General features: G+C 40.4%; 57 protein-coding genes (1 of these 57 cut by a window edge). 54 read left to right on the top strand and 3 right to left on the bottom strand.

Features of this window, described 5'->3' with window-relative positions; all coding sequences use genetic code 11:
* Nucleotides 1–537 precede the first annotated feature (537 nt).
* From sleB to E0E32_RS12415, 9 genes are all read left to right on the top strand, one after another.
* On the top strand, nt 538–1,347 hold the full coding sequence (gene sleB, locus E0E32_RS12375; RefSeq protein WP_066193162.1) for a spore cortex-lytic enzyme: 810 nt from the start codon (nt 538–540) through the stop codon (nt 1,345–1,347).
* Between the two features lie 15 nt (nt 1,348–1,362).
* Nucleotides 1,363–2,697: a germination protein YpeB gene (gene ypeB / locus E0E32_RS12380; RefSeq protein WP_130859863.1), complete on the top strand. Its 1,335-nt coding sequence runs from the start codon at nt 1,363–1,365 to the stop codon at nt 2,695–2,697.
* A 405-nt stretch (nt 2,698–3,102) separates the two neighbouring features.
* Nucleotides 3,103–3,747: a flagellar brake protein gene (locus tag E0E32_RS12385; RefSeq protein WP_066193166.1), complete on the top strand. Its 645-nt coding sequence runs from the start codon at nt 3,103–3,105 to the stop codon at nt 3,745–3,747.
* A 52-nt stretch (nt 3,748–3,799) separates the two neighbouring features.
* Complete coding sequence (cmk, locus tag E0E32_RS12390) at nt 3,800–4,471, top strand: (d)CMP kinase (protein WP_130859864.1); 672 nt, start codon at nt 3,800–3,802, stop codon at nt 4,469–4,471.
* A 6-nt stretch (nt 4,472–4,477) separates the two neighbouring features.
* Nucleotides 4,478–5,056, top strand: a complete 579-nt coding sequence (locus E0E32_RS12395; RefSeq protein WP_066193169.1) for a lysophospholipid acyltransferase family protein — start codon at nt 4,478–4,480, stop codon at nt 5,054–5,056.
* 96 nt (nt 5,057–5,152) lie between these two features.
* A complete protein-coding gene (gene rpsA / locus E0E32_RS12400; protein WP_130859865.1) occupies nt 5,153–6,295 on the top strand; it encodes a 30S ribosomal protein S1 in 1,143 nt (380 codons plus the stop codon).
* Nucleotides 6,296–7,203: 908 nt separating this feature from the next.
* Complete coding sequence (locus E0E32_RS12405; protein ID WP_434059212.1) at nt 7,204–7,809, top strand: YphA family membrane protein; 606 nt, start codon at nt 7,204–7,206, stop codon at nt 7,807–7,809.
* Entirely contained in the window at nt 7,806–8,678 is an 873-nt protein-coding gene (locus E0E32_RS12410) for a YIEGIA family protein (protein WP_066193176.1), read from the top strand. Before E0E32_RS12405 ends, E0E32_RS12410 begins: the two co-directional genes overlap by 4 nt.
* 17 nt (nt 8,679–8,695) lie before the next feature.
* Nucleotides 8,696–8,881 carry a capping complex subunit for YIEGIA gene (locus E0E32_RS12415; protein WP_066193179.1) on the top strand — a complete coding sequence of 62 codons (186 nt, stop codon included), beginning with the start codon at nt 8,696–8,698 and terminating at the stop codon, nt 8,879–8,881.
* 172 nt (nt 8,882–9,053) lie between these two features.
* Here E0E32_RS12415 and E0E32_RS12420 read toward each other — a convergent pair whose 3' ends face one another.
* Entirely contained in the window at nt 9,054–10,178 is a 1,125-nt protein-coding gene (locus tag E0E32_RS12420; RefSeq protein WP_130859342.1) for an IS4 family transposase, read from the bottom strand.
* 398 nt (nt 10,179–10,576) lie between these two features.
* Between E0E32_RS12420 and der the strand changes: the two genes are divergently transcribed.
* The 44 genes from der (at nt 10,577) to nth (ending at nt 52,565) form a co-directional block, all read left to right on the top strand.
* Nucleotides 10,577–11,887, top strand: coding sequence for a ribosome biogenesis GTPase Der (der, locus tag E0E32_RS12425; protein ID WP_066193181.1), 1,311 nt, complete (start codon nt 10,577–10,579; stop codon nt 11,885–11,887).
* A gap of 11 nt (nt 11,888–11,898) precedes the next feature.
* The gene (locus E0E32_RS12430) at nt 11,899–12,927 is read left to right on the top strand and encodes an NAD(P)H-dependent glycerol-3-phosphate dehydrogenase (RefSeq protein WP_066193184.1); all 1,029 of its coding nucleotides are present in this window, start codon (nt 11,899–11,901) and stop codon (nt 12,925–12,927) included.
* Nucleotides 12,928–12,985: 58 nt separating this feature from the next.
* Nucleotides 12,986–13,246 (top strand): stage VI sporulation protein F, encoded by a 261-nt coding sequence (locus E0E32_RS12435; protein WP_066193187.1) that lies wholly within the window; start codon nt 12,986–12,988, stop codon nt 13,244–13,246.
* Nucleotides 13,247–13,828: 582 nt separating this feature from the next.
* Nucleotides 13,829–14,011, top strand: coding sequence for a DUF2768 domain-containing protein (locus E0E32_RS12440; RefSeq protein ID WP_066196478.1), 183 nt, complete (start codon nt 13,829–13,831; stop codon nt 14,009–14,011).
* Between the two features lie 21 nt (nt 14,012–14,032).
* Complete coding sequence (locus tag E0E32_RS12445; protein WP_066193189.1) at nt 14,033–14,758, top strand: YphF family lipoprotein; 726 nt, start codon at nt 14,033–14,035, stop codon at nt 14,756–14,758.
* 325 nt (nt 14,759–15,083) lie between these two features.
* Complete coding sequence (gene spoIVA / locus E0E32_RS12450) at nt 15,084–16,562, top strand: stage IV sporulation protein A (RefSeq protein ID WP_130859868.1); 1,479 nt, start codon at nt 15,084–15,086, stop codon at nt 16,560–16,562.
* Nucleotides 16,563–17,095: 533 nt separating this feature from the next.
* A complete protein-coding gene (locus tag E0E32_RS12455) occupies nt 17,096–17,836 on the top strand; it encodes a DUF899 domain-containing protein (protein WP_078060119.1) in 741 nt (246 codons plus the stop codon).
* 812 nt (nt 17,837–18,648) lie between these two features.
* Nucleotides 18,649–18,921 carry an HU family DNA-binding protein gene (locus E0E32_RS12460; protein ID WP_066193194.1) on the top strand — a complete coding sequence of 91 codons (273 nt, stop codon included), beginning with the start codon at nt 18,649–18,651 and terminating at the stop codon, nt 18,919–18,921.
* 233 nt (nt 18,922–19,154) lie between these two features.
* Nucleotides 19,155–19,919 carry a heptaprenyl diphosphate synthase component 1 gene (locus tag E0E32_RS12465; protein ID WP_130859869.1) on the top strand — a complete coding sequence of 255 codons (765 nt, stop codon included), beginning with the start codon at nt 19,155–19,157 and terminating at the stop codon, nt 19,917–19,919.
* A gap of 75 nt (nt 19,920–19,994) precedes the next feature.
* On the top strand, nt 19,995–20,717 hold the full coding sequence (locus tag E0E32_RS12470; RefSeq protein ID WP_066193199.1) for a demethylmenaquinone methyltransferase: 723 nt from the start codon (nt 19,995–19,997) through the stop codon (nt 20,715–20,717).
* Between the two features lie 8 nt (nt 20,718–20,725).
* Nucleotides 20,726–21,697, top strand: a complete 972-nt coding sequence (gene hepT, locus E0E32_RS12475; RefSeq protein ID WP_066193203.1) for a heptaprenyl diphosphate synthase component II — start codon at nt 20,726–20,728, stop codon at nt 21,695–21,697.
* Nucleotides 21,698–21,710: 13 nt separating this feature from the next.
* Complete coding sequence (gene ndk, locus E0E32_RS12480) at nt 21,711–22,157, top strand: nucleoside-diphosphate kinase (RefSeq protein WP_066193206.1); 447 nt, start codon at nt 21,711–21,713, stop codon at nt 22,155–22,157.
* Between the two features lie 23 nt (nt 22,158–22,180).
* Nucleotides 22,181–22,954: a CheR family methyltransferase gene (locus E0E32_RS12485; protein WP_066193208.1), complete on the top strand. Its 774-nt coding sequence runs from the start codon at nt 22,181–22,183 to the stop codon at nt 22,952–22,954.
* A gap of 123 nt (nt 22,955–23,077) precedes the next feature.
* Nucleotides 23,078–24,241: a chorismate synthase gene (gene aroC, locus E0E32_RS12490; protein WP_066193212.1), complete on the top strand. Its 1,164-nt coding sequence runs from the start codon at nt 23,078–23,080 to the stop codon at nt 24,239–24,241.
* Nucleotides 24,241–25,317, top strand: a complete 1,077-nt coding sequence (aroB, locus tag E0E32_RS12495) for a 3-dehydroquinate synthase (protein ID WP_130859870.1) — start codon at nt 24,241–24,243, stop codon at nt 25,315–25,317. Before aroC ends, aroB begins: the two co-directional genes overlap by 1 nt.
* A complete protein-coding gene (aroH, locus tag E0E32_RS12500) occupies nt 25,317–25,682 on the top strand; it encodes a chorismate mutase (protein WP_066196484.1) in 366 nt (121 codons plus the stop codon). The genes aroB and aroH overlap by 1 nt, the downstream gene beginning before the upstream one ends.
* A 30-nt stretch (nt 25,683–25,712) precedes the next feature.
* Nucleotides 25,713–26,807 (top strand): histidinol-phosphate transaminase, encoded by a 1,095-nt coding sequence (hisC, locus tag E0E32_RS12505; protein ID WP_130859871.1) that lies wholly within the window; start codon nt 25,713–25,715, stop codon nt 26,805–26,807.
* Between the two features lie 193 nt (nt 26,808–27,000).
* Nucleotides 27,001–28,101 (top strand): prephenate dehydrogenase, encoded by a 1,101-nt coding sequence (locus E0E32_RS12510; RefSeq protein WP_187374481.1) that lies wholly within the window; start codon nt 27,001–27,003, stop codon nt 28,099–28,101.
* A gap of 12 nt (nt 28,102–28,113) precedes the next feature.
* Complete coding sequence (gene aroA / locus E0E32_RS12515) at nt 28,114–29,406, top strand: 3-phosphoshikimate 1-carboxyvinyltransferase (protein WP_130859872.1); 1,293 nt, start codon at nt 28,114–28,116, stop codon at nt 29,404–29,406.
* Between the two features lie 545 nt (nt 29,407–29,951).
* Nucleotides 29,952–31,223 (top strand): tetratricopeptide repeat protein, encoded by a 1,272-nt coding sequence (locus E0E32_RS12520; RefSeq protein ID WP_066193222.1) that lies wholly within the window; start codon nt 29,952–29,954, stop codon nt 31,221–31,223.
* A gap of 158 nt (nt 31,224–31,381) precedes the next feature.
* On the top strand, nt 31,382–31,939 hold the full coding sequence (locus E0E32_RS12525; RefSeq protein ID WP_066193223.1) for a ReoY family proteolytic degradation factor: 558 nt from the start codon (nt 31,382–31,384) through the stop codon (nt 31,937–31,939).
* Nucleotides 31,940–32,269: 330 nt separating this feature from the next.
* The gene (locus E0E32_RS12530) at nt 32,270–32,734 is read left to right on the top strand and encodes a DUF2487 family protein (protein ID WP_066193225.1); all 465 of its coding nucleotides are present in this window, start codon (nt 32,270–32,272) and stop codon (nt 32,732–32,734) included.
* A 176-nt stretch (nt 32,735–32,910) separates the two neighbouring features.
* Complete coding sequence (locus E0E32_RS12535) at nt 32,911–33,441, top strand: QcrA and Rieske domain-containing protein (RefSeq protein WP_066193227.1); 531 nt, start codon at nt 32,911–32,913, stop codon at nt 33,439–33,441.
* An 18-nt stretch (nt 33,442–33,459) separates the two neighbouring features.
* Nucleotides 33,460–34,134 carry a menaquinol-cytochrome c reductase cytochrome b subunit gene (qcrB, locus tag E0E32_RS12540; RefSeq protein WP_066193229.1) on the top strand — a complete coding sequence of 225 codons (675 nt, stop codon included), beginning with the start codon at nt 33,460–33,462 and terminating at the stop codon, nt 34,132–34,134.
* Between the two features lie 26 nt (nt 34,135–34,160).
* Nucleotides 34,161–34,958: a menaquinol-cytochrome c reductase cytochrome b/c subunit gene (locus E0E32_RS12545; protein WP_066193231.1), complete on the top strand. Its 798-nt coding sequence runs from the start codon at nt 34,161–34,163 to the stop codon at nt 34,956–34,958.
* 184 nt (nt 34,959–35,142) lie between these two features.
* The gene (gene lhaT / locus E0E32_RS12550) at nt 35,143–35,724 is read left to right on the top strand and encodes a lipoprotein heptaprenylglyceryl N-acetyltransferase LhaT (protein ID WP_066193233.1); all 582 of its coding nucleotides are present in this window, start codon (nt 35,143–35,145) and stop codon (nt 35,722–35,724) included.
* Between the two features lie 71 nt (nt 35,725–35,795).
* Complete coding sequence (locus tag E0E32_RS12555; RefSeq protein WP_066193235.1) at nt 35,796–36,470, top strand: sporulation protein YpjB; 675 nt, start codon at nt 35,796–35,798, stop codon at nt 36,468–36,470.
* Nucleotides 36,471–36,574: 104 nt separating this feature from the next.
* Nucleotides 36,575–36,925, top strand: coding sequence for a nucleotide pyrophosphohydrolase (locus E0E32_RS12560; protein ID WP_066193236.1), 351 nt, complete (start codon nt 36,575–36,577; stop codon nt 36,923–36,925).
* On the top strand, nt 36,918–37,718 hold the full coding sequence (gene dapB, locus E0E32_RS12565) for a 4-hydroxy-tetrahydrodipicolinate reductase (protein ID WP_066193237.1): 801 nt from the start codon (nt 36,918–36,920) through the stop codon (nt 37,716–37,718). Before E0E32_RS12560 ends, dapB begins: the two co-directional genes overlap by 8 nt.
* An 11-nt stretch (nt 37,719–37,729) precedes the next feature.
* Nucleotides 37,730–38,131: a methylglyoxal synthase gene (gene mgsA, locus E0E32_RS12570; RefSeq protein WP_066193239.1), complete on the top strand. Its 402-nt coding sequence runs from the start codon at nt 37,730–37,732 to the stop codon at nt 38,129–38,131.
* 20 nt (nt 38,132–38,151) lie between these two features.
* Nucleotides 38,152–39,282, top strand: coding sequence for an N-acetyl-alpha-D-glucosaminyl L-malate synthase BshA (bshA, locus tag E0E32_RS12575; protein ID WP_066193241.1), 1,131 nt, complete (start codon nt 38,152–38,154; stop codon nt 39,280–39,282).
* A complete protein-coding gene (locus E0E32_RS12580) occupies nt 39,275–40,459 on the top strand; it encodes a CCA tRNA nucleotidyltransferase (protein ID WP_066193242.1) in 1,185 nt (394 codons plus the stop codon). The genes bshA and E0E32_RS12580 overlap by 8 nt, the downstream gene beginning before the upstream one ends.
* Nucleotides 40,449–41,426: a biotin--[acetyl-CoA-carboxylase] ligase gene (locus tag E0E32_RS12585; RefSeq protein ID WP_066193244.1), complete on the top strand. Its 978-nt coding sequence runs from the start codon at nt 40,449–40,451 to the stop codon at nt 41,424–41,426. Before E0E32_RS12580 ends, E0E32_RS12585 begins: the two co-directional genes overlap by 11 nt.
* Nucleotides 41,427–41,438: 12 nt before the next feature.
* Nucleotides 41,439–42,275, top strand: a complete 837-nt coding sequence (panB, locus tag E0E32_RS12590; RefSeq protein WP_066193245.1) for a 3-methyl-2-oxobutanoate hydroxymethyltransferase — start codon at nt 41,439–41,441, stop codon at nt 42,273–42,275.
* A gap of 2 nt (nt 42,276–42,277) precedes the next feature.
* Nucleotides 42,278–43,153, top strand: a complete 876-nt coding sequence (panC, locus tag E0E32_RS12595) for a pantoate--beta-alanine ligase (protein WP_130859876.1) — start codon at nt 42,278–42,280, stop codon at nt 43,151–43,153.
* Nucleotides 43,154–43,164: 11 nt separating this feature from the next.
* Complete coding sequence (gene panD, locus E0E32_RS12600) at nt 43,165–43,548, top strand: aspartate 1-decarboxylase (RefSeq protein ID WP_066193247.1); 384 nt, start codon at nt 43,165–43,167, stop codon at nt 43,546–43,548.
* 166 nt (nt 43,549–43,714) lie between these two features.
* On the top strand, nt 43,715–46,339 hold the full coding sequence (dinG, locus tag E0E32_RS12605; RefSeq protein ID WP_066193251.1) for an ATP-dependent DNA helicase DinG: 2,625 nt from the start codon (nt 43,715–43,717) through the stop codon (nt 46,337–46,339).
* A 124-nt stretch (nt 46,340–46,463) separates the two neighbouring features.
* A complete protein-coding gene (locus E0E32_RS12610; RefSeq protein WP_066193253.1) occupies nt 46,464–47,267 on the top strand; it encodes a ComEC/Rec2 family competence protein in 804 nt (267 codons plus the stop codon).
* Nucleotides 47,268–47,531: 264 nt separating this feature from the next.
* On the top strand, nt 47,532–47,708 hold the full coding sequence (locus E0E32_RS12615) for a YpmA family protein (RefSeq protein WP_235817581.1): 177 nt from the start codon (nt 47,532–47,534) through the stop codon (nt 47,706–47,708).
* Entirely contained in the window at nt 47,671–48,204 is a 534-nt protein-coding gene (locus E0E32_RS12620) for a cell wall elongation regulator TseB-like domain-containing protein (RefSeq protein ID WP_066193254.1), read from the top strand. The genes E0E32_RS12615 and E0E32_RS12620 overlap by 38 nt, the downstream gene beginning before the upstream one ends.
* 23 nt (nt 48,205–48,227) lie before the next feature.
* Nucleotides 48,228–49,409: a pyridoxal phosphate-dependent aminotransferase gene (locus E0E32_RS12625; RefSeq protein ID WP_066193255.1), complete on the top strand. Its 1,182-nt coding sequence runs from the start codon at nt 48,228–48,230 to the stop codon at nt 49,407–49,409.
* Nucleotides 49,410–49,423: 14 nt separating this feature from the next.
* On the top strand, nt 49,424–50,716 hold the full coding sequence (asnS, locus tag E0E32_RS12630; RefSeq protein ID WP_130859877.1) for an asparagine--tRNA ligase: 1,293 nt from the start codon (nt 49,424–49,426) through the stop codon (nt 50,714–50,716).
* A 497-nt stretch (nt 50,717–51,213) separates the two neighbouring features.
* Nucleotides 51,214–51,891, top strand: coding sequence for a DnaD domain-containing protein (locus E0E32_RS12635; RefSeq protein ID WP_130859878.1), 678 nt, complete (start codon nt 51,214–51,216; stop codon nt 51,889–51,891).
* A gap of 14 nt (nt 51,892–51,905) precedes the next feature.
* Entirely contained in the window at nt 51,906–52,565 is a 660-nt protein-coding gene (nth, locus tag E0E32_RS12640) for an endonuclease III (protein ID WP_066193261.1), read from the top strand.
* Nucleotides 52,566–53,467: 902 nt separating this feature from the next.
* Here nth and E0E32_RS12645 read toward each other — a convergent pair.
* Together E0E32_RS12645 and recU are read right to left on the bottom strand one after the other, a co-directional pair.
* Nucleotides 53,468–56,311, bottom strand: a complete 2,844-nt coding sequence (locus tag E0E32_RS12645; protein ID WP_066193265.1) for a PBP1A family penicillin-binding protein — start codon at nt 56,309–56,311, stop codon at nt 53,468–53,470.
* On the bottom strand, nt 56,289–56,915 hold the full coding sequence (gene recU / locus E0E32_RS12650; RefSeq protein ID WP_130859879.1) for a Holliday junction resolvase RecU: 627 nt from the start codon (nt 56,913–56,915) through the stop codon (nt 56,289–56,291). Before recU ends, E0E32_RS12645 begins: the two co-directional genes overlap by 23 nt.
* A gap of 681 nt (nt 56,916–57,596) precedes the next feature.
* On the opposite strand from recU, the gene E0E32_RS22275 reads away from it, so the two are divergent.
* Nucleotides 57,597–57,671 carry the 5' portion of a hypothetical protein gene (locus E0E32_RS22275; protein WP_161485719.1) on the top strand. It continues 69 nt past the right edge of the window, so only the first 75 of its 144 coding nucleotides appear in the window; its start codon is at nt 57,597–57,599; its stop codon lies beyond the right edge, outside the window.

The raw sequence follows: 57,671 nt of genomic DNA on the forward strand, positions 1-57,671 counted from the left end.
GCTGAAGATCCACTAAAAAGTGCTTTTCTTTTTAGTTAGCTGAAGCCGTCCCCATGGAAAGCGCAGCATATTCCCGCAGCGCTCGCCTAGCACAAAAAATCCGGTCAAACTCACCACTAAGGAAAGTGGGCTACTTAACATAATCTATCTTATCGCCAGTTCAGTGGCTGCTTTGAGTGGTCGGCAAAGGACCGGGCGAATTTGGCCCGGTTTTTCTTATAAGATTAGAAAACATATAACCTTTGGCATAATAGGATGTGGAATGATTTAGATTATGAGCTCGTCGGTGTGTAAAGTAGTTGATTCCATCATTCCACTCAGGAAAGTGGACTACTTAACATCCTCCGTCTTAAGGCAGTTCAGTGGCTGCTTTGAGTTATTCGTAAAGGACTGGCTGTGTTTTTGCCCGTTTTCTTGTTTTGGAACAAATACCTTCGTTTTTTGGCAAACTTACACTCAGGATGTATATTTTTTCTTATTTATAAAAAGCTATCCCTAAGTGAAGCAACTTTATTCGATGTGTGGAGGTAACATGATATGAAGAAAAAATTTATCATTAGTTTTTTGCTGCTTATGATCTGTACGCTAAACTTATATGAAACAGAAGTGGATGGTTTTTCGGACCAAGTCATTCAGCATGGTGCCACTGGGGACGATGTTATTGAACTCCAGGCAAGACTTCAATATTTAGGATTTTATAATGGGAATATTGATGGTGTGTTTGGTTGGGGAACCTATTGGGCATTACGAAATTTCCAATATGAATTTGGGATGGAAATCGACGGTTTAGCAGGACAATCGGCTAAACAAAAACTGGCAGAAGCGAGTGAATTTGACAAGGAATATGTGCATCAGCAGATACAAGAAGGAAATAAATTCAATCATTATGGTGGTACAGATCGATCGGAATCAAATGACCCAGCTAGTGATCAGGGCGCTGGGGAGGGAACTGGAGATTTAGAACCTACCGCCGTTAATATTCCACAAGGTTTCTCACAAAACGATATTCAGATCATGGCGAATGCCGTATACGGAGAGGCGAGAGGAGAACCATACGAAGGGCAAGTAGCGGTTGCTTCCGTTATTCTAAATCGAGTAGAAAGTCCAACCTTTCCGAATACGGTATCGGGGGTAATCTTTGAACCAAGGGCATTTACAGCGGTCAGTGATGGACAGATCTGGCTTACCCCAAATGAAAATGCGAGTAAGGCAGTGCTAGATGCTATCAATGGTTGGGATCCAACTGGTGAAGCCTTGTATTATTTCAATCCTGACACGGCGACATCAGGATGGATTTGGTCTCGACCGCAAATTAAACGAATTGGCAAGCATATTTTCTGTATGTAAGGAGGAGGTGAACAAGTGATACGTTGGATTTTAATCAGTATATTAAGCATTGGTTTGATTGGTATTGGAGTATGGGGGTATAAAGAGCATCAAGAAAAGAATGCGATTTTGATTCAAGCTGAAAATAGTTATCAGCGTTCTTTCCATGATTTAACTTTCAACTTGGATTTATTACATGACAAAATAGGTTCCACGCTGGCAATGAATACGAGGAGACAGCTTTCTCCGCAATTAGCTGAGATTTGGCGATTAACCTCGATGGCACATAGCGATGTCGGTCAATTGCCACTAACCTTATTACCATTTAATAAGACAGAGGAATTTTTATCCCAAATGGGTGATTTCAGTTATCGTACCGCTGTTCGAGATCTGGATACGGAACCGTTAACAGAAGAAGAAGTAGATACATTAAGCTCTCTCTATGAAATGTCAGGAGATATTGAACAGGAATTGCGTAAAGTACAAAATATGGTATTAAATGAGAATTTACGCTGGATGGATGTACAGCTCGCCTTAGTAAATAATGATGAGCCAGCGGATAATACCATTATTGATGGTTTCGAGACGGTTGAGAAGACAGTGGAAGGTTACACAGAAGGAAAATTAAATGCGAGCATCCTTGGGACATCCAGTGACAAAGATGGTTTCAATATGCTGGGTGATCAGGTAATATCACAGGAAGAGGCTGAAGAAACGATGCGTACCGTCCTTGGTTTAGAGGAGAACACCGCGTTGGATCTTAGTAAAACTGGTGATGGGGCAAATGTACCGTTATTTAGTGGTTCTTTCCAAGAAAACAACCGATCAGGTTATATCGATTTGACACAGCAAGGAGGTTATCCGCTATCTTTTATGATCAATCGTGAAGTGAAAGAATCAAAGATCAGCCTCCATCAAGCAATGCAGACTGCGGAAGACTATCTTGAAAACAGTGTATTTTCCAGTGACTTTAGCGTAATTGAAAGTAACCAATATGACCATGTAGGTGTATTCCAGTTTGTGCCACGTGACGGAGAAGTATGGATTTATCCCGATGCGATTCAGGTGAAAGTGGCCTTGGATACCAATGAGGTGATTGGATTTATAGCAAAGGATTATTTGGAAAATTATCATGAACGTCAGATTCCAGAGGCTGCTATTTCAGAAGCTGAGGCAGAAGAGGCTGTAAATCCTAATTTGAGGGTAGAGGATCATCATCTAGCGATAATCGAGGATGACCTTGGTGAAGAAGTGTTAAGCTATGTCTTTTTAGGCACCTTAGATAGTGATACGTATAAGATCTTTATCGGAGCAGATGATGGCGAGGAACTGAGAATAGATAAATTAAAGCAGGCAGAAATCAAATATTAATCGATAAACAAAGGCTGACACTGCTCAGCCTTTGTTTATTATAGACAACACACTTTGATTAGTAACCAAGCTAGAAACGAAACAGCCGATCAGATGGCTGATTTGAAATAGCTAGTCCTGTAGTAAAGGTGATTGTTTTTCTCCGTTGAATAATTGCTCGAAAATAGCCTGCCACTTTATCACATCAATTTTATTTGTACAGTACTAGCATAGGTTAGCGTTTTTTCGTTATTTTGTACTAACACCTTTTCCCATCAGTCGTTTTTTGTGGTAGACTATAGAGAGACACTTATGCCAATGATGAAAATATCAAAAGGTGTAATCGTACATCTTCTGCAGTTAATGAGCACTGCGCAAAGACTTGAATGACGGCGATTTACATAATAGGGAGAAAGAGGAGAAACATTGATAAAATTAGGTGCTGTATTGCAGTTAGAAGCCACAGATAGTGAGCATACCTATAAGTGTAAAGTAGTAGATATTAGCGAAGGACAACTATTTGTAGATTACCCTGTCCATACCATTACAAGACGGACGGAGTTATTTCCGGTAGGAACGACTTTTCATAGTTCATTTATCCAGAATAACAGTGTATATAGTTTTTTTACGAAGATACTAGCCAAACAAAACATAAAAGAAATCCCTGTATTGGTTTTGGCATTTCAAGAAAATAGCATGAAAAGGATTCAAAGACGGGAACATTTACGGGTAGAAACCATCTTAGATATATCAGTGAAATCTTCCTCCATTGCTTTTCATACTGTTAGCGCTGATCTGAGCGGTGGCGGAGTATCTGTCATTTTGCATTCCGATCAAGTGATCCAAGAAGGGGAACAGCTGGATTTGATGCTTGTTTTACCGATTAACGGTATAATAGAATATATCCATGTTATTGGCACAGCTTTACGTGATCGCGAGCAAAAAGAGAATAAACGTCGGTTATCCATCCGATTTGACAAGGTCCGTTCGCAAGATCAACAGCTGATTGTACGCTATTGTTATTTGCGGCAGCTAGCCGATTTTAAAAAAGAATTTAATAAGGATGTATAATCATTTCAGAGAATGACAGGGTGTAGTGATAAAGAAAGAGAGGTTGTAAGGGATGAGTGCAAAGCATTTAGCGATAGCGATTGATGGACCAGCTGCTGCAGGAAAAAGTACAGTGGCCAAGATAGTCGCAAAGGAATTATCCTATATTTATATTGACACAGGTGCGATGTATCGCTCGCTAACCTATTCGGTGCTGGTAAATGGCGTTCCAAGAACCGATAAACAACAGGTGATAGACCATTTAGCAGCCATTGAAATCTATATCGATACCAATCAGGCTGTCTTCATTGATCAAATGGAGGTAACCGAACGTATTAGAACAGAAGAGGTGAGTCAGCATGTTTCTGAGATAGCTTCTATTCCAGAGGTACGGGAGGAGATGGTGCGCCGTCAGCAACAGCTAGCTGCAAAAAGAGCAGTGGTGATGGATGGCCGGGATATTGGAACACACGTCATTCCAGATGCAGAGGTGAAAATTTTCTTAATTGCTAGTGTCGAAGAGCGAGCACAAAGACGACATGCTGAAAATCAAAAGAAAGGTTTTACCTCCGATCTTGAGCAAATCAAAAAAGATATCGCAAGGAGGGACAAACTAGATTCAGAACGAGAGGTGTCTCCACTAAGAAAAGCGGACGATGCCATCGAAATCGATACGACATCCTTAGCGATAGGCGAAGTGGCCGAAAAGATATTGACGATTGCGAAAGAAAAGGTAAGGGGTTAATAGGAGATGAGTTTATATAACATTGGAAAAGTCCTTGTAAAAATGGTACTACAGCCAAAATATAGAGTGCAGAAGCAAGGCTTAGAGAACATTCCGGCGGAGGGTCCTGTTATTATCTGCAGTAATCATATTTCCAATTATGATCCGCCGATTGTAGGAATGACCTGTCCTAGGACGATTCACTTTATGGGGAAAGAAGAGTTATTTGAGAACAAAATTCTCGGGTTTATCATGCGTCAAATACATGTCTTTCCGATCAAGCGAGGGATGAAAGATCGAAACGCCTTGAGAAAAGGGCTTGAGATTTTAAAAAACGGGAATGTATTGGGATTGTTTCCAGAAGGGACCAGAAGTAAAACGGGTGACTTACAACGCGGGTTGGCAGGCGCGGGATTCTTTGCGCTAAGGTCTAAAGCAACTGTGATCCCTTGTGCGATTATTGGCAACTATAAAGGGAAACAGCCATTAATCGTTCGGTATGGTCCACCTGTTGAGATGGAAACATTAAGAGAAAATAAGGCATCCGCACAAGCGGTGACCGATGCTATCATGGCAGAAATAAAAAAACTGAAAGAAAATGACTGATTTTATGCTATATAACTTGACAAATCAGACTAAATATTAGAAGTTAGAAAAAAGCACATTTATGTTTTGTGTTGTAAATCGAAGGAGGTCTTTGTCATGGAAGAGATGAATAATGAAATGTCTGAGATTAAGGAACTTTCAGTAGGAGATACCGTTACAGGAAAGGTTTTGAAAGTAGAAGATAAACATGTGCTTGTTGATGTTGGGTACAAAGTAGAAGGTATTGTACCAATCAGCGAATTATCTGCTTTACGCATTGAGACAGCCAGTGACGCTGTTTCAGAAGGCGATGAATTAGAATTAAAGGTAAAGAAAATGGAAGATGAAGAAATCGTATTATCTAAGAAAGAGGTCGCAGCAGATAAAGCTTGGGCCGATCTGTTAAAGATTTTTGAAAACAATGACACGATTGAGGCAACCGTTCGTGATATTGTAAAAGGCGGTTTAGTAGTAGATGTTGGTGTACGAGGTTTTATACCAGCTTCTTTAGTGGAAACACACTATGTGGAGGATTTTGCTGATTATCAGGATCGAGTACTCAGCCTGAAAATAGTAGAGCTTGATCCCGATCAAAACAGGATCATTTTATCTCACCGTGCCGTTGTAGAAGCGGAAGAAGAGCAAAAGAAACAGGATGTGTTAGCAGACTTAGAAGAAGGACAAGAAATAGATGGTACAGTCCAACGAATTACTGATTTTGGTGTATTCGTGGATATTGGAGGAATCGATGGACTTGTACATATTTCTCAATTAGCTCACAGCCATGTTGATAAGGCTTCTGACGTTGTTTCTGAAGGTGACACATTAAAAGTGAAGGTGTTATCTATTGATAAGGAAAAAGAAAGAATTTCATTATCACACAAGGCTACTCAACCAGGTCCTTGGGATGGCATCGAAGAGAAGATTCAAGTCAATGATGTGGTAGAAGGAACCGTAAGACGTCTTGTGAGTTTTGGTGCATTTGTAGAAGTACTTCCTGGAGTAGAAGGTCTTGTACACATTTCACAAATTGCTACGGAACATATTGGCACTCCTGGTGAGGTATTATCAGTAGGTCAGCAGGTTCAAGTGAAGGTGCTGGAAGTAAGTGAAGAAGAGAAACGTATTTCTTTAAGCATGAAGGAAATAGAAGAAGAGAAGAGTCAGCAGGAAATTCAGCAATATGAAACCGATGAGGATCAATCAGGTTTCCAACTTGGTGATATGATTGGTGATAAACTAGATAAATATAAGAAATAATACAAAGAAACATGCTGCACACGTTGCAGCATGTTTTTTTGTGAAAATATAAGAAAACATAGAATTCTGAGTATGTTAGGATGTGGACCGATTTTGATCTTGAACGAATGGTGGTACCGATAAGCTAGATGATGTAAAGTAGCCCACTTTCCTTAGTGGTGAGTTTGATCGTTTTATCTGTGCAAAGCAAGCGCTCCGGGAATAGGTTCCGCTTTCCATGGGGCCGGCTTCAGCTAACTAAAAAGAAGAGCACTTTTTAGTGGATCTTCAGCTCGTCCTGCGATGCACAGAACGTGCAAGTGCAGGCGTTGCAACAGGACGTTGCGTTTTTAGCCTGTAAACCCTTTTCCATTCTTCACCTATTCCCTCCGCTAGATTGGAGTACAACAATGGTTGTTACTGCAAGGAGAAAGCGTTCTAGTACCCTAGACACTGTTGTAGCAAAAGGAGGAAATCGTCAACTAATTCTTCGTCTGCGTAATGAATCATGGTACAAATATAAAAGTCATAACGTAGGATCAAACCGTTCTCAGAAAAAGGTTATGCGGTTTACTTATTGGCAGAAATATAGTGTCTGGAACACTTCATCCTAGCAGTCATTCGATTGTAGTCCTGCTACCCAGCAAAACCTATTTCCGGAGCGTTTCCTAGCACTGACAAACAAGCAACTTTACTACATGGGATAATTGAACTAGATACTTTACATAATCTAGCTTATCGGCAGTTCATTAACTACTTTGAGTGCCCGGTTTTTCTGAGCAAAATAGTATAGAATTTTTGCTACCATTATGTATGCGGGTTTAAACTGGTTTTCGAATCCCTGAGCTCGCTTCCTCTCTTACATTCATTGCTATTAAGCAAAATGATATGTCTAGAATGATAAAGGGTTGGTCATACTGGTAAGGGTGATGAATGTGCAATTATATTATACGATTTATCTATGTTGGATTTTATGGTGCTGTGTCACATTTTTTATGAACAGGTCTCCGATTCAATATTGCTGTTCCATTAGCTTGTTGTTATTTCTAGTATTACTGCCACATGAGCTTATATTGTATGATTTTCCAGTGCAACTTGCATTCGTACTACTGCTTTTTGTCGGCATAGTGTTAGCTATTCATCAACAGCTGCGTATCAAGCAATACCTTCTGATTGCCATGATGGGTTACTTGTACACCATTTATTTTCTTTGGCGGTTGATTACACCAGTTTTTAATGACCGTACCTTTATTGCAGCAGCAGTTCTTATTGGTGTTTTAATCTTGGTTTTTTTATCTCGAGATTTAATGGTACAGGTAACCCTGTTAATAAATGCTGTTTGCTTTGGCCAACTGTTATACAGTTTGATTTGCTACAGCTACCATCTGCAATATTCAATGGATCCACTATATGGTTTTCAAATTGTATTGACAATATTGACTGTTTTGACCGTAAGAAAATGCTGGTTGCAAGGTATAAGAAGAATAGAACAGTATATACAAGCATTAAAAATAAAAAAGAGGTGGCACGTATGAATGAATATACCTATCCTATTATGTTTGGTATTTTTGTTGGAGTAATCACGAGACTGCTTTTACTGCGGTCCGATTATCGTCAATACCCAACCTATCTACATGGTAAGATTATTCATTTAGCACTTGGTTTCATTGCGGCGAGTTTAGGGTCAGTTGCAGTCCCTGCGTTAATGGAACAGGAATACACAGCGGTGACTTTCCTGACTATTGCGGCTTCTCAATTCAGGGAAGTAAGAAATATGGAAAGAAACACGCTTACGGAATTAGATGGCTATGAGCTGGTTCCTCGAGGTAATACATATATAGAAGGGATTGCGATTGCATTTGAGAGTAGAAACTACTTAGTTATTTTCACTTCTTTAGTAACGACTTTGTCTTATCTCGTGTGGAATTTATATGCCGCAATAGTGGTTAGCGTCATTTGTGTGGTGCTTGCTAAAAAGAATATGTCTGGCTCTAGATTGGGGCAGATTGTAACGATAGAAAAAAAACCACTGACCTTTGATGGTGCAGGTTTATATGTTGATAATATCTATATTATGAATATTGGTTTACCTGAACGTCAAGAAGAAATTATGAAATATGGAATGGGCTTTGTGCTAAAACCTAAAAACTTTAACGCCCGTGCTACAATCGCTAATCTGGGGCAGCGTCAAGCCATTCTTCATGATGTATCGGTTTCCTTAGGTGTATTTCGTGATTCCGGAACTCCAGCGCTTGTTCCCTTGATCAAACGTGATTTAGATGATGGTCGGATTGGCGTATTTATCCTGCCACAGGAACAAGAGGTACAAAAGGCTATCCATGTCATTCAATCTGTTCCTGTTTTGGAAAATGCAATCCGAATGCCCTACAAACCAAAATTGTGATGATTGGAGTGAACATAATGCAACTGGAAAAGGCAATATTAGCAACAATTACAACAAATTCGAATAAGGTGACAGCGGGTGCCTCCATCTTTATCTGTGAGACGAAAGAAGAGATGGACAAGGTTGCGGCGAATCTGGAAGCAATTCTAGATGGGATTAGTCATGCACTTAGTGAAGAACTATATATTATCGTGAAGCATTAAGTTTACTATAATTTTATTATGTAAACTCACTAGCGTCGCATAAATATATTCTGAATTTTCTGACTATTATTTTCTGCTTTTTTGATGAAAAAGAAAGACAACCAAGCAAAGGTAGTAAACATCCATTTTTTTACTATAGCTATTGACCTAAGCAACAACGACAAGAAATGCTTTAGGGAACACTTTTCCCTTGAATTTTGCGAATCCAGATATGAGCCGATTTCCACAAGGCAGCTTTTAAATATCGACTGATTTGTAAATAGGTACGCTTACTTTTGGTTTCGAGTTGGATCAACACGTTTAAACAGTAGACGATCATGGCGATGTACACTTGATTATGGACGGCTTGTTCGCTCTGACCATAAAACTTTTTAATGTTTAAGTGCTGTTTCATCCATTTGAAAAATAATTCAATGGCCCAGCGTGATTTATACAACTCAGCGATTTCATCCGCATCTAAATCAAAGCGATTTGTCAGAATTTTCAGCTCATTACCTTTTGAATCGATGACTTTCAAAAGTCGAAATACGTTCTCTGATCGATTTTGCGTAGTTCCAATCACGACCATTTCATCAGATAAAACATCTGAATTTTCTGGTAAGCTGAACGTTTCCAATGTACGAGTGACGGCATTTTTACGTACGCGTGAGACGAAGAAATACCCTTCGTCTGTCATGCGATCAAATCGTTCGTAGTCTAAATATCCTCGATCAAACACGTACATGCAGGCTTTATCATCGACTAAGACTTCGAGTTGGCCTCGATCGTGTACTTTCGCGTTAGTAAGCACTGCTTGATCTGGATAGGAACAACCCTTCTCCATATAAACCAAACGTAGATGAAGCTTGACGCCAGCTTTTGTTTTGCGGAACTTTGCCCAATTGTGGTTATTCAAGCATAGTGGCAGGGTACTGGAATCAATGATTTTTAATGGCGTTGTCGTTTTTCGTCTCGTTTGATAATCCGATTTTTCATGAATTTGCGTCACTAAATGCAGAAAAATGGCCTGAAAGAATTCTGTAGGAATGTGATTCAAACGTCTCCCTAATTGGGAAAAGCTAATAGAATCAAGATTGGTTGCCTGTTGTAATTCTTCTGAAAAAACACTATCGCTAACAGCACGCAAACTTTCTGTCTCATGGAGTTGCGCATACAGTAATAATTTCATGAAAGATGTCATATAAAGCTTTTTGGTATAGTAATCTAAATGATAGTTTTCCACTTGTTCCTGCAAAAAATCTGATGAAAGAAGAGAAAACCATTGTTCAAATGATGTTTTTCGAGTAAACTTATCCATGTGTTAGTCCTTTATTTTGGATTTGGATCGGTTTACTACCACCCAACCATTATAAAGGATTTTTTTACGGTTGAACATATTTTTCAGAATATTCTGATTTTAATGCTGGACTGAATTATTTTAATGCGACACTAGTGATGTAAACTAATAGAAAAACTTGTTTGTACACGATGAGTATGGTAATTTAATTAAGTGAGACTAATTATGCAAGAGAATTACCTCTAAATAATAGTGAATGCGATACGATCATCTGGAGGCTTTATTCTTCTGGATGGGTAGCGCGACTTATCGGAGTGTTAACGCAGTTATTCCACACCATTCTTAACTCTGAAAGCGTGAGGATTACGGACGATTACATCGAGATAAAATAAGAAGATAGTAAGGAAGGATGAGCCTTCATGAGAAGTTCAGTAGTTGCCATTGTAGGAAGGCCAAATGTCGGGAAATCAACCATTTTCAATCGATTAGTTGGCGAAAGAATCTCGATTGTTGAAGATATCCCTGGGGTTACACGAGATCGTATTTATGCAGAAGCAGAATGGCTAAATACGACCTTTCGTTTGATCGATACAGGTGGTATAGAGATTGGTGATGAACCTTTATTGGTTCAGATGCGGGAACAGGCAGAAGTAGCCATTAGAGAAGCAGATGTGATTATTTTTATGGTGAATGGAAGAGAAGGAATTACCGCAGCCGATGAAGAAGTGACCAAAATATTGTTTAAATCGAATAAACCGGTTGTATTAGCAGTGAACAAGGTAGATAATCCAGAGATGAGGGATCAAATATACGAATTCTATGCCCTAGGATTTGGCGAACCATACCCTATTTCTGGCACACATGGTTTAGGATTGGGTGACTTGCTCGATCAAGTCGTAGGTCTTTTCCCGGAAAGAGAAAATGTACCGATCGATGAAGAGGTTATCCATTTTAGCTTGATCGGCCGACCAAATGTAGGGAAATCCTCCTTAGTAAATGCGATTTTAAACGAAGATCGTGTGATTGTAAGTGATATCGCAGGTACGACTAGGGATGCGATTGATACTAATTTGAGCAGAGACGGACGAGATTTTGTTATTATTGATACAGCAGGGATGCGAAAGCGGGGCAAAATCTATGAATCTACAGAAAAATATAGTATCTTACGTGCCCTGAAGGCGATTGAACGGTCAGATGTGGTATTAGCCTTGATTGATGCGGAAACGGGCATTATCGAACAAGATAAGAAGATAGCTGGATATGCCCACGAAGCAGGCAAGGCCGTTATTATTGTTGTTAATAAGTGGGATACGATTGAGCAACATGATCAGGCAATCAAGGAATTTGAAGAAGAAGTTCGAGCGCATTTCCAGTTTCTTGATTATGCACCAATTGTATATTTATCCGCTCAAACCAAAAAAAGATTACACACGCTTTTGCCAAAAGTGGTGGAGGCAAGTGAGAATCACGCCAAACGTGTGGAAACGAATATCCTTAATGATGTCATTATGGACGCTTTGGCGATTAATCCAGCTCCAACGAAACACGGGAAAAAATTGAAGGTCTTATATGCCACACAAGTTGCTGTTAAACCACCCAGTTTCGTTGTGTTTGTGAATGATCCGGAGCTAATGCATTTTTCTTACCAGCGTTTTTTGGAGAATCAAATTCGAGAAGCATTTGGCTTTGAAGGCACACCGATTAAAATATTTGCACGAAGAAGGAGTTAGGAGGCAAAGATATGAATAAAGTTGCAGTGCTTGGAGCAGGAAGCTGGGGCACTTCTCTTGCCCTAGTGTTATGTGGTAACCATCATGATGTCAGGCTCTGGACACACAACCCAGAGCAAAAAGAAGTCATGGAACAAACACGAATGAACGAAAAGTATCTTCCTAATATTAAACTTCCAGACAATTTGGCAATTTTCGATGATTTACAGCAAGCGGTGGATCAAGTCGAAGCTATTGTCTTGGTTGTGCCAACAAAGGCCATTCGTGAAACCTGTCAAAAATTAAACCAAGTATTAACGAAAAAAGTCGTCATCATCCATGGCAGTAAAGGGATTGAACCAAATTCTCATTATCGTATTTCCGAAATGATTAAAGAAGAATTAAGTAATGAGTTGTTTGATGAGGTAGTTGCTTTATCTGGACCGAGTCATGCCGAGGAGGTAAGTGTGCAGCATCCTACGACCGTAACTGCTGCTTCAAGTAATCAAGAATTGGCGAGATTTACCCAAGATTTATTTATGAGCAATTATTTTCGAGTTTATACAAGTACAGATATCATCGGAGTAGAATTAGGAGGGGCATTAAAGAATATTATTGCCCTGGGAGCAGGGATTTCGGATGGTCTTGGTTATGGGGATAATGCCAAGGCGGCTCTCATTACTAGAGGTTTGGCGGAGATCACCCGTTTGGCGACTTTCAAAGGTGCCAATCCGCTTACTTTTATTGGTCTATCTGGGATGGGCGACTTAATTGTAACGTGTACCAGTCAGCATAGCCGTAACTGGCGGGCAGGTCACTTGCTTGGTCAGGGTAAACCGGTAGATGAAGTGCTGGAGCAAATGGGTATGATTGTGGAAGGTATACGCACTACAGAAGCCGTTGCGCAATTGGCAGAAAAAGAAAAGGTCGAAATGCCTATTACGAAAGGTATTTATGAAGTAGTCTACCAAAATCGCCCGCCAAAAGAAGTAGTTGACGATTTAATGGCGAGAAGTCGTACAAATGAAATCGATGATGTGATGAACCGTCATTTGGGTTAACTGTTTTTCTCCTCCATGCATAGTATAGAGAAGACTATGCAGGATTGGAGGGGTTCATTTGAGTGATTTTAAACAATCGATGTTTGATCAGATTCAAAAAAAATCGAATATCCAGCCAGATCAAATTATGAAAGTAGCACAGTCCGTTCAAAGTGCTGATTTTTCTGATGAAAAAACAGTCCGACAGTTAGTTCGACAGCTCGCAAAAGTGGCTGGCAAAAATGTCTCGAAGCAAAAGGAAGATAAGATTGTCAAGGCGATTACAAATAATAATATGCCAAGCGATGTCCAATCGTTAAGTAAACTGTTTAAAAATTAAACGCAATAGGCACTTGAGGATGCAAGGTATTATTGCTTCGCATAGAATGCATCGCATAAGTATTTTCTTGAAGGGCGAACTGGGTGTTATTTAGTCAAGGCCGAAGTAGCTGCTGCCCCTAACTACTTCGGTTTTTTTGTGTGAAAATATAAAATGCCATGGAACGATTTTGAGCTTGAATGATGGAGTGCGAATAAGGCGAATGATGTGAAGTAGTTTTTTCTATGTAGTGAGTCTTGATCGTTTGATTGTGTTGGACGATCGCTATGGGAATATGCTACGCTTTGACAGTCCATAAGAATCGATCTCGTGGACTGAGGAGAGCAAATAGCGCTGCTGGGTCCATAAGAATCGATCTCGCGGACTGAAGAGAGCAACTCGTGCTCCTAGGTCCGTAAGAACAAGATGATTTCGCGAACTACTTAGAAAAACACATTCAATATTGGTATAGCAAGCCAAATTTTTGCTGCTCGATTTGGTAAGGCATAGTATCCGTTCCTGAATGTTCTATGTTATAATAATGGACAACTGTGTACATATAAGAATAAAGGAAAGGATGAATCAAAATTGGGAGATCCATTAATGAAAATGTGGATATCATTCGGTGGGATGGGTGCCTTGATTGTATCCATGCTGCTGATTTTGTTAAGCAGATATAAGCTAAAAGGTATTATAAAATTTATTGTTGCCTTGATTGCCTACATATGTTTGATAGTTGGTGGCTTGATAATTGCGTTAGTAGTCTTAAGTGGACCTTCCGCATGATAGAGAAGGAGTGAAGTAGCAATGTTACAAAAAATGATATGGGGGATGTGTCTTTTATTTTTGGCTGGGTGTATGTATCCTTCAGAGAACTTAAATGAGAACCAACTGTCTAATGATGCGCAGTTGCAAGTGGTTCAGCAAGCAATCGATCAATATCAAACGCAGAATAATGGATTACTTCCCATTGTCACCAAAGAGGAAGAAACACCACTATATCAAAAATATCTAATAGATTTTAATTTATTGAAGCAGCAAGGGCTGATCGAAACACTTCCAGGAACTGCTTTTGAAAATGGCGGAAGTTATCAGTACGTGTTGGTGGATGTGGAGGAAAACCCAACGGTCAAGGTGCTTGACTTACGTATAACAAGCGAGATGAGGGAACTGGAACAACGCCTAAGAATATACCGAGATGAACATATTTACCCCCCATTTGGTGAACAAGTAGCAGATAACATTTATAAACTAAATATAGACGAGCTGAATCTAGAAGGAGAGCCACAAGTAACCAGTCCATACTCAGATAATAAGTTACCTGTTTATATTACTACAGAAGGAAATTTACTGATAGATTATCGCATCGAATTATATGAGGCATTACAAGCCAACGATCATGATTATACAAATGGGGATGACATCCGTCCCATTCTAATCGAAAATCATCCAGTTGTACCAGCTTACAGCATTCCATTTACCATTGAAGATGGAGAACCGATATTTGCTCCTGAATTAGAAGAAGGATGGTAATCTGAAAAAGCAAGTGCAAGTATGCTTGTGATATCCTGACAAGAAGATATGTAGTTGTATTTAAGAGAAGAATGCCATTAGTGGAAGAGCCACTTGGCATTCTTCTCTATTTTTAACCGGGAAATGAAGGGTTTACGGACACTCACATGGAGATAAACGAAATTTTGCTATTTTTATAGTCATAATAGAGCTTAGGCTTACATAAGTTGTCTATAGCTAAAGCTTCTCCATTTGGCAATAAAGATTAGCATAAATTAGTAGGACAACATCATATACTTAGATTGTCAAGGATATGATGAGGTCGAATTGATCGGGAGGGGATCATTTGGAAAGGGTAGATATCTTCAAGGATATTTCAAAAAGAACCAACGGCGATATTTATTTAGGAATCGTAGGTGCAGTTCGGACAGGAAAGTCAACTTTTATTAAGAAATTTATGGAGAAAATGGTTTTACCTAATATGGCAGATGAAAGCGATCGTCTACGAGCTCAGGACGAACTGCCGCAAAGTGCAGCTGGCAAAACCATTATGACCACAGAACCCAAATTTGTACCCAATCAGGCGGTGGCACTTCAAGTAGAAGAAGGGTTAGAGGTTAATGTAAGGCTCGTTGATTGTGTAGGCTACACAGTTAACGGTGCACAAGGTTTCGAGGATGAGAATGGTCCTAGAATGATTCACACCCCTTGGTATGAAGAGCCAATTCCGTTTCATGATGCGGCCGAAATTGGGACGCGTAAGGTGATTCAGGAACATTCCACAATGGGAATTGTCGTAACCACCGACGGAACAATAGGTGAAATACCTCGCTCCGAATATGTGGAGGCAGAGGAACGGATCGTTACGGAGTTAAAAGAAGTTGGAAAACCTTTTATCATGGTTATTAATTCGGTACAACCTTTCAATCAGGAAACAGAGTTACTGAGGCAAGAATTAGTAGAAAAACATGATATACCGGTCCTGTCAATGAGTGTGGAGAGCATGACAGAACACGATATTAACAATGTATTGCGGGAAGTATTATATGAGTTTCCAGTGCTGGAGGTAAATGTTAATATGCCTAGTTGGGTACTGGTTCTGGACGAGTCGCATTGGCTACGACAAAATTATCAGACAGCAATTGAGGACACGATTAAGGATATCAAAAGACTCAGAGATGTCGACCAAGTCATCGGTCACTTCGACCAATATGAATATATCCAGCAAGCTTCTTTGGTTGGAATTGAGATGGGAGAAGGAATAGCAGATATTGACCTCCATGCACCAAATGAATTGTACGACCAGGTGTTAAAAGAAATTGTAGGAGAAGAAATTAGAGGAAAAGATCATTTGTTAGAACTTATGCAAGAGTTTACCAATGCCAAACGTCAATATGACCAAGTGTCGGATGCTTTGAATATGGTGAGACAAACTGGTTATGGTGTGGCTGCCCCAGCTTTAACGGATATGGCGTTAGAAGAGCCCGAAATCATTCGTCAAGGTTCCCGATTTGGTGTACGTCTAAAGGCTGTTGCACCATCGATCCATATGATCAAGGTTGATGTAGAATCAGAATTTGCCCCGATTATCGGGACAGAGAAACAGAGTGAAGAACTTGTTCGTTATTTGATGCAAGATTTTGAAGAAGACCCACTATCTATATGGCAGTCTGATATCTTTGGCAGGTCATTAAGCTCCATTGTCAGAGAGGGTATCCAAGCGAAAATATCACTTATGCCGGAAAATGCTCGCTTTAAGCTGAAAGAGACATTGGAGCGGATTATTAATGAGGGATCTGGTGGTCTTATTGCTATTATTTTGTAAAAAAGCTTAGGACGCCAACAACTCAAAGTTTATTAAAACGACGGAGGAGGAAAAATACTCATCCGTCGTTTTTTTATGCGCAAAAAGAACATGTCCTCTCCGCTGCAACGTCACTTTAACTTAAATTAATCGAGGTACCAATACAAGGTGGAAGAGATTATGTAAAGTAGTTTTGTAATCTGTTTGTATCCTATGTTTCAAATATAAGAAGGCAACAGAATAAAAAGTTACTTAACATCATCCGTCTTATCGGATCCGATGAACTCATGATCAAAATCGTTTCAGATCCTATATTAGCAAGGGTTTTATAATTTCTGGTTATCTGATAAAAAAGTATATTTAAAACAGTAGTATCTGAGTTTGACTATCAGATACAGGTTTATTCAAGTAATTACCAAAAGCATCTATTTGGATCAATTTACTGCTATTTTTAGCAACAACTTCACATTACCGCAATCGATAAGAAATATGGCTCTTTTAAAAATGAGATAATAAAAATGAGAAAAACGATGATGAAAAGGAGATTGAAATATATGAATAATAAATCGAATGAAAGCTGTTGCTCCATTAACACAAAAACAAATGGGATCGTAAACACAAAGGAAACATCTAGCCGTAAAATTGTTTCAAAAGATGAATGGCATGCATCCCATCAAGCTTTTCTGGAAGAAGAAAAAGCATTTACTAGGATTCGAGATAAACTGAACGCCAAGAGGCGCCGTCTGCCAATGGTTGAAGTAACAAAGAATTATATCTTTCAAGGGAATAACAAAGAAATAAGGCTATACGATTTATTTGCAGGTCATAAGCAGCTCATTGTGTACCACTTTATGTTTGATCCAAATTGGGAAGAAGGCTGTGATGGCTGTTCGATGATGGTTGATAATATGGGGCATCCTGCTCATTTAGAGGCGCGTAATACAAAATTAGTCCTAATATCAAGGGCGCCAATGGAAAAAATAATACCTTTCAAGGAACGTATGGGCTGGAAGATTCCATGGTACTCTTCTTATGCAACTGATTTTAATCAGGACTTCGGTGCAACAACAGAAACTGGTGAAACACATGGGTACAGTGTTTTTCTATTGGAAAATAATCAAATATATCATACCTATTCCACTTGGGCACGAGGCGTAGAATATTTGGGGAGCAATTGGAGTTATCTGGATATCACTCCGTTTGGCAGACAAGAACTGTGGGAGGATTCACCACCAGGGGTTGTTCAAAGCCAAACATATGAATGGTGGAATTATCATGATCGTTACGAAGAGTAAATACGAGGGAATAAACTTAAAAAAATTCTTGGAAGACGCAGTGTTTTTATCAAGTGATAGTTTTTAATATTCGTTTCCATTTATCTATTTAAAAATAGGATAACCTGTTTTCTGATGTTTTTTAACTCCCTGTTAGAAACGGGGGGTAATTTATTTTGCTCATTCCATACTTTCGACTTAGAATCTGTTTATTATAGAGGTTGTTCAAAAAGCCCAATAAAAATGAGGCAGCGAATTTCTGCGTTGGCGATATAGGAACTTCTACTAAGACCACCCACGTCCTGTAGGCAACGCTGAAGTCAACACATCCTGCGTGAGTCCGTTCCTCACGTATGAAAAGCATACGTTCCGGTACTCAAAACTGCACCGCCTTGAACTTCTTGATCCTTTTCATCAGGCTTTTTGAACGTGCGCTTATATAAAGAAACACATGTGTAATAACAAATAGGTATATCTAAGAGAAAGATGGCAATAATGATGCCAGACCTAATCTATAGATCAACGACATCATTGTTACAAAAAGAAAAAATTTTCTTTAAAAATAGCAAAAGGAAATCGGTAGACAAGAAATTTTTGGAGAATAGGATGATAACAATGTTTGTAAACACTTGCATAGCGCGAATACATGTGTTAATATTCAAATTAGCTTATAGCGAGATGAGAGAAATATCGATTTTTAAACGGATATTTGTTGAATTATCTTTCATTCTCAGTTATTATAAGCCTTGTCATCATTCATATGGTGACAATTAGCTATAGAAATGCTTTCTTCATCGAGGAGTTTATAGCTTTATTGGGAGGAGGTGAATATCATGAACAAGACAGATCTAATCAATGCAGTAGCTGAAAAAAGCGAACTTTCCAAAAAAGACGCTACAAAAGCTGTAGATGCGGTTTTTGAATCTATCATGGATTCACTTAAAGATGGTGACAAAGTTCAACTAATTGGTTTTGGTAACTTTGAAGTACGTGAGCGTGCTGCCCGTAAGGGTCGTAACCCACAAACAGGCGATGAAATTGAAATCCCTGCAAGCAAAGTGCCTGCATTTAAACCAGGTAAAGCCCTTAAAGATACCGTAAAATAATTTATGGTATTACATACGGGCGAAAAAAAGGGTGCTTCTGGCACCCTTTTTTATTTTTTGAAAGTTATAGTCAAAGGAATCTCCGGCCACGCAGAAAACTACCATAGCTAGGCACCAGTTCGTAAGCATTTCATACGTAATTAATCCCCCATATTTATCCCTCCAGTATTCTGCAAACTTATGTTATACTATGTTATTATAGAAAAGGATCTTGAGGAATTGCGGTGAGCTTGATGACAGATAAGAAAACAATAGATTTTTACACGAATTTAATAGCAACGTCCGTAGACCAGCCGTATCTCCGCGAGCGACTTGCGGAACCAGCGCTTGACAAACATAAGATAATGGTATTGCACGAGTTAACTCGAGACAGGGATAATCATGTCGATTTAGTCCATGCTACCATGCTTGTACAGATTGCTTTGGACACACACGATAATATTACACACGATTTTGATGAAAGCAATCAAAAAGAACAGCAGTTAACGGTATTGGCTGGTGATTATTATTCCGGTATTTATTATCACCTTCTCTCGAAACAAAGTAATCTTGCCTTTATTCGCCTGCTTGCGGATGCGATTAGTGAAATGACGCAGCGGAAGTTAACAACCTACTACAGGGAACATGAGGATGTTGTCTCTTTTTTAACAGAATATCAATCGATTGAAACAAAGTTAATGGATAAAGTGGCGAGTTTTGTCGATCAATCAGCATGTATGTCATACCTAACAGATTGGATTTTACTAAAAAGAATGGAATATGAAATACAGCAGCTGAAAGATGGATTACCAACGTTCTTACAGCGATTAATGTTGCGTCAAATCCGCACAGTAAAATCACTGGAGCAGTTAAAGCAACAGTTATTACAAGCACATACAAACTTATGGAAACTTGTCGAACAGAAGGTGCATGATAATGAATATCCCGTTGTGCCAAAGCTAGGGACAGACAACTTTAGCTTTGAAAACTTCGATCAAAAACAAATGGGTGTGTGGTGACCGTCAAGGCTAGATGCGACAAATCATTCCGAAATAACTATGGAAACAACGTATAAAAAAAGAGGATTGCATAACATGACAAAACAATCAAAAGAAGAAAAGGTACATCAAGTATTTGAAAAGATTTATCATAATTATGACTCCATGAATACGATTATCTCGTTGAGCCGTCATAAGAAGTGGCGCAAGGATGTGATGAAGCGTATAAGCGTCAGGAAGGGATCAAAAGCTTTGGACCTATGCTGTGGAACGGGAGACTGGTCTTTTGCCTTAGCGGACGCTATTGGAGGCGATGGAGAGGTAATAGGATTGGATTTCAGTGAAAATATGTTATCCGTCGCAGAACAAAGGCTAACAGAGACGGATAAGCGCAATCTGACGTTTATGCACGGAAATGCAATGAAATTACCATTTGAGGACAACTCCTTTGATTATGTGACGATTGGCTTTGGATTGCGAAACTTGCCAGACTATCGCCGAGCATTACAAGAAATGCAGCGAGTAGTGAAACCAGGAGGACAAGCGGTTTGTTTAGAAACATCTCAGCCTAAAAATGGCCTATTTAGACGGGGGTATTATTTTTATTTTGAACATATTATGCCGTTTTTCGGTCGCATTTTTGCCAAAAGCTACAAAGAATATGTATGGCTGCATGAATCGGCCAAAGATTTTCCTGGCAGGGAAGAATTAAAACGCCTATTTGAAGAGGCAGGTTTTGTGAATGTGCGTTTTAAAGGCTACACGGGTGGCACAGTCGCCATGCACGTCGGGGAAAAACAAGTTGAGAATGGAAAGTAGGGCAGTCAATGAAGCTAGCGAAAACATACGCTTTTATAAAAAAAGATCTAACTCTCATTGAAGAGGCATTAGAAAAAATGGTATATGCAGAACAGCCACTCTTGCACGACGCCTCTACACAATTACTGAAGGCCGGTGGGAAAAGATTGCGCCCTGTTTTTTTAATACTTGCTTCCAAGTTTGGTAATTCCCCGTTTGAACAGGTCAAAAAGGCGGCTTGTTCACTAGAATTAATACATATGGCTTCGCTTGTTCACGATGATGTGATAGATGATTCCAACATCAGGAGGGGAAAACCTACCGTGAAAGCGAAATGGGATAATCAGATTGCCATGCTGACGGGAGATTTTATTTTTTCTACTGCTTTACAACAATTTACAGAAATCGATCAGCCCAGAGCACATCAAGTCTTATCCAAAACGATGATGGAGCTGACGGTTGGTGAAATTGAGCAGATTAAGGATAAATATAATCTTAGGCAAAACTTGCGTACCTATTTGCGGCGCATTAAACGAAAAACGGCACTGTTGATTTCCTCTAGTTGTCGGATTGGTGCTATTGTGGCAGGTACGAACGAAAAAACAGAACAAGCCTTATATAATTATGGCTATTATATGGGGATGTCCTATCAGATCACGGATGATATACTGGATTTTACAGCTTCCGAGAAACAGTTAGGTAAGCCAGCCGGCAGTGATTTATTCCAAGGAAATATTACGTTACCAGTACTGTATGCCATGGAAGATGATCACATGTTACAAGAATTACAATCGGCTTTTCGAGATAGCAAGCAGTTGGAGATTGCACAGTTGAAGCCAATCACATCCAGCATAGCAAATTCTGACGCAATCACCAGGGCACAAGCATTAAGTCATACATATTTACAAAAGGCCTATGATTCTTTGGCTGATTTACCCAATAATCAGGCGAAGGAAGCATTGGCTAATATTGCGCATTATATAGGTAATCGAAAAATCTAACGAGGTGATAAACATGGAAAAAACATTTGTGATGATGAAACCAGACGCCGTACAACGAGGTTTGATCGGGGAAGCAGTCTCTCGATTTGAACAAAAAGGATACACATTAGCAGCTGCGAAATTGATGACTATTTCTGAAGAATTGGCAAAACAGCATTATGCAGAACATGAGGGGAAATCATTCTTCCATGATTTAATCAGTTTTATTACCTCTGGGCCTGTATTTGCGATGGTGTGGGAAGGCGAGAATATCATCGCAACAGCTAGACAAATGATGGGGAAAACAAATCCTCAAGAAGCGCATCCAGGTACCATTAGAGGGGATTTTGGTGTTGTGACACACCGCAATATCATTCATGGTTCGGACTCGCCGGAAAGTGCAGAAAGAGAAATTAATCTCTTTTTCACCAACGAAGAAGTCCAGCATTATACGAAAAGCACCGACGCTTGGTTGTCCTAAATAAAGAGCGGGGAGAAAAAACGATGTCGGATTATCAGCAATTCATCCATAAGATTTATAAGAAAACGGGCCTTGATTTATCACTCTATAAAGAGGCGCAAATGAAAAGACGTTTAACATCCTTATGCCAAAAACGAGGCTTCGATTCATTTCTCTCTTACTTTCACGCGATTAATAAGGATCAACAACTATTACAGGAATTCTTAGATAAGGTAACAATTAATGTTTCTGAATTTTATCGAAACCCTTCTCGTTGGAAGGTTCTGGAAAGAAATGTGCTGCCAGTCTTTAAACAAAAGCGGAATAAAATCAAAATCTGGAGTGCGGCATGTTCTACCGGTGAAGAGCCTTATACATTAGCCATTATAGCTAGTCAGATTTGGGGATCGCACAATATTGAAATCATCGCAACAGATATTGATCCTAATGTCTTAGCGCGTGCTAAGCAAGGTATATACAAGGAACGAGCCTTGCAAGAAGTGTCTGATCCTATCAAAAAGAAGTATTTCCATCAGGAAGGTCCAACCTTCAAAGTAGATGAGAAGATAAAAAGGACTGTTACCTTTAAACAGCATAATTTATTGGCGGATAAGTACCCAATGAATGTGGATATTATTGTTTGTCGTAATGTACTGATTTATTTTACCGAAGAGGCCAAGCAAACGATTTATAACCGTTTTAGTCAAGCTTTGGCAAAGGATGGCGTCTTTTTTGTTGGTAGCACGGAGCAAATTTTTTCTCCAGAACAATATGGCTTTCGTGTATTAGATACCTTTTTTTATGAAAAACAAGCCTGACTCGTATATGGTTAGTAAATGTTCATACGATTAGTCAATCAACAGGTACGTGCTTAGCTCTACAAACCTGTCTTCGTGAGCAATAAGATCACAATTAAACATAATCTTTCAGGGGGGATAACCATGCGTTACTTAACAGCAGGTGAATCACATGGAAAACAACAAACAACAATTATTGAAGGCATACCTGCGAAAATGCCATTGACACCAGATAATATTAATGAGTCATTACTTCGTCGTCAAAAAGGACATGGTCGAGGTAAACGAATGCAGATTGAGAAGGATTTAGTAGACATAGTAGGTGGTGTGCGTCATGGTTATACATTGGGCTCGCCAATTGCCCTTGTCGTACCTAATGACGACTTTAAGCACTGGATTGATGTAATGGGAGAAGATCCAGTAGACGAGGATCAGAAGATTCGACGCGTGGTGACGCGACCACGTCCAGGACATGCCGACTTGAACGGGGCGATTAAATACGGCCACCGGGATATGCGAAATATCTTAGAGCGTTCGTCAGCAAGGGAAACAACAGCCCGTGTTGCTGCAGGTGCTGTTGCCAAAACATTACTTAAACAATTGGATATTGAGATTGTTGGCTATGTGAAAGAAATCGCAGGCATTCAAGCGGCAGAGAAAGATTTACCGATCGCAGACAAAATTCGTATCTCAGAAGAGTCTCCTGTACGCTGTCTTGATGATACTGTTGGTCAGCAAATGATGGATGCCATTGATCAAGCCAAAAAGGACGGAGATTCTATCGGAGGGGTTTGTGAAGTAACCGTCGAAGGTCTTCCGGCTGGGCTTGGTTCTTATGTTCACTATGACCGTAAATTAGATGGGCGCATTGCTGGTGCGGTGCAGAGTATTAATGCCTTTAAAGGAGTAGAATTTGGCTTAGGTTTTGAAGCTGCACGAAAGAATGGCAGTGAAGTCCACGATGAGATTCTCTGGTCAGAAGAGCGTGGATATTATCGAAGAACGAATCGTTTAGGCGGTTTTGAGGGGGGAATGACCTCAGGTATGCCAATTGTTGTCAAAGGGGTAATGAAACCTATTCCGACACTATATAAACCTCTTCAAAGTGTGGACATTGAATCTAAAGAGCCCTTTAATGCCAGTATTGAGCGCTCCGATTCCTGTGCAGTACCGGCAGCTGCCGTAGTGATGGAACATGTGGTGGCCATTGAAGTGGCTAAAGCTGTGCTTGAACAGTTCCCGCATGATCAATTCCCTAAATTAAAAGAGGCAATTGACCAGTACCGAGAAGAAGTCAGGTGTTTTTAATGCACAAGCAGACCATTCAAACAAGTACGAATCAATATGATGTCTATGTGGGTCCGGGTGTACTCTCTCGAATGACAGAATATTTGCCAGATCATTATCATAGCATTTTAGTGATCACGGATTCCGTAGTATATCCTTTATACGGTAAAGCCCTTGTCACAGAACTTACTAAATCAGCAGAAGTTTTTGTAAGTGTGGTTCCTTCAGGAGAAGCATCCAAAAGTATCGAACAATATTATCAGTTATTGACGGACGCTATTGAACACCAATTGGATCGCAAGTCATTAATCGTTGCTTTAGGCGGTGGAATGATTGGTGATCTCGCTGGATTTGCAGCGGCTACTTATATGCGAGGTATTGACTTTATTCAAGTGCCGACAACAATCCTGGCCCATGATAGCAGTGTTGGTGGAAAAGTAGCCATCAATCACCCCGAAGGAAAGAATTTGATTGGGAATTTTTATCCTCCGCAAGCGGTGTTGTATGATACAGACACGTTAACCAGTTTACCAGCTAGTGAAGTACGCTCTGGTTATGCAGAAGTGATTAAGCATGGTTTTATTGGTGATGCCTCGTTATTAGACGATGTCCTGCATACAGATTTAACCCAGCCAATAGAAGAAGAGCGATTGGCTGATCATTTGCAGAAAGGGATTGCCATCAAAGCCGATATAGTCGAGGCAGACGAGAAAGAAGCTAATGTGCGAAAACATCTGAATTTTGGCCACACTTTGGGTCATGCCATTGAATCCGAACTAGGCTATGGGGCGATTACGCACGGAGAAGCGGTTGCTATCGGTATGCAATTTGCCTTGTTGTTAAGTGAAGCACAATCAGATATCGATCTGTCAAGTCATGCTTTTGCTAAATGGATGGCGGATAACCACTATCCAATACATGTCGGTCCTTTATCACCAGAGCGATTACTGCAACGGATGAAAAAAGATAAAAAATCAGAAAATGCAACGGTACAAATGGTCTTATTGCAAGAAATTGGCCATCCTTATGTAAAAAATATCGCAGATGAACAGCTATTGGGGCTATTGGAAAAATTCATAAGAGAGTTGGATGGATGATGATACGAGGAATTAGAGGAGCGACAACGGTACAGCACAACGAAGCAGAAGAGATTATTCAAGAAACAAAGAAATTGCTTGAGAAGATGTCAGAAGTCAATAAGGTAGAGCCTGAAGCCATTGCCTCTGTCCTTATTTCCGTGACGTCAGATTTAAATGCCGCATTCCCTGCCAAGGCGCTACGCTTAATCGACGGATGGAAGTTTGTTCCGGTTATGTGTATGCCTGAAATAAATGTGCCAGGAAGCTTAGCAGCATGTATTCGTGTCATGATGACAGTCAATACATCACAGGATCAACAAGAAGTAGAGCATATTTATTTACATGAGGCTGTTAAATTAAGACCGGATTTACAAGGCAAATAAAGATTAAGAGATAAGGAAGGAGTGTCTACGATGCAAGCCAAGAAAGTCTTTCAATCGATGGCACCATATACACCAGGAAAACAAATAGAAGAAGTGAAGCAAGCGTATGGACTCAACCATATTGTCAAACTAGCTTCCAATGAAAATCCTTTTGGCTACTCGGAAAAGGTGAAACAGTTGATACCAAATCTGCTCGATCATCTCGAGAAATACCCTGATGGAAATGCTACAGGTTTGCGAAAAAAATTAGCCAATTATTTAGAGGTTGAGGAAGAACAGATTATATTTGGCTGTGGATCGGATGAAGTGATCGACTTTATTTGCCGTACGTATTTAGAAAAAGGCACTAATACGATCATGGCGACACCAACCTTCCCTCAATATCGCCATAATGCGATTATTCAAGGTGCAGAAGTGATCGAAGTACCTTTAATAGACGGTTATCACGATTTAAAAACGATGTTAAACCAGATTAATAGTCAAACAAGAGTGGTTTGGCTATGTTCTCCTAATAATCCAACGGGCTCCTTGATTAGCCGTGACAATCTTGTGCACTTTTTAGACAACTGTCCGGAAGAAGTGATGGTTGTATTGGATGAAGCTTATTATGAATATATTGAGGCCTCCAAAAATCCACAGAGTATTCAACTGCTGGATCGGTATAAGAACCTGGTCGTACTACACACTTTCTCTAAGGCTTATGGGTTAGCCAATCTACGGGTAGGTTATGGAGTAGCATCTAAGAAAGTAGCCACGTTGTTGAATATAGCGCGAGGACCATTTAATACTACCTCACTTTCTCAGGCAGCAGCGGTGGAGGCGTTAGACGATGAGGCATTTTTATCGTACACCTATGAAAAGAATCTTGTTAATAAGCAAGCCTTTATGGAGGCGTGTGAAGAGCTTGGTTTGAGCTATTATGACTCCGAAGCTAATTTCTTGTTTGTGAAATTACCGACGAGTGGTGATGCATTGACGGAGTATTTACTAGAGAATGGTTTTATTGTCCGGTCTGGTGAGGCGTTAGGTCATCCAAATGGGGTACGGATAACGATTGGAACGGAAGAACAAATGAAAGAACTTGCCCAGCATATCAAACAGTTCTTGGCCCTGCATACGGCCTAACTAGCCCCCTGGGTTACTCTAAACGTCAGCTTAACTTTTGCATATCCTTTTTTGAGATAATCCAATCATCCTCTATAAAGACTTGATCAGAGCGGGTTATTTTATAACAGGGTATGCAGCTTTGCTTATGTATGTAAGAGTTCAAGCGATTATGCGAGGCATTCTTTACTAAAGATATAGAAGGAGAATCATCGTGAAACAAACGGTTTTAATAGCGGGTCTCGGATTAATTGGCGGCTCACTTGCTTTGAATATAAAGGAAACAGCAGATATCAAATTGATTGGCTATGATTCCAATCAGACCACGTTACAGTATGCGTTGCTGCATCAAATGATTGAGGAAAGCTATCAGGATTTTGGCGAGGCAGTGAAGACAGCAGATATCTGTATTCTGGCCGCCCCAGTGTCCGTCACCGTCGAGTTAATTAAAGAATTAAATGAAATGGAGTTGGACCATCATTTGATCGTATCAGACGTCGGATCGGTAAAAGGCCCTGTTATGGAAGCAGCTGGTCAGCTTACCACCAACCAAGTAGCCTTTATTGGTGGTCATCCAATGGCAGGTTCACACAAAAAGGGTGTACAAGCTGCCAAAAAATATCTGTTTGAGAATGCCATTTATGTATTATCGCCGACAGAAAGCAGTACACCAGACGATATCCAAAAATTAAAGGCATTATTGGCGCCAACAAAAGCCAAATTCATTGTACTGGAGCCTGAAGAGCATGATGAAATGACCAGCGTAATTTCTCATTTTCCACATTTAATCGCTTCTTCCTTGGTGCATCAAGCGAGAAATTGGCAAAAAACACATCCATATATCCCAAAACTTGCAGCCGGTGGTTTTCGTGATATTACGAGAATTGCTTCAAGCAATCCATTGATGTGGCGAGAGATCTTTTTTCAAAACCGTACCAAAATGAGTCGTCTGCTTTCTGACTGGATCGAGGAAATGGAAGGGTTGAAACAGCTGATTGATACGGGAGAAAAATCACAAATACAGGCATACTTGGAAGATGCGAAGGAGTATCGGGATGGGCTTGATAAGAAGCAGCGTGGCGCCATTTTGTCTTATTATGATATTTATGTCGGTATCCTGGACCAGCCAGGTGCTTTACTGCAGGTAATCGAACTATTAGCAGACCATGATATCAGCATTAATAATATTGAAATCCTTGAGATTAGAGAAGGAATTACCGGGATGTTACGTATTAGTTTTCAAAATAAGAATGATCAAGAGTTAAGCTATGCCATTCTCAAAAAGCATAACTATGACACAGTGATCGAAGAATAGGAGAGGTGGACCTTGTCACAAAAGCTATTATCATATGAGCAAAAGAGATTAGCAGGTTCTATAGCTGTTCCAGGAGATAAATCGATTTCGCACCGAGCGATTATGTTTGGATCACTTGCCGAAGGTACGACAACTGTTACAAACTTTCTGGCAGGTGAAGATTGCTTATCCACGATTGCTGCATTCCAAGGGATGGGAGTATCCATTGAGCGTGAGAATAATACCGTGAGGATCCAGTCACAAGGCGTTTCCGGCTTGAAAGAGCCATCTCAACCGATTAATCTTGGGAATTCTGGAACAACAGCAAGGCTTTTATTAGGGGTTCTTGCTGGACTTCCTTTTCACTTTACCTTATATGGTGATGAATCTTTATCTAAAAGACCGATGGACCGAATTGCGAATCCATTGCGTGAGATGGGAGCCATTATCGATGGGCGAGAGAATGGCAGGCTGCTGCCGATGTCGGTGCGTGGTCAGCAATTGCATCCCATTCATTTTCATCCACCTGTCAAAAGCGCCCAGATTAAATCTGGAGTTTTGTTAGCAGGTTTGTTGACAAATGGGGTAACAACCGTTGAAGAAGAAACGAAAACTCGTGACCATACGGAAAACATGCTGCAGGCATTTGGAGCGGATGTGAGGGTTGACGGTACCAAGGTTTCGATTGAGGGAAATAAATCACTGCACGCTTGTGATATCGAAGTGCCAGGAGATATTTCCTCTGCCGCTTTTTTCTTAGTCGCCGCAGCTATCGTACCTAATAGCAGTCTAACGGTAGAAAATGTAGGGTTGAATCCGACTCGTACGGGAATTGTGGATGTATTAAACATGATGGGGGTTTCCATTGAAATGACCAAAACAAAAGTTATTGGTGGAGAACCGATCGGCGATATCCACGTCCAATCTTCTTCCTTGAATCATGCGGTTATTGAAGGAGACATTATTCCGAGTATTATAGATGAAATCCCGATTATCGCCTTACTTGCCACACAGGCGCAAGGGGAGACGATTATTAAGGATGCAGCCGAGTTGCGTTTTAAAGAGACTGATCGAATCGCAGCGGTTGTAAGTACCTTAACTCAGTTAGGAGCAAACATAACGGCAACAGAGGATGGCATGATCATCCAAGGAAAAACACCACTTCACGGCGGGGTTACCAAATCGTTTGGTGACCACCGTATCGGTATGATGATCGCCATCGCTTCTCTCTTAACGGAAGAGCCGATTGCATTACATGATGATAAATGTATCGCTATTTCTTATCCAACTTTTTTTGAAGACTTAGAGAAACTATTGGCGGAATAAAACGAATAAACACCATGTTGGAACTGCTATTCAACATGGTGCTTTTCGTGTTGCCCATAACAACACCTTTGAATATAGTACCAATAAAGTGAATGATGTAAAGTAGCGGATTCATTCTATATAGTAAAATGGATTGTGTGTCTGCACTAATAAGTGCTGTGGAAATAATCGGATAAGACAGTTTATAATCCTTGATATAATAGGACTTGGAATGATTTGACCTGGGACGAATCGGTAGTCAGCATTTTCTTATGATATAAGTGGAATGAAATAATTTCTCATTGATATCGGATAGATGCTCTTGATCCATTTAGGCGGTATGATGGATCAAACGAAGTATTATCAGGAAATCATGCGAGCAAAGACTTGCCAGTCACACGTTTTAGTTACATTTATACGTTCAACTTATATAGTAATAAAGGAACAGGCGAGTTTTGTCCGGTTTTAAAATAACAAAAGAATATCAAGTCCTTCGAGTTGCTCGTTTGTCACGAATTCGATAAAATTACATTATAGTATGAGACGTAAAGGAAAGGTGGAAGCCATTGGATATCATTGAACAGTCAGTAGAGATGATTCAGCGGGGCGAGGTGGAGCAAGCACTAACGCTACTTATGGATACTGCAAAAACGGCGGATGTAAATACGCAATTAGAAATTACGCAAATTTTTGTCGACCTAGGAAATCATGACCTAGCAGAAGAGGTACTGCAAGAAATTTTAGCCATTGAGCCGGAAAATGGCGAGGCAAAGATTATGTTAGCAGATATTATGACCGATAACGAACAAGATGAGCAAGCTATAACCCTCTTAAATGAAATCACAGAAGATAACCCTAATTATTTGCAGGCATTAGTCCAGTTAGCCGATCTCTATCAGGTGCAAGGACTGTTTGAAGTAGCAGAACAAAAATTGCTAGCGGCAAAAAACATGGCACCCGATGAGCCGATTATCGATTTTGCCTTAGGAGAATTACTCTTCTCAGCAGGAGAATATCACAAGTCTATTGTCTATTATGAAAATGTGCGTAAGCTGACACAAGAGTTTGCTAATGTAAACATTGATAGCCGTTTAGCAGAGGCTTACGCGTTAAACGGTGAATTTGAGACATCTTTAGCCTACTATCAAACGTTAGATACAGAAGATCCTGATATACTGTTTCGTTATGGTTTTATGGCCTATAAATCAGAACGGTATGAAATTGCGATTAAAACATGGGAAAACTTATTGAAAGGTGAAGTAGAATATCCATCTGTTTATTTGTATCTCGCCAGGGCATATGAACAGGAAGGTCTGATGGATGAAGCCTATCAAACGGCGATCACAGGCGTAGAAATGGATCCACTCAATAAGGAAATGCGTCTTACAGCAGGACAAATCTGCTTAAAGGCCGGAGAATATCATGAAGCTATCACACAGGTGAAACGTGCTATATCGATTGACAATGAATATCAAGAGGCATTGCTTTTCTTGATAGAAGTCTTTAAAACGCAAGAGGATTATCAAGAAATTATTACATTATTAACCATAGAAATGGAAGTCGAAGAACTGGATGGCATTTTCGCATGGGAACTTGCACAAGCTTATAATGAGGAAGAAGCGTTTAAAGAGGCATTAAATGCCTATCAAAGTGCATATAATAAATTAAATAAAGATACGGATTTCTTAAAGGATTATGGTTATTTCCTAGTGGAAGAAGGCAATATTCATCAAGCTATTCAAGTTTTTGAAGAGTATTTACAGTTGGAACCTTCGGACTTCGATATTGCCCAAAATCTAGAACGATTAAAAGAACAACATGGCGATACTCTCTTATAAAAGGGAAACTTCATTACAGTGCCGCACTGAATGTTAGTTGAACCAATCGGGTCGTTACTGGCTTTTAAGTCTCCACACAAACAGGAGTATTGCCTCTTTCTGGAAGTGGGGGTCTTACAAACAGTTACATAGCGATAAAAATGGAGGGGAATAATAAATTGGAAACTTCGGTGCAAACAGAAGATAAAAAGGATTTTATTGAATGGTTTCTGCGTCATTATCAGTTGAAAAAGCGGGAAAGTGTTTGGATACTCAATTACTTATTGAACCATGAGGAGTTATTACAACAGGTTCACTTTGTATTAGAAGCACGTTTTTGTCCAAGAGCCATGATTATTTCTACACATTGTTCCAATGAGATTGCCTTTCGTTTTTACAAAAAACATATTGTAACCACCGATGCCGATAAATCATTCCATGATATTCGCTTACATGCAACAGAACCGATGTATATTCAACTGAATTTTAAAAATGTCAAACGTTGTATTCCTTATATGAAAGTACTGGAAGATAATCCTTTTATCCCTGATGATTATTTTCTTACTGGGAGCGACAAAAAGGTGATGGAGAAGTGGCTGGATTATTCTATCTATGAATATCAAAGGGTTAAATTACTTCAGCAAATAAACGATGCCTTGGACGAGAGAGACCAGCAATTATTTCTATACTATACAGATCAGTTGAATAAATTAGGTATGTCATACCAAAAGGATTAAGAATAGTTACGGGCTTAAAAATGTAATGCTGAAGGGTTTTGTTTTATGTTCCGATTAATACCTTATCAAAAGCGATTAATACAAAACAAATAGTTACGAGTGGGGAGTAACTTGTCCCCACTTCAACTCTTTTTAATCTCTTCTATATATGTTGACCTTATAAAGGTAACAAAAACGTTTGGCAACAGTCCACTTGCCGCAAAATCTCTTTTACAAGGTTTATACATCATAGGTATTGAAAAGACAAGTTAACACAGCCATTCGTTGCGTCATTTATTTCTAATGATCTGAACAAACTCATTAGCTGCAACAAGATTGGGGGGACAATAGATGCAATGGAACAGGAAGGATATACACCTTTTTTTTCAATCAAAACCATATATTGATACGCTGTTAATCCCTTTAGATCCCATTCAATTGCTGACGGAATCAGAGTCAGCTAAATTAGCGGATCAAACGAAAACGTTACAAATTATTTCCGATGAATTAGAACGCCAATTTATGGGAAGAATACTGTTAACTCCGAGTTATACTTATATCTATAATACAGACTATCAGCAAGAAATCGAGCGTTTAAATGATTGGACAAGCATGTTGTCCAACGAACATTTTCAACATATATTTTTTCTTACACACGACGTTAATTGGAAAAAACATGAACGTTTGTTAAATGGAAATTTAATATGGATTACGAGTACATCCATAGAAGATTTCCAATCGGATTACACGAAGAAATGGGTAGGGGAACAAGTAAGTCAAATCAGTGAATTAATCGGGAGTTATTGGAATGTTTAATGACCTGTTCAGATGACCAAGTGCTGAAGACATTTTCCTACATAAAAAATTGATAAAAAGATAGATTTTATTGACCATAGCGTCAGTTTGCGCTATCATAGTAATGTCCTAGTAATATATAAGAGATGATAATGAAAATCCGTAAAGTCGGAATATGTTGTAGAGGGGGGTAAATAATGTCTGAGAAAAAGCAACAAGTTTCCCGTCGCCAATTTTTAAATTATACGTTAACTGGTGTAGGGGGATTTATGGCAGCAGGAATGCTAGCACCAATGGTAAGATTTGCTATTGATCCAGTATTAGAAGCTTCGGGAGGCACCGATATGCAAGCAGTAGTCGATGTTTCAGAGATTACCGAGGAGCCGCAACGTTTCGACTGGACGTTTGAACAAGTGGATGCATGGTATACATCAGATACCACCAAGAGTGCTTGGGTCTATATGGACGGCAATGATGAGATTGTTGCTTTATCACCAACGTGTAAACACTTGGGGTGTGCGGTCAGTTGGAATGGTAGTGAAGATTTTCCTGAAGAATTTTATTGTCCATGCCATGGCGGTCGTTATTACAAGAACGGTCTAAACGTTCCCGATACGCCACCTGATGCTGCTTTAGACTTATTTGAAATGGAAGTAAGAGAAGGAACTTTGTATCTTGGGGACGTAACAGAGAATCCAGTACAAACTCAAGATGAGGATCCAGTGTAGAAAGGAGGAGCTTAATAGATGCTACAGAAGATTTATGATTGGATAGATGAGCGAGTAGACATAACTCCTTTATGGCGAGATATTGCAGATCATGAAGTGCCAGAACATGTTAATCCAGCCCATCACTTTTCAGCGTTTGTTTATTGTTTTGGCGGTTTAACGTTTTTTGTCACCGTTATTCAAATCCTGTCTGGTATGTTTTTGACGATGTATTATGTTCCGGATATTGAAAATGCTTGGCGTTCTGTGTATTATTTGCAAACAGAAGTGGCGCATGGTCAAATCGTTAGAGGAATGCACCATTGGGGAGCTAGTGTAGTAATCGTCATGTTATTTTTACATACTTTACGTGTTTTCTTTCAAGGTGCCTACAAAAAACCACGTGAGCTTAACTGGATGGTTGGGGTATTAATTTTCTTTGTTATGCTTGCTTTAGGTTTAACCGGTTACTTGTTACCGTGGGATAACAAGGCTTATTTCGCAACAGTCGTAACGCTTGAGATTGCGGAAGGGGTCCCATTTATTGGGGAAATGGCGAAGACGTTGCTAAATGGAGATCCAAGTATTATAGGTGCACAAACATTGGCAAGATTTTTTGCCATCCATGTATTTTTCTTACCGGCAGCTTTGTTTGTGTTAATGGGTATCCACTTTATAATGATTAGAAAACAAGGTATTTCAGGTCCACTATAGAATAAGCAGATAAAGGAGGGATAGCTTTGAAACGAGGTAAAGGGATGAAGTTTGTCGGTGATTCCCGGGTCACAGCCGATAAAAAGAAGTTTATTCCAAAAGATTATTCAGAATATCCTGGCAGGACGGAAGCTTTTTGGCCGAACTTTCTATTAACCGAGTGGTTAGCAGGAGCTGTATTTCTGGTTGGCTTTTTATGTTTGGTAGTTGCGCATCCGGCTCCACTTGAGAAAGTGGCAGATCCAACAGATACGGCTTATCTGCCGTTGCCGGACTGGTATTTCCTATTTTTATATCAATTACTAAAATATAAATTTGCCAGTGCGTCGTTCTTTGTACTTGGCGCTATTGTTATGCCTGGTTTAGCTTTCGGTGCGTTGTTTTTGGCTCCTTTCCTTGATAAAGGGAAAGAACGTCGTCCGCATAAGCGCCCGATCACCACAGGTTTAATGATATTTGCTTTCATCGCTGTATTTTGGTTAACATATGAAGCAGCTGCCCATGTTAATTGGGAAGAAAAAGCAGAGAATAATCAACCGGTATGGCCAGACGATCAGCCATCTGTTGAAATTGATGAATCGGATCCTGGTTTTGAGGTATATCAAGCCAACAGTTGTGTAAACTGCCATGGTGACGATTTGGCTGGTACTGGTTCAGCTCCAGCATTAATTGGTTCAGAGCATACGGTTGATGAAGTAAAAGACATTGCTGTGAATGGTATCGGAACAATGCCAGCTGATCAATTTGACGGTTCAGAGGAAGAATTGCAGCAGCTAGCTGAATTCATCGTCTCTGTTAATGAACAAGCAGCAGAAGAAGAATAATCCTGTACCCTCGCTCAAACCAAAATGAGCGAGGGTTTTTAACGATAGCTAAATATTTGGCTGTTTCTTTTAAATAACCAGCCATCTTATTACCAAGTTTTCTATACGATTATCTAAGTCTGAATATAAGCGGGCTGTTGAATGATCGCGCCGGGTTAACCAATGAAGAGAAGGAGTCCATTAGATGATTAGGAAATTGCTATTCCATCCGATCACGATCGCCCTATTATTTTTCATTAATCTAATAGGCACCATTTACGGATATTACTGGTACAATAGCCAATTGCAGCAAACACCAGCTATTTTTCTGGCTTTTGTACCTGACAGTCCAACGGCCAGTTTGTTTTTTACCATCTTTCTTTTGGTTCTGCTGCTGGGTAAAAAAGCCCCAACGATAGAGGCATTAGCGTATACGACGTTAATTAAATATGGTATTTGGGCCGTTATTATGAATTTACTCACCCTTTATATAGAAGGAAGTATCAGCTGGCAAAGTTATATGTTGATCGCTTCACATGGAGCAATGGCCTTGCAAGCTGTTTTGTTTGCACCGTTATATACCTTTAAATTAAAACATTTAACCATTGCAGGTATTTGGTTACTACATAACGAGATCATTGACTATGTCTATGGTATGATGCCGATTTATTACAGTTTGACGAGCTATCAGGAACATATTGGTTACTTTACTTTCTGGTTGTCTGTGATGGTTTTACTTGTGGCCTATCATCAGGTAGTCAAAAGAAACGAACTTGTGGATGCCTAAGGATCATTAAGCACAATTATAGCTATTCTCTCATACCATTTAATAAAGGATAATGGGGAGAAGGGATAATCGTGAAGTCCGTGCTTACCTTTTTATTCGCAATAGGAGTTGTTTTAATTGCTGTCACGACCGTTAAGGCAAGCGCTGTTGATGTAAATGAAGTGGAACGATTAATAAACGAGAAAGAATATGATGTAGCCCTTGATTTGCTCTATGCTTTACCAACAGTAGCGGATCAACCTGTTATTTGGCAAGAACAGCTGCAGGACAGTATAAATATATTGGAAGATGAAAGCGTTAGTCATCAGGAAAAACAGTTAACTATACAAAAATTAGTGGTGCTTTCAGATAGCTTGGAGCATGGGTATGCCCCATTATGGCTGAGACACCAGCAAGCATTTGAGCGAAAGACACAGCAATTGTTGCAACAAGAAGAAATACATCCAGCAGAAATCGAAAGGCTTGTTGATCAAACAGAATTGCTAGCACCTGTCATACAGCTGCAATTAACAGATACGCAGTACCAAAACTATCAAGATGTCGTAACAAGGCTAAAGAAGCAGCAAACCATAATGGATCATGAGCAATTCCAAGCCGTCTTTGGACAAATGAAACAATGGCATGCTTTAACCATCAAACAGACGAACGCTTCCCAAACCAAATGGCTTATTTTCACCCTTGTTAGTGCTTATCTGGTTAGTTTTTCCTATGTTGCTTGGAAGAGGAGCCGTGTTCGACAGATGTAAATGAAGGAGCTTCTTCGCTTGCAAAACAGGGTGAACATTCCATATGATAAAAGACAGATGTAGTCTTACATCTGTCTTTTTATTTTGTCAATGGAGGCGATTAAATGTATAATAAAGAGAACATGGAAGCGATGCAACAGCGAGTGGATGATTATATTTCCCAATTTAAAGAGGGGTATTTCTCCCCGTTAAGTATGCTGGCACGTTTTACTGAGGAGATTGGTGAACTGGCGCGAGAGGTGAATCATCAATATGGAGAAAAGCCTAAGAAGATAGATGAGGCCGATAACTCGATGGAAGCAGAGTTGGGTGATTTGTTATTTGTGATGATTTGTTTCGCCAATTCACAGCAAATCAGTTTAACCGAAGCCTTTGAGAAAACGATGACTAAAATAGAGTCAAGGGATAAAGAGCGATGGACAAAGATAGACAAACAGGAGGATAAGCATGAGTAAAATAAAAGTAATTGTAGCAGGTCCGCGAGGTAAAATGGGAAGTGAAGCCTTACGGATGATAGAAAGGGAAGCTGACTTAGAGCTAGTGGCATGTTTGGATCATAAATACGAGGGTAGAGAGATCCGTTCATTTGAAGAACTGCCTAATCTGGATGCCACGATTTACACCGATATTACTACGTGTCTACAAGCAGTAGAAGCCGATGTATTGGTTGACTTGACGACACCTGAATTTGGTTATTTACATACGAAAACGGCTATTCAATATGGGGTTCGCCCTGTAGTAGGTACGACCGGTTTCACAGATGAGCAATTAACCGAACTAACGGATTTGGCGGAAGAAGAAGGGGTCGGTGTGATCATAGCACCGAACTTTGCATTAGGTGCCGTATTGATGATGCAATTTGCCAAATGGGCGGCAAAATATTTTCCGGATGTAGAAATCATTGAGAAACATCATGATAACAAGCTGGATGCCCCTTCCGGTACGGCTGTAAAAACGGCACAACTGATCCAAGAAGAAAGACAAGCGAAAAAACAAGGGCATCCGAATGAGAAGGAGACGATCCCGGGTGCACGTGGTGCAGAGTTTGATGGAATGAGAATACACAGTATGCGTCTGCCAGGACTTGTGGCTCATCAAGAAGTAGTATTTGGTTCCGCTGGGGAAAACTTAACAATTAAGCATGATTCTTTTGACCGGAAATCTTTCATGACAGGGGTTAAATTAGCTATTGATCAAGTGATGACATTAGATATTTTGGTATATGGCTTAGAAAATATAATGGAGTAGGAGCGATTAACATGAATATAGCATTGATTGCCCATGATAAGAAAAAAACAGATATGGTGAATTTTACGATTGCATACAGCCATATATTAGAAAAGCATACCCTTTTTGCGACAGGTACAACAGGTACCAAGATTCAAGAAGCGACAGGGTTAGCGATTCATCGTTTTCAGTCGGGGCCATTAGGCGGCGATCAGCAAATCGGGGCAAGGATTGCTAACAACGAAATGGATTTGGTGATTTTCTTTCGCGATCCATTGACAGCACAGCCGCATGAGCCGGATATCAGTGCATTGATGCGTTTGTGTGATGTTTATCAGATACCATTAGTTACTAATACTGGAGGAGCAGAGGTATTGATTCGTGCCCTCGATGCGGGGTTCTTTGACTGGCGTAATCTTAAAGAATCAAAATAATAGGCTAGGTAGGTTTAAATATGTTAAAAATAGGTATTATTTGTTATCCCTCAGTGGGAGGTTCTGGCATTATCGCCACGGAACTAGGGAAAATGCTAGCTAGAAAAGGATATGAGATTCATTTTATTACCTCTAGTGTGCCATATCGGCTGGATTCGTATTATCAGAATGTCTATTTTCATGAGGTGGAAATGAATCATTATCCTGTTTTTCAATATCCGCCTTATGATTTAGCGCTGGCAACTAAGGTAGCAGAGGTCATTGATACCGAACAGCTGGATATTATTCACGCCCATTATGCCGTACCACATGCGATTTGTGCCATCTTAGCTAAACAGATGGCGGAACATCCGGTTAAGATTGTAACGACCTTACACGGTACAGATATTACCGTATTAGGCATTGATTTAAGCTTGAAGAAGATGATTCAATTTGGTATTGAACAATCAGACGCTGTTACCGCAGTCTCAGAAAGTTTGGTTCGGCAGACCAAGGAAATGTTAGCAATCAAGCGACCGATAGATGTGGTGTATAACTTCATTAATGAAGAAGATTACTATCCACGTGATACGAACTGGAAAGAAGAATATCAGATACCTGCTGATGAAAAGGTGCTGGTTCATATTTCTAACTTTCGTAAGGTCAAGAGAATGGAGGATGTCATCAAGGCATTTGCGCTGATTTATGATCAGGTGCCATCTCGACTATTACTAATTGGTGATGGACCAGAAAATGCCAGAATGCATGAGCTTGTGCGTGAACTTAACCTTGAACATGTCGTTCATTTTTTAGGAAAGCAAAAGAATATACCTGAGCTTTTATCGGTGGCCGATTTGAAATTACTTTTATCAGAGAAGGAAAGTTTTGGCTTAGTGTTATTGGAGGCAATGGCTTGTGGTGTCCCATGTATTGGTACCAATGTAGGAGGTATTCCTGAGGTGATAGAAGATGGGGTAAATGGTTATATCGAAGAGATGGGTGATATCAGAGCGGTTGCCAGTCGAGCAATCGAACTGCTACAAGATGATGATAAATGGCTGCAATTTTCAGAGAAAGCGAAGCAGCGAGTCAAAGAAACCTTCTCCTCGGAAAAGGTTTGTCAGGAATATGAAACCATCTATCAACGTGTGCTTGGTGAAGATGATGTGTAAGGAACTTTTTAAACGAGCAGAAGAAATTATCGAAAGACTGGAGCAGGCAGGTTTTGCAGGTTATATCGTTGGCGGAGCAGTAAGGGATACCTTGCTGCATCGCAAGATTGGTGATATGGATATCGCAACCGACGCAAAGCCAGAAGAGGTACAGGCATTATTTCCTAAGGTGGTGCCAACCGGTATACAACACGGTACGGTGCTTGTTAGGCATCATGGTCTCTCGTTTGAGCTAACCACTTTTCGAACGGAGTCTGGTTATAGTGATTTTCGTCGGCCGGATCAGGTGCGATTTGTCACGGAATTGCAAACCGATTTAAGTAGACGAGATTTTACGATCAATGCCATTGCGATGGACCGTTTTCAAACGATTATTGATCCCTTTGGTGGGCAGACCGATATGCAGCGACGTCTCGTTCGTACGGTAGGCAATCCAGCCGATCGCTTTCAAGAGGATCCGCTGCGTATGATGCGTGCGATACGTTTTCAGGCGCAACTGGGATTTGCGATTGCGGAGAATACCATGACTGCTATGCGAGCACATGCCCATCTTATACGGCACATTGCGGTAGAACGGTTGGCGATAGAGTGGGAGAAGATGATGACAGGCGATTACTTTTCTCACGCAAAAGAAGGGCTTCTTCAATCAGGTTTACTCCGTTACTTGCCGGTATTCACTGATAACCAGCCTTTGCACCGTTTATTTGCGACAGTGGATCAGCCTTTTACTGGATGGGCCAATTGGATTGCCTATATGGATATTGCTTGTCCCAATTCTTCTGTTACCGATTGGGTGCGGGAATGGAAATTATCCAATCAAGTCAAAAAGGATAGCAAACTATTGGTGCACCTTTATCAGTCGTTTCAGCATGAACCGATCGAATGGACGGTTTATCAATTACCGAACGCATTAATGGATGATTTTTTACAATTATTAACTAGATTAGGTTTTTCTGATTTAACTGCTAAAGATATTGCCTCTTATCAAGAGCAATTGCCGATTAAGATCAGACAAGAGATGGCAGTAGACGGAAAGGATTTACAGCAATTTTTCCCGAATCGACCACGTGGTGCTTGGCTGCGAGAGCAATTAGAGGTATTAGAGAAAGCGATCGTGCTACAAGAAATAGTGAATGATTATGATACAATAAGAGAGTGGTTAAAGCATGGCAATTAATAAGCGACAGCAATTAATAACCATATTGGCTAATCATGCCGATGATTATATTTCAGGACAGGCTATCTCTGATCAATTAAACATTTCCAGGACGGCTGTTTGGAAGCATATTAATGAGTTAAAAAAGGCCGGTTATCAATTTGAATCGGTGCCACGGAAGGGATATCGTTTATTAGCCAGACCGACTGCGTTGAATGATCATACAGTTCAATGGGGACTTGAGACTGATTGGCTTGGTCAAACCATCATCTTTCAAGAGGAAATGCCATCGACACAGGATTTGGCTCATGAGTTGGCACGCAAGGATTACCCCCATGGAACCGTCGTCTTGACTAATTTCCAACAGGCCGGTAGAGGCAGGATGGAACGGGTATGGGAATCCAACAATCATGGTGGAATCTGGCTAAGCCTGTTGCTGCGGCCCAATATACCCCCATATCAAGCCTCACAGATGACCCTGTTTGTTGCGGTCACCTTGGTAGAAACCTTGGAACGGCTGACAGATCAACGTATCGAAATCAAATGGCCAAACGATTTATTTATAAATGGCAAGAAAATCTGTGGTATTCTGACCGAAATGCAAGCAGAGTTAGAAGCAATCAACTATTTAGTCATCGGTTTTGGCATTAATGTGAATCAAACAAGTGAGGATTTTCCAGAGAGACTCCAGGACAGATCCACCTCTTTACAGATGGAAACTAAGCAGTATTGGAATCGTTCAACGATCATACAAGCCATCTTGAAGGATTTTGAATATGCCTATCAGCGTTATTTAAATAACGGCTTTGATGAGGTGAAGCAGAAATGGCTGCAACATGCCTATAGATTGAATCAAACCCTTACAATTAAGCAGCATCATGATGTATTCGAGGCCCAAATCGAAGGGATTAATCATGATGGGGCATTGCTTGTTAAGACAGAGAATGGCAAACAACGTATGATTTATAGCGCCGAAATAGACTGGTGAGGAGTGAAAAAGATGAAAAATACGATGACGTTCCAACAAATGAAGGAAAAAGGGGAAAAAATCTCGATGGTGACCGCTTATGATTATCCCAATGCCAAACTAGCGGAACAAGCGGGGATGGACATGCTGTTAGTAGGAGATTCCTTAGGGATGGTTGTATTAGGTTATAGCTCCACCATCAATGTTACCATGAATGATATGATTCACCATGGGAAAGCAGTAACTCGGGGAGCAACGGATACATTTACCGTTATTGATATGCCATTTATGTCTTATCATCTGTCAGTTGAAAAGGCAATGGAGAATGCCCAACAGCTTATCCAGCAGACAAAGGCACAGGCAGTGAAATTGGAAGGTGCAGCTGCGGATACATTAACCACTATTAAAAAATTGACAGAAGCAGGGGTCCCAGTGGTAGGACATATAGGGTTAACACCTCAGTCAGTGCATACTCTGGGTGGTTACCGAGTCCAAGGAAAAGATAAAGAAACAGCCAAACAGTTAATTGCAGACTCCCTTAAACTGGAAGAAAACGGTGCATTTGCAGTTGTATTAGAGTGTGTCCCAGAACAGCTGGCGCGATATATTTCTGAACAGCTGACGATCCCAACTATTGGTATAGGTGCAGGAAAGGATTGTGATGGTCAGGTATTAGTCTATCATGATATCTTACAGTATGGTACAGATTTTAAACCGTCATTTGTTAAGGTGTATCATGAGACGGGTAACGATATTCAGTCCGCCTTGCAGCACTATCAACAAGAGGTAAAAGCAGGCACATTTCCAGATGCGTCCAGCTCTTTTCAAATGGATCCGCAGCTGATCGAAGAATTACTGTTGGAGGATTAATGATGACACAGGTAATACGAACCGTAGCAGAAATAAGACAAGTAACCGAACAAATCAAAGCTAGACAACAGACGATAGGTTTTGTGCCAACGATGGGTTATCTCCATGAAGGACATACAACATTAATCGATAATGCCAAACAAGATACTGATTTCGTGATCGCTAGTATTTTTGTCAATCCTTTGCAGTTTGGACCAAATGAAGACTTTGATAAATATCCAAGAGATGAAGTTCACGATTTATTACTGGCAAAGCAACATGGGGTAGATTACTTATTTATGCCGACGATAAACGAGATGTATCCAGCTGAACCCACCATTCGATTACATGTGGAAAAACGGACAGATGTGCTTTGCGGTAAGTCTCGACCGGGTCATTTTGATGGTGTTGTGACTGTTTTATCGAAGTTATTTCATCTCACCAAGGCCGATTTCGCCTATTTTGGTTTGAAAGATGCCCAGCAAGCGGCCATTGTCGACGCTTTAGTAACAGACTTAAACTACGAAACGACAATGGTGGGAGTTCCTACCGTTAGAGAAACAGATGGATTAGCGAAAAGCAGCCGAAATGTCTATTTAAGCGAACAAGAAAGACAGGAAGCAAAAGAGATCTATCTATCCTTGCAAAAGGGAAGGCAACTAATGGTTGACGGCAACCGAAATCCTGCTATGATAATAGAGGAAGTGAAAACAAGAATCCATCAAAAAACAAATGGTATCATTGATTATGTCGAAATATTATCCTATCCATCCTTGCAGCCATTGGAAATGGTTCAAGGTCAAGTCATTATCGCCGCAGCCGTTCAATTTAAGCAAGCAAGGCTGATTGATAATATCATTATGGATGAACGTGGTCAGATACCAGATGTTATTTTTTAGGGGGAATCATCATGTTACGAACGATGATGAAGTCTAAGATTCATCGAGCGAGAGTGACGGAAGCTAATTTGGATTATGTTGGCAGTATTACGATTGATCAAGAAATTATGGAACATGTCGATATTTTGCCACATGAGAAGGTGCAGATTGTTAATAATAATAATGGCGAACGCTTTGAAACATATGTGATTGCGGGGGAAAGAGGAAGCCGAGTATTCTGTTTGAATGGTGCGGCTGCACGAAAGGTTCAGCCTCATGATGTCATTATTGTGGTGGCCTATGCGATGGTTGCAGAAGAAGAATTGGCGGATTTCCAGCCTAAAGTGGCGATACTAGATGAAAAGAATCAAGTAGAACAAATGTTACAGCAAGAACCGCCTCTCACACGTCTGTAGAAACTCTTATCCTGTGCTGATAAGAGTTTCTTTCGTCATGTGTTTACAGGGAAGCGACCTGTTGTTTGGTCTCCATGGAGATCCCTATCCTTATCAGAAAGCAAAACGGAATCGTTTTTCTGGTAATATGGAGTATAGTACATAATCAAGAAGCGGAGATGATCCTTTGCAGAAATATGTTGTAGTGGATGTGGAAACAACGGGACAATCCGTCCCAAAAGGTGACCGCATGATTGAAATAGCGATAGTGGTAATTGAAAACGACCAAATTACCCAGCAATATATGCAGTTAATAAATCCTGAAAAACCAATTCCAGCGTTTATTTCCCAGCTTACCTCAATTGAAGATCAGGACGTCGTTGACCAGCCTATTTTTGAGGATATCATCGAGACAGTGGAGCCTTTACTGGAAGGGGCGGTATTTGTGGCTCACAATGCTCCGTTTGATTTATCCTTTTTAAATGGCGAGCTTATTCGGGCGGGAAAGCAGAAGCGAACCCCGTACGTGATCGATACAGTGGAATTAGCGCGAATTCTATTGCCACAGGCACCAAGCTATAAGCTGAATGAATTGGCCGAGTATTTGCAAATTACTCACAATAATCCGCATCGTGCTTTATCAGATGCCCTGGTGACAGCTGATCTGTTACTTCTTTTAAAAAATAAATTTCAGCACCTACCGCAAAACGTGATACAACAAATTCTATCCCTGTCGTCTGGTTTTCGTTCGGACTGGCAGATCATCCATCAAGAGATCGATCAATATGCAGACAGATCTGATATGGAAACATATCGAGGCTTTTCCATGAAGAAGATGGCACAAACCACACCAAAGGAACAGGTGATCACGGAAGATTTCGCCGCTTTTGCAGAAGACTGTTACCGTTATTTAGCCGAGACCAACTCGGATTATGAAGAGCGGCCAGGGCAAGCAGAAATTAGTAATATTGTTTTTGATCATTTTCGCATGAATCAGCATGCTTTAATCGAGGCTGAAACAGGATTAGGGAAGACGATTGCGTATTTAATTCCAATGATCTATGAAGCCCTGTCTTTTCATCATCGAGTAGTTGTTAGCACAAATAATACCAATCTCCAGTCACAGCTGTTGGAACAGGATATGAAAAAGCTTGGAATTCCGGTTCGTGCGGCGATCATTAAGGGAAAGAATCATTACTTGAGCTTACAGAATTTTGAACAATTTTACCAAGACAAGAGCCGATCTTCCTATCAAGATCGCATGTTTAAGGCCATGATATTGGTATGGTTAACGGAAACGTCGACAGGCGATATCGATGAATTGCAATTCTCTTTGCATAAACAACCCGCGTTATACCAATTAGTGAGCCAACACCAGAGATTACAGCCTGCTTGGCAAGGTTATTGTTTCTATGAGAGAACGCTGGCACAAGCTGATCAGGCGTCTGTTATCATTACTAATCACGCCTTGCTGGCCATTGATATGTTATCTGAATACGACATCCTGCCGTCATACCAGAAATTAGTGGTGGATGAAGCACATCAACTGGAAGAAGTAGCCGCCAATTATCTGGGAGCATCGGTTAGCTATGTAGAAATAACTGCTTTTTTCCATCCATTAGAAAAACAAACATTGCAAGATATATGGTTAAGCGAATCAATTGAGACGTGCAAATACGAATTGGATCTCTTTTTTAGACAGTTATTTCAGTATGTGCAAGCAAAAAATAAACAAGGGCGTATGGTATCTGATATAGGCAGACTCAAAGCCGTATGGGACAATCAGGCTCGAATCGACTATCAAGATGCCACCAAACGGGTGATGTTACTGCTTGACCAATTGGTTCCGTTTTTTGATGAAGAAACACAGCAGCAACTGACGGCATATAAAGAGGTAATCCGTCAATTACTGCTTCAAGAAACCAATGAATCGATCACTTGGCTGGAAATTGACCCTCAGGGAGCCGAGAATGCCGTTTATATCCAACAAGAGCCTTTTTCTGTGCAAGAAGAGCTCCAAGATTATTTATTTTCTCAAAAAGAATCCGTCATTTTAATCAGTGCTACCTTGACCATGAATCGATCCTTTAGCTATATGAAAGCAAAACTCGGTCTTATCTCCAGCCAGGTCAAAGAATATGTGATGGATCCGTATTTTGACTATAAACGAAACGTACAATTATTGATTCCCAATAATTTACCGGCGTTTCAATATCCGAAAAACGAGGCTTTTCTGTATGCGATTAATGAAGCCATCGTCTCGATTGCCGTACAAAGCAAGGGGCGATTATTGGTATTATTCACGTCTTATGATATGTTGAAAAAAAGTTATTATATACTGAAGGAAGTGGAAGAGCTTCAAGATTATTTGCTGCTCGGTCAAGGTCTTACAACCGGAAGCAGGAATCGTTTGATCAAGCAGTTTCAAGGGTTTGATCAATCGATCTTGTTGGGAACGAATGCCTATTGGCAAGGCGTGGATATTCCAGGAGATGACTTGTCTTGCCTAGTTATTGTGAAATTACCTTTTCAATCCCCGCAAGATCCGATTTTTCAAGCGAAATCAGCTTATCTAAAATCGAGGGGGAAAAATCCTTTTCGGGAATTATCTTTACCACAGGCTGTTCTTCAATTTAAACAAGGATTCGGCAGGTTGATCCGTAAACATACGGATAAGGGGAGTGTGTTGGTATTCGATGATCGGTTAATCACCAAACGTTATGGCCAATCATTTATTGATTCGGTACCAGATATTCCAGTCTTTTACGAACCGATCGAAGAATTGATTGAACGAATTAGTAGGGAAGGATAATAATACGTCATTGTGAAAACCTAACGGATAGAGAACGCTCCAAATGAGTTATGTTATGCTGCTTCTTATATGGGACATAAAATGCTTGGAGCTTCATCATATTCTGTAGAAGGTAGGTCCCACAATGAAATACCAAATATATGGATTATTTATCCTTGTTTTCTTGTTGATGGGGGCCAATGCGGTTTCCATACCATCGATCCCTAAGCTCGATGAAGGTGAGATGGATATGCTATTTATGAATTTACCAGATGGAGAAGCCAGCTTGTTAACGAATGCTAAAGGAGAAAATGTCCTGATTAATACGGCGTCAGAGCGTAGTCAAAAACAACTTTATCAAATGTTAAGCCGTTTAAATATTGATACGTTGGACTGGGTTATTATTACAAATCCTGATGAGGCGTATACTGGTAACCTAGACTACCTCATCGATCATTATCAAGTGAAAAAAATAGTAGTGCCCATCTCCTTTGAAACAGCTCGTATCGATTCACAAAAGGTGGAAAAATGGAACCTGTCTCAAAACTACGCTATTTGGGATAACTTAAATATGGAGGCATTTGATCAATCGGAGGAAGGAAATATTTCATTTCTCCTCCACTATGAAAAAGAAACCATCTTGTTTTTAAACCATCATGGGGAAATGATGGAAAAAAGACTGCTGCAATTGGTACAGGATGTGGATATGATCAAAATTGCAGACTTTGGCAGTGTTAATTCGCCGTCAGAGCAATTATTAGCAAGGTTGGATCCCTATTTATGTGTGATATTTCCTAGTCAAACGGAAGAAATAAGTGATGCCTTAGTGGAACGATTAAGTGCTACCTGGATCGATGTTTATTTTTTACAGCAAACAGGCTCCGTTTATGTCCGTTTGACTGGCCGGGATTATGAAATATTAACAGGGAATAGCGCGGTCAATGCTTAAGAGAATAAAATCAAATTTTTTCTGCTAAAACTGTTGTTATTAGTTGAAAAATTGCTGAAAGTCCATCAAAATAAGGAAAGAGGTATTATGGGATAAAGGAAAAAGATTCATTTGCTGAGATGGTGTGTAGAGCGACGAGTTCGGTACTCGTCGTCTGCTCCTGTCCTGTTATTCAAAGCAAGCTCATCCTAACCACGGATGCGGCCCGTAATTCATCTGTGTAGTAATGCAAAATCAGAAAGGGTTGCTTGGAGGTGGAGAAAAATCAATCGATCTACTAAAACGACATTATCTACCGTTGAGGTACACTATTCTGATGATTTGTATAAGCTGGTTGACAGCTTAAATCGCACATTAAAGCAAGATAATTTAACATTTGGACTAACATTAAGTGAGGAAAATCATGAGAAGGCAATTTTCAGCATCTATCGAATTCAATAAATTTTGGTTGGTTTTTGTGATCGTGCTTTTGATAATCATTGGTTGTTTTATTTATCTTTATTCGCTTTATCAAGACACATTGGAAAATAAAACAGAAGGGGATCCGAGCGATATCGAGGAATTGGCAATAGAGAATACCGATATAGCAGAGATTGATTCCGTTGAACGTTATCATGGCGATTATGTCTATTATGTAATAGACGGTAGTAACGAAGAAGGAACCGAACAGTTCGTATTTATGCATCGGCCGGAGGAAGAAGACTGGCAATTCCAAAGCTTCGATAAGGAACCGTTTCATTCGAAAGATACCTTATTGTCAGAATGGTCCGATCGTTGTGACGGCTGTGAATATTTAGGTGACACGATTGGGATTGACGAGGAAACACCAATACTCGAAATTAAGTTCTTTAATCCATCCCAACAACTAGTTTATGAGAATGTCGTATTGGAAGACAAGAGCTACAATCGATTAACCTTAGATCCTACATTTAATTAAATAAAGAAAGGTGAATGAAAAGTATGCAATTAGCAAACAGAGTACAAACATTAACCCCCTCATCAACCCTAGCGATTACTGCAAAGGCAAAGGAGTTGAAGCAGGCTGGACATGACGTGATCGGCTTAGGTGCAGGTGAACCTGATTTTAATACCCCCGCTCCGATTATAGAGGCGGCCAAACAGGCGATGGACGAGGGCTTCACTAAGTACACTCCTGCTGGGGGAACGGTTGGGTTAAAACAAGCCATTCAAACCAAGATAAAAGCAGATCAAGGTCTGGACTATGGATTAGATCAAATCATTGTAACGATGGGTGCTAAGCATGCATTATACACCTTGTTTCAAGTATTGTTAAATAAAGGCGATGAAGTGATTGTTCCTGCGCCTTACTGGGTTAGTTATCCAGAACAGGTCAAATTGGCAGAAGGGAATCCGGTCTTTGTCGAAGCAGAAGAAGAAAATGATTTTAAACTGACACCAGAACAATTAGAACAGGCGATTACGGAAAAAACAAAAGCCGTTATTATTAACTCCCCAAGCAATCCAACTGGTGTCATGTATGAAAAAGAAGAACTGGCTGCCTTAGGTGAGGTGTGTCTGCGTCATGATATCTTTATTGTATCGGATGAAATTTATGAAAAACTGATCTATACATCGACAAAACATGTGTCTATTGCCGAGCTATCAAGTGCTCTAAAAGATAAAACCATTATCATTAACGGAGTATCTAAATCCCATTCCATGACCGGCTGGCGTATTGGTTATGCAATTGGTAATCAACAGATTATTAAAGCAATGTCGAACTTAGCTTCTCATTCTACCTCTAATCCTACTTCCATTTCACAGGTAGCGGCTGAGGCGGCTTACACTGGTTCACAAGCACCGGTTGAAGAAATGCGTCAAGCCTTTAGTGAACGATTAGAGAAATTGTATGAGTGGCTGGTGGCCATTCCAGGTGTTGAATGTGTCAAACCAAAGGGTGCCTTTTATCTATTTCCTAACGTACAAAAGGCGGTAAAACAAAATGGTTTTGATTCTGTAGATGCATGGGTGACGGCGTTGTTAGAAGAAGAGAAAGTGGCGCTAGTACCTGGATCAGGATTTGGTGCACCAGAAAATGTACGGCTATCCTATGCCATTTCTTTAGAGCAATTAGAAGAAGCAGCGAAGCGTATCAAACGTTTTGTAGAGAATCATCAGTAAGTGGAGGAAAGAACATGAAAACGACAATTAATCGTGTGTCTGCTTATGTAGACCAAGAAGTAACCATCGGTGCTTGGTTAAATAACAAGCGCTCCAGTGGTAAGATTGCCTTTCTGCAGCTGCGGGATGGCACCGGTTTTATTCAAGGTGTAGTGGTCAAGTCCGCTGTATCAGAAGAGATATTTCAGTTAGCTAAATCGCTGACACAGGAGTCTTCTTTGTACGTAACGGGTACCGTGGTTGAGGATTCACGCTCGCCATTTGGTTACGAACTGCAGGTCCGCCATTTAGAGCTGATTCATGAAGCGGTCGACTATCCGATTACACCAAAGGATCATGGTACGGAATTTTTAATGGATCATCGCCATTTGTGGCTTCGTTCCAAGAAACAGCATGCCATTATGAAAATAAGGGATCAAATCATCCAAGCAACCTATCAGTTTTTCCAAAGGGAAGGCTTTACCAAGATTGATCCGCCTATTTTAACAGGCGCTGCCGCAGAAGGTACCACCGAACTCTTTCATACGCAATATTTTGAGGAAGAGGCATATTTGTCGCAAAGTGGCCAGTTATATATGGAAGCAGCCGCTATGGCTTTCAATCGTGTTTTTTCATTTGGTCCAACTTTCCGTGCAGAAAAATCCAAAACAAGAAGACACCTGATTGAGTTTTGGATGATTGAACCGGAAATGGCGTTTGTAACTCATGAGGAGAGTCTGGTTATTCAAGAGCAGTATGTACAATATATTGCAGAATCCGTGCTAGCTAATTGTCAGCTAGAGCTGCTCACTTTAGAAAGGGATACAGCTGCCTTAGAGAAAATCAAGGCTCCTTTTCCGCGAATCAGCTATGATGAAGCCGTTGAATTTTTAAAAGAAAAAGGTTTTACCGATATTGAATGGGGGGAAGACTTTGGTGCACCGCATGAAACTGCGATTGCCGAAAGTTATGATCAACCCGTATTTATCACCCATTATCCGAAGTCCATTAAGGCGTTCTATATGAAACCAGATCCCGAACGAGAAGATGTTGTGTTGTGTGCCGATTTAATTGCCCCAGAGGGTTATGGCGAAATTATCGGAGGATCGGCGAGAATCGATGATTTGGATTTAATGGAACAGCGTTATCAGGAGCACCAATTATCAGGTGACGCTTATGAGTGGTATTTAGAGTTACGTAAGTATGGCAGTGTACCGCATGCCGGCTTTGGACTAGGTCTGGAACGGACGGTTGCCTGGATTAGCGGCGTAGAACACGTCAGAGAAACCATTCCATTTCCTAGACTACTCAATCGACTATATCCTTAACCAAGTGTAATCCTTTGCCCCAACTCGCAAAGGATTACGCTATTTCAGTAGCTTTAGTTGGAAATCATACGGACACTACAAAACATAAAATGGTGCTTTGAGTAAAGCTGTCGATGGTGGATGATGTTAAGTAACTAGTCCATCTATTCCATGTAGTAAATCGGATTGCTTGTCAGTGCGAGGAAACGCTCTGGAAATGGTTGTGCTTTTACCCGCGAGGCATAAGTCAACAAACGATTCGAGCACAGAATGTTCTCTCACCGTGTTTCTTTTTAGTTATCTGAAGCCACCCTCGCGGAAAGTGCAGTATATTCCCGCCGCACAGGTAAAACGATCAAACTCACTACGCAGGAAAGTAGACTACCTTAAACAAAGCTTCTCATCGTAAGAAATCGTTTGAGAGGAAGCATTGTTCCGTTGCTCATAGCTACAAGATCAACGATACAGCCAAATACTCTTCTTAACTAATCAACATCAAGCATACGAGGAGGATCAACATGAATGAACACTTACAAAAAGTCATACAGGATCAAATCAACGTTCCCGCCGAGTTGATTAGGCACTATGCATTATTGTCCATTAATGAAATGCAGTTGGCCATTATTTTGCAGATTTATTTAGCTCAGCGGGAGGGAAACCCATTTCCAACACCCGAGGGTATTGCCGAGCATTTATCGATATCCAGTAATCAATGTTCCCATTTATTACGTCAACTCATTCAACAAAATTTACTCCAGATAGAAGAGAATAGAAGCAATGATATGATTAATGAATATTACTCTTTAGATCCTTTATGGGAACGATTATACCATGAGAAGGAGCAGCCAGTTGAATCGCTTCACGAGAAAGTTGGAGAAGTATTCCAGAAATTTGAACAAGAATTTGGTCGAGCTTTATCTCCCTTTGAAATTGAGATGATTAATAATTGGCTGGATGAGGATCACCATGAAATCTCGCTTATTTATGCTGCCTTAAGGGAAGCGGTATTAATGGGGAAGGTTAATTTCAAATATATTGACCGGATCTTAATGGAGTGGAAGAAGAAAGGTATCCAATCACCACAACAAGCGCAGCAATCCAGCAAGGAATTCCATCAAAACATAGGAACGAAACAAACGAAACAAACAGATACCCGTTATGATAAATCTCTGTATTATAATTGGCTGGAGGAATAGAAGGGGGGATTACCATGCTGACAAAAAAAGAAATAGAGATCGTATTGGATCGCATAGAAGACATGTATCCAGATGCCAAATGCGAATTATTACATGATAACCCGTTTGAATTACTGATAGCCGTTGTGTTATCTGCCCAATGTACCGATGCGCTTGTAAATAAGGTGACGAGAACCCTTTTTCAAAAATATAAATCACCAGAGGATTATCTTGCCGTTTCCATTGAGGAATTGCAGCAAGATATTCGTTCGATTGGTTTATATCGAAATAAGTCGAAAAATATTCGTAAGTTATGTCAGACATTAATAGATGATCATGATGGCGTGGTACCTCATACAAAGGCAGAATTGGAGGGACTGGCTGGTGTTGGTCGGAAAACAGCGAACGTGGTTGCCTCGGTTGCATTTGGAGAACCAGCTATTGCAGTGGATACTCATGTCGAAAGGGTGTCCAAGCGTTTGGGGATATGTCGCTGGAAAGATAGTGTCTTAGAAGTGGAAAAGACCTTGATGCGAAAAATACCAAAAGAAGAGTGGAGCAATACGCATCATCGCTTGATTTTCTTCGGCAGGTACCATTGTAAAGCAAAAAGCCCGCAATGTGAGGTCTGTCCTTTATTGGAGCTATGCCGAGAAGGTAAAAAGCGCATGAAGAAACAGGAGGCTCATAGTTAATAACAAAAAATCACTTAGAACGATTGTTGATCTGAAAATGAGCTTTACTTTCGGCTATTGTATAAATGATTTAACCCTCAGAAAAACCGGGCATAATTCGCCCGGTCCTATACCGACCACTCAATGTAGCCACTGAATTGCCGATAAAATGATTATGTAAAGTAGACCACTTTCTGGAGTGGTAAGTTTGATCGTTTTATCTGTGCAAAGCAAGCGCTGCGGGAATATGCTACGCTTTCCATGGGGCCGGCTTCAGCTAACTAAAAAGAAGAGCACTTTTTAGTGGATCTTCAGCTCGTCCTGGTCCCATAGGAGTCTCCGCATATTCCCTCCGCTAGGTAAAAGTACAACAATGGTTGTCACTGCAAGAATGAGGGGTTCTAGGTACCTAGACAGTGTTGTAGCAAAACAAAAAAATCCTCAAATGATATTTCGACTGCGTATGGATGACGCTACAAAATGGTTCTTTCATTTATAAAAACCATAATGTAAGATCGAATCATGCTCTCAACAAGTTTATTTAGCATGATAATGGTGTCTAGAATTCTACATTCTAACAGTCATTTGATTGTAGTACTACTCCCCAGCGGAGGAAATAGGTGGAGACTCCTGCGAGAATAGCGCAGTGTGAAGACCCCGCAGGAAGCGATCTTTGCTGACGAGGAGGCTGAGCCAAGCTCGCGGAAAGCGGAACCTATTTCCGGAGCATTTCCTAGCACTGACAAACAATCAACTTTACCACATGGAATAATGGAACTAGATACTTTACATCATCCATCTTATCGGTACTCTCGTTCATTCAAGGTCAAAATCATTCCAAGTCCTACTATACCAAGGATTTTATGCTTTCTTATCTTTAGAAAAAAAGCAAGATGGATGCTAAAGTCCATCTTGCTTTTTGCTTATTCTTCTGAGGATTCATCAACTACGTTTCCTTGCTGCTCTTGCTCTCCATCTCCAGTGTTTTCTTGCTCATCCTCAGAATTGTCATTATTCTCTTGTTCTTGCTGTTGGTTATCGCCTTCTTGCTCACCTTGGTCATCACCGTTATTCTCTCCGCCATTTCCTTCACCTGAATTATCACCGCCGGAATTATCCTCTTCCGGAGGACTTTCGTCGCCTTCGTCAGGTGGAGTAGGCTCTTCTTCATTGCCTTCCTCAGGTTCTTCCTCCTCAGGGGCATCAGTTGCGACCTGTACGCTGGCAGAAGGACCTCTCGTATTATCTAATACAGGCGTCACATGGATGGTGTAGGTTGTATTCAATTCCAACTGTGTAATATTCACGGATTGCTGACTTGTTGTGAATTCATCTACATTTTCCCCACCTTGCTGCACGCTAACCTCAAATTCAACGGCTTCTTCATGATCATACTGCCAGCTAATCATAGCAGAGCGATTATCCGGATTAAAGGATTGCTGTAATTGACTGACAGCAGGTAATTCCTCTGTCTCCTCATCCTCCACCGTCACCGTTGTGGTAGCTGCTTCACTTTCCATTTCATCATTTTGTGCAATGACCTCAATGGTATAAGTTTCTCCTCTTTCTACATTGGAGATTTCCACTTGATTGTTCGATGTGGTGGTTAGTTCTTCGACGTCTCCATCAGTTCCAGCAGAAACCCTGAATTCCACATCACTGTCATCATGATCCCAGCTGGCAGTGATTTTATCCTCTTCTTCGGAGTACTCTGCACTTAAACCAGAGACAGGATCAAGCTCGTCAAACTTCTCGGAAATAGCACCAGAATCTGGCTCGGTTCCTTTAACGAAAAGCTCGGTTACTATTTGTGAGCTAGGCGTATAGCTACTTGGCCGTTTGGCTGGGTTAGAGCCATCTTCTACCTCGACTTCCACAACGGAGTCGGGGCGGCTAAAGTCTTGTGTTTCAATATTTTCGGATAAGAATGTCATCGTATCCTTAAATAAATATTTCGCTATATTGGTGTCTTCAATAGCCTTCCGTTCGTCATATCCTGTCCAAACAGAAACGGTATAGTTCGTTGTATAGCCAACAAACCATGAATCTGGGCTTCCAGGTTCGTCTTGTAAGTTGGTGGTTCCTGTTTTACCTGCTACCGGTAAACCGGAAATATTGGCCGCCGTTCCTGTACCACTTTCGACAACGGTTTTTAACATATCGGTAACCATATATGCCGTATAATCCGACATCGCGATTTCTTCTTCGGATTGCAGTTCTTCGGTGCTTTCATCCGGATACGTAATACTGGTTACAGAATAAGGTTCATGGTAAATTCCTTCGTTACCAAATGCCCCGTACGCACCAGCCATTTGTAGTGGAGTCACCCCATTACCAGTTCCTCCAATAACATCGCGAACAGAAATGTCTTCGAAATCAAGCCCTAAATTATTAGCAAATTCCGTGACATCACCATGATCAACCTCATCATAGGTCTTGACTGCTGGTACGTTTAAGGACCATTCTAAGGCGTAACGAGCACTCATCCAGCCTTGATATTGTCGGTTCCAGTTTCTAATCTCCGAATCTGTCCCTGCTACGGAATAAGGCTTATCATCATTAAGCTGCTGATAGGTCGACCATTGTAAATATTCGATGGCAGGTCCATAGGCCATAATCGGCTTCATGGCTGATCCACCTTGACGACCATCTCCATCGATGGCATAGTTCCAGCCATCATTTTCACGGTTTCTACCACCGCCAATTGCACGAATGGCACCCATTTTGGTATCTGTCACGACTAGACCTGCTTGTAACTCATCATCTCCGCCAAATGTCTCATCACTATTTAATAGGGATTCGACATGTTCTTGTGCCCTTGGATCAAGGGTGGTCTGTACTTCTAAGCCATCTTCATAAATATCGGCACCCGTTTTTTCTTGTACTTCATCGCGTACTTGTTGAATAAATGATTCATATTTGACAAAGTCAGGTTTTTTATCTACCAATAGATCTTCGATGTTGACGTTTCGCGCTTCATCGGCCTCTTCTTCAGAAATTCTATTATGAAGTACCATATAGTTTAATACGGTGTTCATGCGTTCTTTGGTCAGCTCTGGATTGACAAACGGGTCATAAGCAGATGGCCTTTGAGGTAAGCCAGCTAAAATCGCTGCCTCCGCCAAGGTTAATTCACTTAAGTCCGTTTTGCCGAAATAAATCTCTGCTGCCATCGCCACACCATGCGCACCAGCGCCATAATAAATTTTGTTGACATACATCTCAAAGATTTCTTCTTTGGAGTACTGGGCATCCAAGCGAAGGGCAAGCCATTGTTCTTGCACCTTTCGTTTCAATTTCTTGTCATTCGATAAAAAATATCCCTTTACCACTTGTTGGGTAATCGTACTGGCACCTTGCGCGCCAAACCCATCCCGCACATTGGCAAGGACTGCTCCGCCGATTCGTCGGAAGTCAATCCCAATGTGATCCTTGAAGCGGATGTCTTCTGTCGCCAGGATGGCATCCTCTAACACCGTAGGCACATCATCATATGAAATCTTTGTGCGTTTCTCGGCGCCAATTTTGGCAAAAATATCACCATTTATATCATATAAGTTACTTGTAGTTGGGTCGGATAATATCGAGGCGTCTAGTTTCGGCGCCGTGATAATGTAATAAGAGAATAACACACCCACACCTAGTCCAATTAATAGAATGGCAATAAGGGCGTATCTTGCTATTTTTCGCCACAATGGCTTATTTTGCTTTTTCTGATCTTTTTGTTGTTTTCGTCTTGCTGTCCTACTCTGGCCTTGTTCCGCCATAAGCTTTTCCTCCGTTCTTCATATAATGACTGTCAATAACAGAGAGGTAGTCCACCTTTGCTTGATATCGAACAGGGATTATATGCCCTTCCTTTTTCAAAGTTTCATAACGAATTGATTTTCTGCCTCCGGAAAATTGGTTTTCCCAGTAGATAAACAAGCTTTCCGCTGGGAATAAAAAGGTTTCCTGAGTAGCATGAAATCGAATAATAACAAAGCAAATTCCTTGATGTGCTACGACTTGTTTCATGTGATCAATTTGATGTTGATGAATATTGTTTAAAGGAAAAGAATGTTTGTTTTTCGTTTCTTTCGCTTCAAAATCAATATGTCTGCCTTTATAAACGCCGTTGTAGTCAGTGGTAGAGGCTTGTTTAAAATAGGCCTCTTTGATAACCGCTGCACTTCTTTTTGGATAATCCACATGAACAATTTGAACAGGTGTAGGCTTTTTATGGATAATCGCTGTATTGTTTGCTAGATAGTGCTGGTTCGTTTCATTAATATCGTCTTCTAGTGTCATGCCACGATTACTGTAAACCGTTTGTTTATTGGTTGAATGATTAAATTTGGCTGATGATCTCCTTCCATTTGGATATTGCATGTTTTTCCCTCCTACATATCATCAACACACCCAACTTTCAAACTAAAAGTTGGCTAGATTTATCATACGCTATGTAGCGAAAATCTTCAATGAATAAGTATTAAAAACGCTTGCTATTACAAGGTGCCAGACCTTTATACATTCGCAAAAAATACACAAAATTCGGGGGTATTCGGAAGGAAAAGAAGCGACCGTCATGAACGGACCATGACAGTAGTTGTTCTAAGTAAAGAAAGAATAGAATCCTTGGTATAATAGGACTTGGAATGATGTTGACCTGAAACGAACATGGATTAAACGAGGTATTATCAGACAATTATGTGAGCAAAGACTTGCTTATTACGCGTTTTTGTTACACGTTCAACGTATATTGTCATAAAGAACCGGGCGCGGTTTGCCCGGTTTTTCCTTCATCTAAGTAGAAGGACGGTTGGGTCCATTGATTTTTTTATCATTTTGCGTTGGAATGGTACGATCTCGATTTTTGTCGTTTTTTCGCTGTTTCTTTTCTTTCATTTTGGAAAAACCTCCTTTTGGTATTAGTTTGACGAATTTTAGGTGAAACATACATCATCACTGCATTTTCTGTCAGGTAAGTTCTAGTTTTGTCAGTGCTAGAGGAGTATTATTTTTTTTATCGAATAGGTTAGGTAAGCGATAAAAACGAGGAGGAATGAAGAGATGGATATGTATTCCACGATGTATCGAAAAGAAGTGTGCCAGCAGAAATTAGAACGATTAATTCATTTATATGAA

Origin of the sequence: Gracilibacillus phocaeensis, from assembly GCF_900626275.1 — a bacterium.
Lineage (GTDB): Bacteria > Bacillota > Bacilli > Bacillales > Amphibacillaceae > Gracilibacillus > Gracilibacillus timonensis.

Bases quoted from the DNA above. Each gene is read 5' to 3' on its own strand.
- sleB (WP_066193162.1), top strand. From the start codon at position 538: ATGAAGAAAAAATTTATCATTAGTTTTTTGCTGCTTATGATCTGTACG.
- cmk (WP_130859864.1), top strand. From the start codon at position 3,800: ATGAGTGCAAAGCATTTAGCGATAGCGATTGATGGACCAGCTGCTGCA.
- E0E32_RS12395 (WP_066193169.1), top strand. From the start codon at position 4,478: ATGAGTTTATATAACATTGGAAAAGTCCTTGTAAAAATGGTACTACAG.
- rpsA (WP_130859865.1), top strand. From the start codon at position 5,153: ATGGAAGAGATGAATAATGAAATGTCTGAGATTAAGGAACTTTCAGTA.
- E0E32_RS12405 (WP_434059212.1), top strand. From the start codon at position 7,204: ATGAATGTGCAATTATATTATACGATTTATCTATGTTGGATTTTATGG.
- E0E32_RS12410 (WP_066193176.1), top strand. From the start codon at position 7,806: ATGAATGAATATACCTATCCTATTATGTTTGGTATTTTTGTTGGAGTA.
- E0E32_RS12415 (WP_066193179.1), top strand. From the start codon at position 8,696: ATGCAACTGGAAAAGGCAATATTAGCAACAATTACAACAAATTCGAAT.
- E0E32_RS12420 (WP_130859342.1), bottom strand. From the start codon at position 10,178: ATGGATAAGTTTACTCGAAAAACATCATTTGAACAATGGTTTTCTCTT.
- der (WP_066193181.1), top strand. From the start codon at position 10,577: ATGAGAAGTTCAGTAGTTGCCATTGTAGGAAGGCCAAATGTCGGGAAA.
- E0E32_RS12430 (WP_066193184.1), top strand. From the start codon at position 11,899: ATGAATAAAGTTGCAGTGCTTGGAGCAGGAAGCTGGGGCACTTCTCTT.
- E0E32_RS12440 (WP_066196478.1), top strand. From the start codon at position 13,829: ATGAAAATGTGGATATCATTCGGTGGGATGGGTGCCTTGATTGTATCC.
- E0E32_RS12445 (WP_066193189.1), top strand. From the start codon at position 14,033: ATGTTACAAAAAATGATATGGGGGATGTGTCTTTTATTTTTGGCTGGG.
- E0E32_RS12455 (WP_078060119.1), top strand. From the start codon at position 17,096: ATGAATAATAAATCGAATGAAAGCTGTTGCTCCATTAACACAAAAACA.
- E0E32_RS12460 (WP_066193194.1), top strand. From the start codon at position 18,649: ATGAACAAGACAGATCTAATCAATGCAGTAGCTGAAAAAAGCGAACTT.
- E0E32_RS12465 (WP_130859869.1), top strand. From the start codon at position 19,155: ATGACAGATAAGAAAACAATAGATTTTTACACGAATTTAATAGCAACG.
- E0E32_RS12470 (WP_066193199.1), top strand. From the start codon at position 19,995: ATGACAAAACAATCAAAAGAAGAAAAGGTACATCAAGTATTTGAAAAG.
- hepT (WP_066193203.1), top strand. From the start codon at position 20,726: ATGAAGCTAGCGAAAACATACGCTTTTATAAAAAAAGATCTAACTCTC.
- ndk (WP_066193206.1), top strand. From the start codon at position 21,711: ATGGAAAAAACATTTGTGATGATGAAACCAGACGCCGTACAACGAGGT.
- E0E32_RS12485 (WP_066193208.1), top strand. From the start codon at position 22,181: ATGTCGGATTATCAGCAATTCATCCATAAGATTTATAAGAAAACGGGC.
- aroC (WP_066193212.1), top strand. From the start codon at position 23,078: ATGCGTTACTTAACAGCAGGTGAATCACATGGAAAACAACAAACAACA.
- aroB (WP_130859870.1), top strand. From the start codon at position 24,241: ATGCACAAGCAGACCATTCAAACAAGTACGAATCAATATGATGTCTAT.
- aroH (WP_066196484.1), top strand. From the start codon at position 25,317: ATGATACGAGGAATTAGAGGAGCGACAACGGTACAGCACAACGAAGCA.
- hisC (WP_130859871.1), top strand. From the start codon at position 25,713: ATGCAAGCCAAGAAAGTCTTTCAATCGATGGCACCATATACACCAGGA.
- E0E32_RS12530 (WP_066193225.1), top strand. From the start codon at position 32,270: ATGCAATGGAACAGGAAGGATATACACCTTTTTTTTCAATCAAAACCA.
- E0E32_RS12535 (WP_066193227.1), top strand. From the start codon at position 32,911: ATGTCTGAGAAAAAGCAACAAGTTTCCCGTCGCCAATTTTTAAATTAT.
- qcrB (WP_066193229.1), top strand. From the start codon at position 33,460: ATGCTACAGAAGATTTATGATTGGATAGATGAGCGAGTAGACATAACT.
- lhaT (WP_066193233.1), top strand. From the start codon at position 35,143: ATGATTAGGAAATTGCTATTCCATCCGATCACGATCGCCCTATTATTT.
- E0E32_RS12560 (WP_066193236.1), top strand. From the start codon at position 36,575: ATGTATAATAAAGAGAACATGGAAGCGATGCAACAGCGAGTGGATGAT.
- dapB (WP_066193237.1), top strand. From the start codon at position 36,918: ATGAGTAAAATAAAAGTAATTGTAGCAGGTCCGCGAGGTAAAATGGGA.
- mgsA (WP_066193239.1), top strand. From the start codon at position 37,730: ATGAATATAGCATTGATTGCCCATGATAAGAAAAAAACAGATATGGTG.
- bshA (WP_066193241.1), top strand. From the start codon at position 38,152: ATGTTAAAAATAGGTATTATTTGTTATCCCTCAGTGGGAGGTTCTGGC.
- E0E32_RS12580 (WP_066193242.1), top strand. From the start codon at position 39,275: ATGTGTAAGGAACTTTTTAAACGAGCAGAAGAAATTATCGAAAGACTG.
- E0E32_RS12585 (WP_066193244.1), top strand. From the start codon at position 40,449: ATGGCAATTAATAAGCGACAGCAATTAATAACCATATTGGCTAATCAT.
- panB (WP_066193245.1), top strand. From the start codon at position 41,439: ATGAAAAATACGATGACGTTCCAACAAATGAAGGAAAAAGGGGAAAAA.
- panC (WP_130859876.1), top strand. From the start codon at position 42,278: ATGACACAGGTAATACGAACCGTAGCAGAAATAAGACAAGTAACCGAA.
- panD (WP_066193247.1), top strand. From the start codon at position 43,165: ATGTTACGAACGATGATGAAGTCTAAGATTCATCGAGCGAGAGTGACG.
- E0E32_RS12610 (WP_066193253.1), top strand. From the start codon at position 46,464: ATGAAATACCAAATATATGGATTATTTATCCTTGTTTTCTTGTTGATG.
- E0E32_RS12620 (WP_066193254.1), top strand. From the start codon at position 47,671: ATGAGAAGGCAATTTTCAGCATCTATCGAATTCAATAAATTTTGGTTG.
- E0E32_RS12625 (WP_066193255.1), top strand. From the start codon at position 48,228: ATGCAATTAGCAAACAGAGTACAAACATTAACCCCCTCATCAACCCTA.
- asnS (WP_130859877.1), top strand. From the start codon at position 49,424: ATGAAAACGACAATTAATCGTGTGTCTGCTTATGTAGACCAAGAAGTA.
- E0E32_RS12635 (WP_130859878.1), top strand. From the start codon at position 51,214: ATGAATGAACACTTACAAAAAGTCATACAGGATCAAATCAACGTTCCC.
- nth (WP_066193261.1), top strand. From the start codon at position 51,906: ATGCTGACAAAAAAAGAAATAGAGATCGTATTGGATCGCATAGAAGAC.
- E0E32_RS12645 (WP_066193265.1), bottom strand. From the start codon at position 56,311: ATGGCGGAACAAGGCCAGAGTAGGACAGCAAGACGAAAACAACAAAAA.
- recU (WP_130859879.1), bottom strand. From the start codon at position 56,915: ATGCAATATCCAAATGGAAGGAGATCATCAGCCAAATTTAATCATTCA.